Origin of the sequence: Neisseria sp. HMSC061H08 (genome assembly GCF_001836795.1) — a bacterium.
Lineage (GTDB): Bacteria > Pseudomonadota > Gammaproteobacteria > Burkholderiales > Neisseriaceae > Neisseria > Neisseria subflava_A.
Map to the genome: position 1 here is coordinate 442 of NZ_KV830583.1, position 57671 is coordinate 58112.

At 52.5% G+C, this 57671-nt stretch carries 52 protein-coding genes (1 of these 52 running past the window's edge); 35 read left to right on the plus strand and 17 right to left on the minus strand.

Annotated elements, in window-relative coordinates; translation table 11 throughout:
* The first annotated feature begins 113 nt into the window (after window positions 1-113).
* Entirely contained in the window at window positions 114-1484 is a 1371-nt protein-coding gene (gene purB / locus HMPREF2675_RS08580; protein WP_070814725.1) for an adenylosuccinate lyase, read from the plus strand.
* Window positions 1485-1614: 130 nt separating this feature from the next.
* Here the strand turns inward: purB and msrAB are convergent, their stop codons facing one another.
* Window positions 1615-3183, minus strand: a complete 1569-nt coding sequence (msrAB, locus tag HMPREF2675_RS08585) for a bifunctional peptide-methionine (S)-S-oxide reductase MsrA/peptide-methionine (R)-S-oxide reductase MsrB (RefSeq protein ID WP_070814726.1) — start codon at window positions 3181-3183, stop codon at window positions 1615-1617.
* A gap of 146 nt (window positions 3184-3329) precedes the next feature.
* Between msrAB and ftsY the strand changes: the two genes are divergently transcribed.
* Entirely contained in the window at window positions 3330-4892 is a 1563-nt protein-coding gene (gene ftsY / locus HMPREF2675_RS08590) for a signal recognition particle-docking protein FtsY (RefSeq protein ID WP_083323909.1), read from the plus strand.
* A gap of 157 nt (window positions 4893-5049) precedes the next feature.
* Here the strand turns inward: ftsY and HMPREF2675_RS08595 are convergent, their stop codons facing one another.
* From HMPREF2675_RS08595 to HMPREF2675_RS08615, 5 genes are all read right to left on the minus strand, one after another.
* Window positions 5050-5946, minus strand: coding sequence for a polyprenyl synthetase family protein (locus tag HMPREF2675_RS08595; protein WP_070814727.1), 897 nt, complete (start codon window positions 5944-5946; stop codon window positions 5050-5052).
* Window positions 5930-6157, minus strand: coding sequence for an exodeoxyribonuclease VII small subunit (locus tag HMPREF2675_RS08600; RefSeq protein ID WP_003681131.1), 228 nt, complete (start codon window positions 6155-6157; stop codon window positions 5930-5932). Before HMPREF2675_RS08600 ends, HMPREF2675_RS08595 begins: the two co-directional genes overlap by 17 nt.
* A 135-nt stretch (window positions 6158-6292) precedes the next feature.
* Window positions 6293-8149 (minus strand): ribonuclease catalytic domain-containing protein, encoded by a 1857-nt coding sequence (locus HMPREF2675_RS08605; RefSeq protein WP_070606520.1) that lies wholly within the window; start codon window positions 8147-8149, stop codon window positions 6293-6295.
* A gap of 107 nt (window positions 8150-8256) precedes the next feature.
* Window positions 8257-9177, minus strand: coding sequence for a patatin-like phospholipase family protein (locus HMPREF2675_RS08610; RefSeq protein ID WP_070814728.1), 921 nt, complete (start codon window positions 9175-9177; stop codon window positions 8257-8259).
* 99 nt (window positions 9178-9276) lie between these two features.
* Window positions 9277-9894 (minus strand): tellurite resistance TerB family protein, encoded by a 618-nt coding sequence (locus tag HMPREF2675_RS08615; RefSeq protein WP_070814729.1) that lies wholly within the window; start codon window positions 9892-9894, stop codon window positions 9277-9279.
* Window positions 9895-10044: 150 nt separating this feature from the next.
* Here HMPREF2675_RS08615 and rsgA point away from each other — a divergent pair, with 150 nt between their 5' ends.
* Window positions 10045-10911, plus strand: coding sequence for a ribosome small subunit-dependent GTPase A (rsgA, locus tag HMPREF2675_RS08620; protein WP_070814730.1), 867 nt, complete (start codon window positions 10045-10047; stop codon window positions 10909-10911).
* 109 nt (window positions 10912-11020) lie between these two features.
* Here the strand turns inward: rsgA and HMPREF2675_RS08625 are convergent, their stop codons facing one another.
* The 6 genes from HMPREF2675_RS08625 to HMPREF2675_RS08650 all read right to left on the minus strand — a co-directional run bounded on the left by HMPREF2675_RS08625 (window position 11021) and on the right by HMPREF2675_RS08650 (window position 17175).
* Complete coding sequence (locus HMPREF2675_RS08625; protein ID WP_070814731.1) at window positions 11021-11215, minus strand: virulence regulator; 195 nt, start codon at window positions 11213-11215, stop codon at window positions 11021-11023.
* Window positions 11216-11243: 28 nt separating this feature from the next.
* Window positions 11244-13301: a methionine--tRNA ligase gene (gene metG, locus HMPREF2675_RS08630; RefSeq protein ID WP_070814732.1), complete on the minus strand. Its 2058-nt coding sequence runs from the start codon at window positions 13299-13301 to the stop codon at window positions 11244-11246.
* 127 nt (window positions 13302-13428) lie between these two features.
* Entirely contained in the window at window positions 13429-14682 is a 1254-nt protein-coding gene (gene murA / locus HMPREF2675_RS08635; protein ID WP_070814733.1) for a UDP-N-acetylglucosamine 1-carboxyvinyltransferase, read from the minus strand.
* Window positions 14683-14878: 196 nt separating this feature from the next.
* A complete protein-coding gene (ftsX, locus tag HMPREF2675_RS08640) occupies window positions 14879-15796 on the minus strand; it encodes a permease-like cell division protein FtsX (protein WP_070814734.1) in 918 nt (305 codons plus the stop codon).
* Window positions 15793-16443: a cell division ATP-binding protein FtsE gene (gene ftsE / locus HMPREF2675_RS08645; protein WP_003681151.1), complete on the minus strand. Its 651-nt coding sequence runs from the start codon at window positions 16441-16443 to the stop codon at window positions 15793-15795. The genes ftsX and ftsE overlap by 4 nt, the downstream gene beginning before the upstream one ends.
* A gap of 249 nt (window positions 16444-16692) precedes the next feature.
* On the minus strand, window positions 16693-17175 hold the full coding sequence (locus HMPREF2675_RS08650) for a TlpA disulfide reductase family protein (protein WP_003747814.1): 483 nt from the start codon (window positions 17173-17175) through the stop codon (window positions 16693-16695).
* A gap of 169 nt (window positions 17176-17344) precedes the next feature.
* Here HMPREF2675_RS08650 and arsC point away from each other — a divergent pair, with 169 nt between their 5' ends.
* Together arsC and HMPREF2675_RS08660 are read left to right on the plus strand one after the other, a co-directional pair.
* Entirely contained in the window at window positions 17345-17704 is a 360-nt protein-coding gene (gene arsC / locus HMPREF2675_RS08655; RefSeq protein ID WP_004519164.1) for an arsenate reductase (glutaredoxin), read from the plus strand.
* Window positions 17705-17729: 25 nt separating this feature from the next.
* Complete coding sequence (locus tag HMPREF2675_RS08660) at window positions 17730-18386, plus strand: YdcF family protein (protein WP_070814735.1); 657 nt, start codon at window positions 17730-17732, stop codon at window positions 18384-18386.
* 69 nt (window positions 18387-18455) lie between these two features.
* On the opposite strand, the gene HMPREF2675_RS08665 is transcribed toward HMPREF2675_RS08660, so the two are convergent.
* Window positions 18456-18707, minus strand: a complete 252-nt coding sequence (locus HMPREF2675_RS08665) for a hypothetical protein (protein ID WP_070814736.1) — start codon at window positions 18705-18707, stop codon at window positions 18456-18458.
* Between the two features lie 117 nt (window positions 18708-18824).
* The gene (locus HMPREF2675_RS08670) at window positions 18825-19919 is read right to left on the minus strand and encodes an ABC transporter substrate-binding protein (RefSeq protein ID WP_070814737.1); all 1095 of its coding nucleotides are present in this window, start codon (window positions 19917-19919) and stop codon (window positions 18825-18827) included.
* A gap of 163 nt (window positions 19920-20082) precedes the next feature.
* On the opposite strand from HMPREF2675_RS08670, the gene gltX reads away from it, so the two are divergent.
* The 10 genes from gltX to HMPREF2675_RS11295 all read left to right on the plus strand — a co-directional run bounded on the left by gltX (window position 20083) and on the right by HMPREF2675_RS11295 (window position 28555).
* Window positions 20083-21477, plus strand: a complete 1395-nt coding sequence (gene gltX / locus HMPREF2675_RS08675) for a glutamate--tRNA ligase (RefSeq protein WP_070814738.1) — start codon at window positions 20083-20085, stop codon at window positions 21475-21477.
* Window positions 21478-21738: 261 nt separating this feature from the next.
* Window positions 21739-22077, plus strand: coding sequence for a hypothetical protein (locus tag HMPREF2675_RS08680; protein WP_004519158.1), 339 nt, complete (start codon window positions 21739-21741; stop codon window positions 22075-22077).
* A 59-nt stretch (window positions 22078-22136) separates the two neighbouring features.
* A complete protein-coding gene (locus tag HMPREF2675_RS08685) occupies window positions 22137-22472 on the plus strand; it encodes a zinc ribbon domain-containing protein YjdM (RefSeq protein ID WP_070814739.1) in 336 nt (111 codons plus the stop codon).
* Window positions 22473-22688: 216 nt separating this feature from the next.
* Window positions 22689-24998, plus strand: coding sequence for a DNA helicase RecQ (gene recQ / locus HMPREF2675_RS08690; protein ID WP_070814740.1), 2310 nt, complete (start codon window positions 22689-22691; stop codon window positions 24996-24998).
* 223 nt (window positions 24999-25221) lie between these two features.
* Window positions 25222-25671, plus strand: a complete 450-nt coding sequence (locus tag HMPREF2675_RS08695) for an HvfX family Cu-binding RiPP maturation protein (RefSeq protein WP_003747831.1) — start codon at window positions 25222-25224, stop codon at window positions 25669-25671.
* Between the two features lie 98 nt (window positions 25672-25769).
* A complete protein-coding gene (locus tag HMPREF2675_RS08700) occupies window positions 25770-26042 on the plus strand; it encodes a hypothetical protein (RefSeq protein ID WP_070814741.1) in 273 nt (90 codons plus the stop codon).
* Between the two features lie 86 nt (window positions 26043-26128).
* Window positions 26129-26971: an HvfB family MNIO-type RiPP peptide maturase gene (locus HMPREF2675_RS08705; protein ID WP_070814742.1), complete on the plus strand. Its 843-nt coding sequence runs from the start codon at window positions 26129-26131 to the stop codon at window positions 26969-26971.
* On the plus strand, window positions 26961-27647 hold the full coding sequence (locus HMPREF2675_RS08710; protein WP_070814743.1) for an HvfC family RiPP maturation protein: 687 nt from the start codon (window positions 26961-26963) through the stop codon (window positions 27645-27647). The genes HMPREF2675_RS08705 and HMPREF2675_RS08710 overlap by 11 nt, the downstream gene beginning before the upstream one ends.
* A gap of 143 nt (window positions 27648-27790) precedes the next feature.
* Entirely contained in the window at window positions 27791-28369 is a 579-nt protein-coding gene (locus HMPREF2675_RS08715; protein WP_049349246.1) for a sigma-70 family RNA polymerase sigma factor, read from the plus strand.
* 12 nt (window positions 28370-28381) lie between these two features.
* On the plus strand, window positions 28382-28555 hold the full coding sequence (locus HMPREF2675_RS11295; protein ID WP_003747841.1) for an anti-sigma factor family protein: 174 nt from the start codon (window positions 28382-28384) through the stop codon (window positions 28553-28555).
* 239 nt (window positions 28556-28794) lie between these two features.
* Here the strand turns inward: HMPREF2675_RS11295 and HMPREF2675_RS08720 are convergent, their stop codons facing one another.
* Together HMPREF2675_RS08720 and HMPREF2675_RS08725 are read right to left on the minus strand one after the other, a co-directional pair.
* Complete coding sequence (locus HMPREF2675_RS08720) at window positions 28795-32943, minus strand: translocation/assembly module TamB domain-containing protein (RefSeq protein ID WP_070814744.1); 4149 nt, start codon at window positions 32941-32943, stop codon at window positions 28795-28797.
* Between the two features lie 79 nt (window positions 32944-33022).
* Window positions 33023-34864, minus strand: coding sequence for an autotransporter assembly complex protein TamA (locus tag HMPREF2675_RS08725; RefSeq protein ID WP_070814745.1), 1842 nt, complete (start codon window positions 34862-34864; stop codon window positions 33023-33025).
* A 447-nt stretch (window positions 34865-35311) separates the two neighbouring features.
* Between HMPREF2675_RS08725 and sstT the strand changes: the two genes are divergently transcribed.
* Both sstT and HMPREF2675_RS08735 read left to right on the plus strand, forming a co-directional pair.
* On the plus strand, window positions 35312-36535 hold the full coding sequence (gene sstT / locus HMPREF2675_RS08730; RefSeq protein WP_070814746.1) for a serine/threonine transporter SstT: 1224 nt from the start codon (window positions 35312-35314) through the stop codon (window positions 36533-36535).
* A 227-nt stretch (window positions 36536-36762) separates the two neighbouring features.
* Complete coding sequence (locus HMPREF2675_RS08735) at window positions 36763-38619, plus strand: ABC transporter ATP-binding protein (protein ID WP_049344936.1); 1857 nt, start codon at window positions 36763-36765, stop codon at window positions 38617-38619.
* A gap of 109 nt (window positions 38620-38728) precedes the next feature.
* Here HMPREF2675_RS08735 and HMPREF2675_RS08740 read toward each other — a convergent pair whose 3' ends face one another.
* Complete coding sequence (locus HMPREF2675_RS08740; RefSeq protein WP_003747857.1) at window positions 38729-39457, minus strand: LOG family protein; 729 nt, start codon at window positions 39455-39457, stop codon at window positions 38729-38731.
* A 141-nt stretch (window positions 39458-39598) separates the two neighbouring features.
* Here HMPREF2675_RS08740 and truC point away from each other — a divergent pair, with 141 nt between their 5' ends.
* From truC to nuoN, 18 genes are all read left to right on the plus strand, one after another.
* Window positions 39599-40315: a tRNA pseudouridine(65) synthase TruC gene (truC, locus tag HMPREF2675_RS08745; protein WP_070814747.1), complete on the plus strand. Its 717-nt coding sequence runs from the start codon at window positions 39599-39601 to the stop codon at window positions 40313-40315.
* A 97-nt stretch (window positions 40316-40412) separates the two neighbouring features.
* Window positions 40413-41516 (plus strand): peptide chain release factor 2, encoded by a 1104-nt coding sequence (prfB, locus tag HMPREF2675_RS08750; protein WP_070814748.1) that lies wholly within the window; start codon window positions 40413-40415, stop codon window positions 41514-41516.
* Between the two features lie 200 nt (window positions 41517-41716).
* The gene (locus tag HMPREF2675_RS08755) at window positions 41717-43174 is read left to right on the plus strand and encodes an oligopeptide:H+ symporter (protein WP_070814749.1); all 1458 of its coding nucleotides are present in this window, start codon (window positions 41717-41719) and stop codon (window positions 43172-43174) included.
* A gap of 325 nt (window positions 43175-43499) precedes the next feature.
* Window positions 43500-43856, plus strand: a complete 357-nt coding sequence (locus tag HMPREF2675_RS08760) for an NADH-quinone oxidoreductase subunit A (protein WP_003686600.1) — start codon at window positions 43500-43502, stop codon at window positions 43854-43856.
* Entirely contained in the window at window positions 43847-44329 is a 483-nt protein-coding gene (locus HMPREF2675_RS08765; protein WP_002215610.1) for a NuoB/complex I 20 kDa subunit family protein, read from the plus strand. Before HMPREF2675_RS08760 ends, HMPREF2675_RS08765 begins: the two co-directional genes overlap by 10 nt.
* Window positions 44330-44341: 12 nt before the next feature.
* On the plus strand, window positions 44342-44935 hold the full coding sequence (locus tag HMPREF2675_RS08770) for an NADH-quinone oxidoreductase subunit C (RefSeq protein ID WP_070814750.1): 594 nt from the start codon (window positions 44342-44344) through the stop codon (window positions 44933-44935).
* A 70-nt stretch (window positions 44936-45005) separates the two neighbouring features.
* The gene (gene nuoD / locus HMPREF2675_RS08775) at window positions 45006-46190 is read left to right on the plus strand and encodes an NADH dehydrogenase (quinone) subunit D (RefSeq protein ID WP_257618137.1); all 1185 of its coding nucleotides are present in this window, start codon (window positions 45006-45008) and stop codon (window positions 46188-46190) included.
* A complete protein-coding gene (nuoE, locus tag HMPREF2675_RS08780) occupies window positions 46190-46663 on the plus strand; it encodes an NADH-quinone oxidoreductase subunit NuoE (RefSeq protein ID WP_049332996.1) in 474 nt (157 codons plus the stop codon). Before nuoD ends, nuoE begins: the two co-directional genes overlap by 1 nt.
* A 57-nt stretch (window positions 46664-46720) precedes the next feature.
* Window positions 46721-48016 carry an NADH-quinone oxidoreductase subunit NuoF gene (nuoF, locus tag HMPREF2675_RS08785; protein ID WP_003747876.1) on the plus strand — a complete coding sequence of 432 codons (1296 nt, stop codon included), beginning with the start codon at window positions 46721-46723 and terminating at the stop codon, window positions 48014-48016.
* A gap of 58 nt (window positions 48017-48074) precedes the next feature.
* Window positions 48075-50336, plus strand: a complete 2262-nt coding sequence (nuoG, locus tag HMPREF2675_RS08790) for an NADH-quinone oxidoreductase subunit NuoG (RefSeq protein ID WP_070814752.1) — start codon at window positions 48075-48077, stop codon at window positions 50334-50336.
* A 2-nt stretch (window positions 50337-50338) separates the two neighbouring features.
* A complete protein-coding gene (gene nuoH / locus HMPREF2675_RS08795; RefSeq protein WP_002228932.1) occupies window positions 50339-51415 on the plus strand; it encodes an NADH-quinone oxidoreductase subunit NuoH in 1077 nt (358 codons plus the stop codon).
* Window positions 51416-51495: 80 nt separating this feature from the next.
* Window positions 51496-51975, plus strand: a complete 480-nt coding sequence (gene nuoI, locus HMPREF2675_RS08800; protein ID WP_019272040.1) for an NADH-quinone oxidoreductase subunit NuoI — start codon at window positions 51496-51498, stop codon at window positions 51973-51975.
* Between the two features lie 11 nt (window positions 51976-51986).
* Entirely contained in the window at window positions 51987-52658 is a 672-nt protein-coding gene (locus HMPREF2675_RS08805) for an NADH-quinone oxidoreductase subunit J (protein ID WP_049344942.1), read from the plus strand.
* The gene (gene nuoK / locus HMPREF2675_RS08810) at window positions 52655-52960 is read left to right on the plus strand and encodes an NADH-quinone oxidoreductase subunit NuoK (protein ID WP_002215628.1); all 306 of its coding nucleotides are present in this window, start codon (window positions 52655-52657) and stop codon (window positions 52958-52960) included. The genes HMPREF2675_RS08805 and nuoK overlap by 4 nt, the downstream gene beginning before the upstream one ends.
* A 2-nt stretch (window positions 52961-52962) precedes the next feature.
* Window positions 52963-54987: an NADH-quinone oxidoreductase subunit L gene (nuoL, locus tag HMPREF2675_RS08815; protein ID WP_070814753.1), complete on the plus strand. Its 2025-nt coding sequence runs from the start codon at window positions 52963-52965 to the stop codon at window positions 54985-54987.
* A gap of 76 nt (window positions 54988-55063) precedes the next feature.
* A complete protein-coding gene (locus tag HMPREF2675_RS08820; RefSeq protein WP_004519132.1) occupies window positions 55064-55369 on the plus strand; it encodes a chorismate mutase in 306 nt (101 codons plus the stop codon).
* Window positions 55370-55590: 221 nt separating this feature from the next.
* Window positions 55591-57087 carry an NADH-quinone oxidoreductase subunit M gene (locus HMPREF2675_RS08825; RefSeq protein WP_004519131.1) on the plus strand — a complete coding sequence of 499 codons (1497 nt, stop codon included), beginning with the start codon at window positions 55591-55593 and terminating at the stop codon, window positions 57085-57087.
* A 9-nt stretch (window positions 57088-57096) separates the two neighbouring features.
* Window positions 57097-57671 carry the beginning of an NADH-quinone oxidoreductase subunit NuoN gene (gene nuoN, locus HMPREF2675_RS08830; RefSeq protein WP_070814754.1) on the plus strand. The gene runs 868 nt beyond the window's last position, so the window shows 575 of its 1443 coding nt (coding positions 1-575); it begins with the start codon at window positions 57097-57099; its stop codon lies beyond the right edge, outside the window.

Below are 57671 nucleotides of genomic sequence, written 5' to 3' on the forward strand. Positions count from 1 at the left end.
ACTTTTTTGCAAAGGTCTCAGGCCGTCTGAAACCTGCTTTTCAGACGGCCTTGAAGTGTAAAATCATGTATAATTGCAAACAATTTGGTTTTCATCCCATAGGAAGATCCGACATGATTAACCCTATCGCTGCACTTTCCCCATTAGATGGCCGCTATGCCAAATCCGTTGAAGCATTGCGTCCGATTTTCTCCGAATACGGCCTGATGCGTGCGCGTGTCAAAGTTGAATTAAACTGGCTCAAAGCCCTTGCCGCCGAGCCTAAGATTGCAGAAGTTCCTGCTTTCAGCGATTTTACGCTTGCTGAAATCGACAAAGTAATCGAAAACTTCTCACTTGAAGATGCCGCCGCCGTCAAAGCCATTGAGGCGACCACCAATCACGACGTCAAAGCCATCGAGTATTGGCTTAAAGAACGCTTCTCCGGCGTGCCTGAAGTGGCTGCTGCCAGCGAATTCATCCACTTTGCCTGCACCAGCGAAGACATCAACAACCTGTCCCACGCTTTGATGCTGCAAGAAGCGCGTGAGGCTGTTTTGCTGCCGAAACTGGCCGAAATCATCGAAAAACTGACCGGCATGGCGCATGAGTTGGCTGCCGTCCCTATGATGAGCCGCACGCATGGCCAGCCTGCTACACCAAGCACATTGGGTAAAGAAATCGCCAATGTCGTGTACCGCCTGCAACGCCAGTTTAAAAACCTGCAAGCGCAAGAGTTCCTCGGCAAAATTAATGGCGCAGTCGGCAACTACAATGCCCATATGGTCGCTTATCCTGATGTGGATTGGGAAACCCATTGCCGCAACTTTGTCGAAATCAGCCTCGGCCTGACCTTCAACCCTTACACCATTCAAATCGAGCCGCACGACTATATGACGGAATTCTTCCAAGCCATCAGCCGTGTCAACACGATTCTGATCGACTTCAACCGCGACGTTTGGGGTTATATTTCTTTGGGTTACTTCAAACAAAAAGTCAAAGCAGGCGAAGTCGGTTCTTCCACCATGCCGCACAAAGTCAACCCGATCGACTTTGAAAACTCCGAAGGCAACCTCGGTATGGCCAATGCCGTATTGGGCTTTTTGTCCGAAAAACTGCCGATTTCCCGTTGGCAGCGCGACCTGACCGACAGCACCGTATTGCGCAATATGGGCGTAGGCGTGGGCTATACCGTATTGGGTTTTGCCGCCCATCTGCGCGGTCTGAACAAGCTTGAGCCGAATCCTGCCGCCCTTGCTGCCGATTTGGATGCTACTTGGGAGCTGTTGGCCGAGCCGATTCAAACCGTAATGCGTCGTTACGGCGTAGCCAATCCTTACGAGAAGCTGAAAGACCTGACACGCGGTAAAGACGGCATTACGCCTGAAGTGTTGAAACTCTTTATCGAGTCGTTGGAAATTCCGGCAGAAGCCAAAGCCAAATTGCTTGAGCTGACCCCTGCGTTGTATGTGGGTAAAGCCGAAGAGTTGGCAAAACGAATTTAAAAGGTTTTTGTAGGGCATACTTTCTTAGTTATTGAGATTTTTTGATAGATAAGAAACCAACCCTCTACATCCGACAAATTAAAAAGGCCGTCTGAAATCTCTTTCAGACGGCCTTTTTCGATTCAAATTGTTATTTTACTTTGTCTTTCAATGCGCCGTAGCCGGCAGCGTCCATTTCTTCCAAAGGAATGAATTTTAAACTTGCGCCGTTGATGCAATAGCGCAGGCCGCCTTTGTCTTTGGGGCCGTCGGGAAAGACGTGTCCCAAGTGCGAATCGGCGGCGTGGCTGCGCACTTCGGTGCGGCGCATGTTGTAGCTGAAATCGTCGTGTTCGGTAACGGCGACGGCGTTAATCGGGCGGGTGAAGCTCGGCCAGCCGCAGCCGGAATCGAATTTGTCGGCGGAAGAAAACAGGGGTTCGCCGCTGACGACGTCTACATAAATGCCGGGCTTGAACAGATGGTCGTATTCATGACTGAAGGCGTATTCGGTTGCGCTTTTTTGGGTCACTTGGTATTGCTCTTCGGTCAGAATGCGTTTGAGTTCGGCATCGCTGGGCTTTTTATACCTTGCCGCGTCGAAGCCTTTGCTTTGTGGGGCGGCTTTGGTTTTGCCCGGTAGAGGTTCGTCGGCTTTGCGGATGTCGATGTGGCAATAGCCGTTGGGGTTTTTAATAAGATAGTCCTGATGGTATTCCTCGGCGTCGTAGAAGTTTTTCAGCGGCTCGTTTTCGACGACGAGGGGCTGTTGGTATTTTTGCTGCTCGCGTTTGAGTGCGGCGGCGATGACGGCTTTTTCGGCAGGGTCGGTGTAGTATACGCCGCTGCGGTATTGCGTGCCGATGTCGTTGCCCTGTTTGTTGAGGCTGGTCGGGTCAACGACGCGGAAGAAATATTGCAGGATGTCGTCTAGGCTGAGTTTGTCGGCATCGTAGGTGACCTTGACGGTTTCGGCATGGCCTGTATCGCGGTAGGAAACGTCTTCGTAGCTTGGGTTTTCCGTTTTGCCGTTGGCGTAGCCGGATACGGCGTCAACCACACCGTCTATGCGTTGGAAATAGGCTTCCAAGCCCCAGAAGCAGCCGCCGGCGAGGTAGATGGTGCGCGTATTCATGATTGCTGAATCCTTTTTCTGTGTGTCGGGTTTGTAGAACGAATTTTTCAGACGGCCTATATCGGCATTCGGGTCGCGGATTAACGCCAATGCCTGCGCTTCGTTGATGCTGCCTTTGACGATGCGCTGCACGTCGCCGTCTTTGCCGATTAATGCCCACGAAGGGTAAACACTGATATTCAGGCTTTGGGCGATGGTGCCGCCGTTGTCGGTCACGACGGGCAGCTTAGGATAGTTCAAACCGGCATACCATTTTTGAAAGTCGCCGTCTTTTTTCTCGTGTAGAAAACCGGGCGAGGCAACGGTAATCAGATTGGCAGAACTGAATTTTGCATCTTGCGCCCATTTTTCGGTTTGCCCCAGTTCGGACAAACACAAAGGACACCAACTTGCCCAAAATTTAATCAGGGTCGGTTTGTCTTTTTTCAGGAAAACACTGGCAGGGCGGTTATCAGGAGTTTTCAATGAGGACAATGCCTGCGGTACGGTTGCGGCTTCGGTATCCATTATTTTGGATGAGCAGGCGCCAAGCGCAAGCAGGCAGCCAAACTTGGTGCAAAGTGAAAATAATGTGCGGGGATTCATCTCTATGTTTCCTTTAATAGATGGTTTGTCTCGTTAGACGTTGGAAATGCCAAAACCTGACAACCTTGATTTTCAGACGACCTTGACACGTAAAATACGCTACAATACTCCCTATTTCAAGTTTTTAAAATTAAAAGGAAAATTTAATGTTCAGCTTCTTCCGTCGCAAGAAAAAACAGGAAACTCCGGCTCCTGAGGAGGCTCAAGTTCAGGAAACCGCAGCAAAAGTAGAATCTGAAGTTGCTCAAGTAGTTGAAAATATTAAAGAAGATGCCGAATCTTTAGCAGAAAGCGTCAAAGGGCATATTGAATCAGTTGTCGAATCGGCTGTTGAAACTGTCAGTGAAACCGTCGAGCAGGTTCGGGAAGCTTTGACCGAAACGCCGTCTGAAACAGTTGAAAAAGTGGAAGAACACGTTGAAGCGGCAAAAGAAGCGGCTGTTGAAACCGTCAGCGAGGCTGTTGAACAGGTTCAAGAAGCTGTTGCCGAGATGCCGTCTGAAGCGGCTGAGGCTGTTGAGGAAGCAGCAGAACAAGCTGAGGCGGCAAAAGAAGCGGCTGTTGAAACCGTCAGCGAGGCTGTTGAACAGGTTCAAGAAGCCGTTGCCGAGATGCCGTCTGAAGTAGCTGAGGCTGCTGAAGAAGTAGCAGAACAGGCTGAGGCGGCAAAAGAAGCAGCAGGACAGGCCGAAGCGGGCAAAGAAGAAGCTGTTGAGGCAGTTAGCGAGACTGTTGAGCAAGCTCAAGAAGCCGTTGCGGAAACACCGGCTGAAGCCCCTGCTCCGGTGGAAGAACCCAAGCTCAGTTGGGCTGCGCGTTTGAAACAAGGCTTGACCAAATCACGCGATAAAATGGCGAAGTCGCTGGCCGGCGTGTTTGGTGGCGGACAAATCGACGAGGATTTGTACGAAGAGCTGGAAACCGTGCTGATTACCAGCGATATGGGCATGGAAGCCACCGAATACTTGATGAAAGACGTGCGCGACCGTGTCAGCCTCAAAGGCCTCAAAGACGGCAACGAATTGCGCGGCGCGCTGAAAGATGCGCTGTACGACTTGATTAAGCCTCTGGAAAAACCTTTGGTCTTGCCGGAAACCAAGGAGCCTTTCGTGATTATGCTTGCCGGTATCAACGGCGCAGGCAAAACCACATCTATCGGCAAATTGGCCAAATACTTCCAAGCGCAGGGCAAATCTGTGCTGTTGGCGGCAGGCGATACTTTCCGTGCCGCCGCGCGTGAGCAGCTTCAAGCTTGGGGCGAGCGCAACAATGTAACCGTGATTTCGCAAACCACAGGCGATTCCGCAGCCGTTTGTTTCGATGCTGTCCAAGCCGCCAAAGCACGTGGCATAGACATTGTGCTGGCCGATACAGCCGGCCGTCTGCCGACGCAGCTTCATTTGATGGAAGAAATCAAAAAAGTGAAACGCGTGTTGCAAAAAGCCATGCCGGATGCGCCACATGAAATCATTGTCGTGCTTGATGCCAATATCGGTCAAAACGCCGTCAACCAAGTAAAAGCCTTTGACGAAGCGCTGGGCTTGACCGGCCTGATCGTCACCAAGCTCGACGGTACGGCCAAAGGTGGTATCCTTGCCGCCCTTGCCTCTGACCGCCCAGTTCCCGTCCGCTACATCGGTGTAGGCGAAGGCATCGACGATTTGCGTCCGTTTAATGCCAAAGCGTTTGTAGATGCCCTATTAGATTAAACAGACAGGCTGAGGCTTGTCAACGCAGTTTGCGGGGGATTTTTGAGCCGTATTTAGAAAGACTCAGCATTCGGTTGAACCAGCCAAACAGGCTGTTTAAAAAGGCCGTCTGAAACCTAAAATCAGGTTTCAGACGGCCTTTATTTTATTCGCAGGTTTAGTTTTTCCGCGCAGTAACAAACTCAGCCAGTTGGCGCAGGCGCAGGGCTTTGCCGCCGAATGGCTCAATCAGGGCAACAGCTTCTGCAATCAGCGTTTCTGCGTAAGTACGCGCGGCGTGCAGGCCCATCAGTTTGACGTAGGTCGGTTTGTCGTTGTCCGAGTCTTTGCCGGCGGTTTTGCCCAAGGTGGCGGTATCGGCTTCGCAGTCCAATACATCGTCGATCACTTGGAAAGCCAGGCCCAATTTGGCAGCGTAGCGGTCTAAGGTTTGGATTTGCGCCGGTATTAAGTCCGGGCAGGAAAGTGCGCCTAAGGCCACGGCCGCGCGGATGAGCGCGCCGGTTTTGAGGCTGTGCATCTGTTCTAATTCGGCCTGATTCATGGCTTTGCCGACATTGGCCAGGTCGATGGCTTGTCCGCCCGCCATGCCGAGGCTGCCGGATGCCTGGGCCAGCGTGGACAACATGGCAAGCTGGCGTTCGGCAGGCAGGCCTGTCGGACGGCTCAGTACATCAAAGGCTTGGGTTTGCAGCGCATCGCCGACCAAAAGGGCGGTTGCTTCATCGTATTGCACATGGCAGGTCGGTTTGCCGCGGCGCAGGCTGTCGTTGTCCATCGCCGGCATATCGTCGTGAACCAGCGAATAGACGTGCACCATTTCAATGGCCGCCATCGCCTGCTCGACGGCATTTTGGTTTGCTTCGCCCAATTCGGACGCGGCAAGGACCAAGAGCGGGCGCAGCCGTTTGCCGCCGCCGAGGGTAACGTAACGCATGGCTTCGTGCAGCGTGTGCGGCACTTGGCTTTCAGACGGCAAGAAATGCGCCAGCAGCAATTCGGTTTGCGCTTGGGCTTTTTGCTGCCATGTTTTGAGTTCATTCGCCGGGTTCAAGGTTCAACTCCTTCAGTTCGCCGGCATCCAAGACTTGCAGTTTCTGCTCGACTTCCGCTAATTTGGTTTGGCAGTATCTGACCAATTCGTTGCCTTCCTGATAGGCGGCCAGGGCGTCTTCCAGCGGCATTTCGCTGCTTTGCATGGCTTGGGTCAGGGTTTCGAGGCGGGATAAGGCTTCTTCAAAGGATTGGGGGGCGTTTTTTTTCATGGTTTGAAATGATGGGCAGAAAAGGGGAATTGTAGCATTTTTAGATGATTAAGGCCGTCTGAACAGGGATGAAAACGAAATCAAAGATTTCTGTTTTTGCGTTCAGACGGCCTTTTTTCAAACGGAATAATGTTATCAGCCCGGTAAAACGGCTTTTTGATAGTTGAGCGCGATAAACTGCTTCTCGGCATCCAATTCAGTGATTTTGAACAATGCCTGCGATTTAGGCAGCGCGTCAAACGGAATACCGGTCGCGCGCGTTACCAGCGGCAGGCCTTCAATGCGGACGAGGTCTTCTTTGAGGATGGTAGCCGTCAGCTCGCTCGTGCCTTGCTGTTGCAGGTACACGAGGCTCCAGTAGGCTTCCATTTGGCGTTGGAAGTCGGCGTAGGCTGTATAGGCGGCATCGAAGTCGCGCAGCGCGGCGAAAAGCTCGGCATCGCTGTTTTGATACAGCGGTTCGGCAGTGTCATCGATCAGGCTGATCAGCTGCTTTTGGTTAATGTAGTCGGCGGCGCGGCGCAGCGGCGAGGTAAACCAGCCGTAATGCTGCACGCCCATGCCGATGTGCGGTTCAGATTTGGTGCTCATGCGCACTTTGCCTGCCGGTTGGACGCGGAAAAGGCCGGGCAGCTCGTTTTCATCCAGCATTTGCGCCCAAGTGCTGTTGGCAAGAATCATCATCTCGCTGACCAGCGTATCGATGGGCGAACCGCGTTCGCGGCGGACGACGGATACGTTGCCTTCCTCATCCAATTCGATGCTGTAATCGTATTGCGGCGCGCGGTCGGGCTCGTATTTGCCGCGCGCTTTTTGCAGGGCGATGGCAAATTGATAGAACCAAATCAGGTCTTGATGGTGAGCGAACATCATTTCGCCTGCTTCGTCCAAGCCGGTTTCGGCGTTGAAATGCGGCTCGATGGTTTGGATGCGCAGGTTTTCAGCGATGTTGACCGCTTCGATTTTGCAGGTTGGCGTGCCGACGTTGAACTCGTTGTCCACATCGAAATAAATGCTGATGGAAGGGCGGTATGCGCCTGCATCAAGGCTGAACGCGGCAATCCAGTTTTCGGGCAACATAGTGATTTTGCCGCCGGGGAAATAAACCGTGCTCAAGCGTTCCATGATGTTTTTTTCCATTTTGTCGCCTTGTTTAATGGCAAGCGACGGCGCGGCGATGTGGATGCCGACGCGTTTCATGCCATTGCCCAAGTCGGTCAGGCTCAAGGCATCGTCCACTTCGGTGGTCGATTCGTCGTCAATGGAAAAGGCGGTAACGTCGGCCTTGGGCAGGTCGGGCATTTCGGGAAGGGAGAGGTCGGGGAAACCTGTTCCTTTGGGGAAATATTTGATTTCAAACCCGTCTTGCAGGTATTGGGGAATGGACGTAATGCCGCCTGTTTTTTTCGCCAGTTCGTAGGCGGAGGTTTTCAGCGCATCGGCGGCTTTGGTAAAGGCTTTGTAGGTCAGCGACTGCTTGTCGGGCGCGTGCAGGATGGTTTTCAGATCCGCTGCGATTTCAGACGGCATCTCGCCGCGTTTCAAGGCTTCCGCCCAAGCGTCGATTTGCGCGTCTTGTTGTTTTTTGCGTTCGATGGCGGCAAGCGCTTGTTTTAAGGTTTCTTCGGGCGCGGCTTTGAACACGCCTTTGGCTTTTTTGTAGAAATACATCGGCGCGGCGTACAGCGCAATCAAAGTCGCCGCCAGCTCGGTTTTGGTCGGCGCATGGCCGTAATATTCTTCGGCGATGGCTTCGGCGGTAAATTCCTCTTCGCCGCATACTTCCCACAATAAATCGGTGTCGATATCCGCCGCCTGTGCCTGCGCGTTTTCCAAAAATGCCGCCATATCGCCGTCAAACTCGGCAAAAACATTGTTTGCTTTCACTTTGGTGCGTTTGCCGTGTTGGGTATCGACTTGGTAGGTGGCGTCGTTTTTTTGGACGATGGAGGCAACTTTGAATTGGCCGGACTCTTCGTAAAAGATATTCATTTTTTAGGATTTTATGATTTGTAGGAAACGCGTGATTTTAGCAGATTTGCACAAGAAAGGCCGTCTGAAAAACATACTTTCAGACGGCCTGTTCAAACGGCGGATAATTAATACTGATATGCCGCCAGTTTGCGTTTGATTTCAGGCAGGGCGGCGCGTGCGGCCTGTTCACCCAGTTGGATGGCGCGTTGTTTTTGGTCGAAACCGCCAACCGAACCCAGCTCCAAAACCTGCGGTTTGATGACCACATTGGCTTGTCCCAATTCTTGGCGCAAGGCGGTTTGGCTCATCACGTTGAAGGTTTGGTCAAGATAGGAGAACATGCCTTGGTTGACGTTTTTGGCCGGACGGGCGGAAATATCGACGGCAATGATGAAGTTTGCGCCCATTTTTTTCGCCGCGCTGACCGGTACGGGTTGCGACAGGCCGCCGTCTACATATTTGCGGCTGCCGATAACGACAGGTTGAAACACGTTCGGAATCGAAGCAGAAGCGCGGACGGCTTGTCCGGCATTGCCTACGTTGAACACCACCGGTTTGCCGCTTTCAAAATCGGTCGCAACGGCGGCAAATTTGATGGGGAACTGCTGCATCGGACGGTTGCCGACTTTGCGGTTGATGTAGTTTTGCAGTTTTTCGCCTTTGATGAAGCCGCTGGTGGACAAGGTCAAATCCACCAAATCGGTTTTACCCAAAATTTCTGCTTCCAATTCGAGGCGGTCGGGCGACATTCCCGAAGCGTACATACTGCCGACAATCGAGCCTGCGGATGTACCAGTAACGATTTTTACCGGAATATTGTTTTCTTTCAAAACCTTAATAATCCCGATATGGGCAAAGCCTTTGGACGCGCCGCCGCCCAAAGCCAGCGCAACCGTGGCTTTCGGTTTGGGTGCAGTATGCGAAACCGTATTTTGACCCTGCGTAGAAGGTTTGGATTGCGGCGCGTTGCCGCTCGGACAGGCAGCCAATACCAAGACGGACGAAGCGGCTAAAAACGTTTTGAATGTGGAAAAAAGTTTATTCATGTTCAGACAGCCTTTAATATGTCGAAAGGGTTATTCTACTCTCAAATTGAGTCGAAAGGCCGTCTGAAATCAGGTTTCAGACGGCCTTTTAAATCAAACTCAAGCCAATTCGAGCTGTTTTTCCAAACTCTCGACCAGTTGGTCGTCCAAATTCAAAGCTTGGGACAAACGGCTCAGGAACACGATTTCCTTGCGTGATAAGTCCGCGCAGACCAATCTGGCCGCCAGATAAGTTTCGGCTGCCAAAGCCTCGTCGCTGCCGACCGAAGCGGCAATTTGCTCGATAGAGGCCGGTTGCGCATATTCCGCCTGCAGCCATGCCGCCGTTTCCGCATCGCTGCCGCTTTCACGCTCAATGGCCGCGCGTTCCGCATCGTCAATCAGGCCGTCTGAGGCCGCCGCTGCAATCATCGTTTGCAAAATCACACGGCTGTGGTTTTCACCAATCAGACCGACAGGTTGGAACGCACTTTGCGGCAATTCGTCCTGCTGGCGGTTTTGTTTCCAGTTTTGATAGCCTTTATAAGCCAGAAAACCCAAAGCAGCGACCGAGCCGGCCTTTACCAGCTTCTTCGTGTTTTTCTTTTTCAACAGCATCGATGCCAAAGCACCCGTCAACGCGCCGCCGCCGAAAGAATTGAGCGGACTGTCCGACACCGCTTTGCCGCCTTTTTGAGCCGCACCCAAAACCTGATTGAGCAACTGACTGAAATCCATAAAAAATCTCCTGAAAACAAATACATTGCAAATATAGGGCAGAAACACCAAAAAACCAAGCCAAAGAAAGTTAAAAGGTGCAAACAAGTTTTCAGACGGCCATAGCCGACTTTCGGTACAATCACACCATTCCAAACAATAAACCCCATCATGACCGATACCGCCCAAATCATTACCAGCTATGGCCGCCGCTATATCGTCCGCACCCCCGACGGCCAAACATATGACGCCACCACCCGCAAAAAACGCGTCGATTTCGCCTGCGGCGACCAAGTCCGCATCAGCCCCATCAACGGCGAACAAGTCGTGATCGAAGACTACCTCCCGCGCGAAAGCCTGCTCTACCGCCAAGACGCGTGGAAAACCAAACTGATTGCCGCCAACGTTACCCAACTCCTCATCGTAACCGCCGCCAGCCCCTCACCCAGCGAAGCCCTGTTGCAACGCACCCTCCTCGCAGCCGAAGCGGCCGGCATCGACGCCGTTATCGTCCTCAACAAAGCCGACCTCCCCGAAACCGCCCAATGGCGCGAGAAACTCAAATTCTACGAAACCCTCGGCTACTCTGTGGTCGAAACCAAAGCATTGGAAAACGCCGACATCCTGCGTCCCATTTTAGAAGGGCAAACCAACATCCTGCTCGGACAAAGCGGCATGGGCAAGTCCACCCTGACCAACGCCCTACTCGGCAACCAAGCCGCCCGAACCGGCGACATTTCCACTGCGCTCGACTCCGGCAAACACACCACCACCCACGCCCAACTATACGATTTAAACGCAGAAACCCGACTCATCGATTCCCCCGGCCTGCAAGAATTCGGCCTGCACCATCTCCAAGCCGCTGATTTATTGCAATACTTCCCCGACCTGCGCCACCTTATCGGCCAATGCCGTTTTCACAACTGCACCCACCGCGCCGAACCCGGCTGCGCCGTCAAAGCCGCTGCCGAATCAGGCGAAGCCAAACCCGAGCGCATCGAATTTCTGCAACGCGTTACCGATGAATTGTTAAGATAAAGATTGAACGGAAACTAAGCGTTTGGATAAATAAAAAGGCCGTCTGAAACTTTCAGACGGCCTTTTTTTGAAGCATAACCAAATTTACCTTTCAACCGGTATCGCTACCTTAGCGGGAAAGAGAAGGTGCTTTTCGTGGCGGATTGATCATGAGAAGCACGGCTTCTTCAATTTGTTTGTCCTCCCGATCATGGAGCTCTACCGGAAACTTCAGACGCAACACTGTAACAATAGCGCCAACCGATAAGCCTGTATCATGAAGCAACTCAATTTCTTTAAGTACCGGTGCGGAAAGGTTTAACATGGTTTCTCCTTAAGATTTGGTATAAGCCTTAGCCCACTTTATCCCCGGGCTGTGCGCCTACGTCGACATCGAGGAGCTTCAGTTTGCCCTCTGCCGTGGCGGCGGAGAGGATCATGCCTTCGGATACGCCGAATTTTGCCATTTTGCGCGGGGCGAAGTTGGCGACGGCGATGACCATGCGGCCGTTCAATTCGGCAGGGTTTGGGTAAGATGCGGCGATGCCGGAGAAGATGATGCGTTTTTCAAAACCGAAATCGAGGTCGAATTTTAGGAGTTTGGTGCTGCCTTCGACGGCTTCGCAGTTCAATACTTTGGCGACGCGCATGTCGATTTTCATAAAGTCTTCGAAGCTGGCCTGTTCGGCGACTTTTTCATATTTGCTCTCTTCGGCGGCAGGCGCAGCTGCTGCGGCGATGCTTTGTTTGTTGGCTTCGATCAAATCGTCCACTTGTTTTTGCTCCACTCGTTGCATTAAATGTTCGTATTTGTTGATGGCGTGTTCGCCCAAGGTTTCTCGTGTATTTGCCCAAGTGATGGCTTCCAAATTCAGGAATTTGGCGGCGTTTTCGGCCACTTTCGGCAATACGGGGGCGAGGTAGGCGGTCAACATGGTAAAGGCGTTGATGAGCTCGCTGCATACTTCGTGCAGGCGTTCGTCTTGGCCTTCTTGTTTTGCCAGTTCCCAAGGTTTGTTGGCATCAACGTATTCGTTGACAATGTCTGCCAAGGCCATGATGTCGCGCAGGGCTTTGGCGTATTCGCGGCTTTCGTAGCATTCGGCAATGGCTTCGCTTTGTGCGACAAGTTTTGCCAGCAATTCGCTGTCGGCAACATCTTTCAGACGGCCTTCAAAGCGTTTGGCGATGAAACCTGAAGCGCGGGCGGCGATGTTGACGTATTTGCCGACGAGGTCGCTGTTTACGCGGCTGATAAAGTCTTGCAGGTTCAAATCGATGTCTTCGATTTTGCTGTTGAGTTTGGCGGCGATGTAGTAGCGCATCCACTCGGGGTTCAGGCCTTGTTCCAAATAGGATTTGGCGGTGATGAAGGTGCCGCGCGATTTGGACATTTTTTGTCCGTCCACGGTCAAAAAGCCGTGTGCGTACACGCCGGTCGGGGCGCGGTGGCCGGAGAAATGCAGCATGGCAGGCCAGAACAGGGCGTGGAAATAGAGGATGTCTTTGCCGATGAAGTGGTACATCTCGGTTTGGCTGTCGGCTTTGAAGTATTCGTCAAAATCGATGCCGATGCGGTCGCACAGGTTTTTAAACGACGCCATGTAGCCGACGGGCGCGTCCAGCCAGACGTAGAAGTATTTGCCCGGCGCATCGGGGATTTCAAAACCGAAATACGGCGCGTCGCGGGAAATGTCCCAGTCGGACAGGGTGGTTTCTTCGCCTTCGCCCAGCCATTCTTTCATTTTGTTGAGGGCTTCGGGTTGCAGATGGGGCTTGCCGTCGTGCGGGTTGTTGCCGGAAGTCCATGCTTTGAGGAAGTCGGCGCATTCGCCCAGTTTGAAGAAGAAGTGTTCGGATTCGCGCAATTCGGGTTTGGCACCGGAAACGGCGGAATACGGGTTGATCAGTTCGGTCGGGGAATAGGTCGTGCCGCAGACTTCGCAGTTGTCGCCGTATTGGTCTTGGGCGTGGCATTTCGGGCATTCGCCTTTGACGAAGCGGTCGGGCAGGAACATTTGTTTTTCGGGGTCGAAAAGCTGCTCGATGACGCGGCTTTCAATTTTGCCGTTGGCTTTCAGAGCGCGGTAAATGTCTTGGGAAAACTGTTTGTTTTCAGGGGAATGGGTGCTGTAATAATTGTCGTAGCCGATGAAAAAACCGGTAAAGTCGGCGAGGTGCTCTTCGCGCACTTTGGCAATCATGTCTTCAGGCGCAATGCCTTGTTTTTGCGCGGCAAGCATCACGGGCGTGCCATGGGTGTCGTCGGCGCAGCAGTAGTAGCATTCGTGGCCGCGCAGTTTTTGGAAGCGTACCCAAACGTCGGTTTGGATGTGTTCGACCATGTGGCCGAGGTGGATGCTGCCGTTGGCATACGGCAGCGCGGAAGTGACAAGGATTTTGCGTGTCATGGTTTGTGCTTTTAAAAACAATGGATAAAGATGTCGGGGATTATACCGCAAAACAATAGGCAAAGGCCGTCTGAAACCCGATTGCCGGTGTTTCAGACGGCCTTTTATTTATCGGCTGCGTATGGAATCAACCGCGTACGCGTTCGATTTTTGCGCCTACGCCGCCGAGTTTTTTCTCGATGTATTCATAGCCGCGGTCGAGGTGGTAGATGCGTTCGACGATGGTTTCGCCATCTGCGACCAAACCGGCCATGACGAGGCTGGCGGAGGCGCGCAGGTCGGTTGCCATCACGACGGCGCCAGAGAGTTTTTCCACGCCTTTGATGTAGGCGGTGTTGCCTTCGGTGGTGATGTCTGCGCCCATGCGGTTGAGTTCGGGAACGTGCATGAAGCGGTTTTCAAAAATGGTTTCCACCACGCGGCTGCTGCCTTCGGCAATGGCGTTCATGGCCATAAACTGCGCCTGCATGTCGGTTGGGAAGCCTGGGTGGACGACGGTGCGGATGTCCACGGCTTTCGGGCGTTGTTGCATGTCGATGGAAATCCAGTTGTCGCCTGCTTCGATGATGGCGCCGGCTTCGGTCAGTTTGTTTAACACGACTTCCATGGTTTTCGGTGCGGCATTGCGCAGGACGACTTTGCCGCCGGTCATGGCGACGGCGCAGAGGAAGGTACCGGCTTCGATACGGTCGGGAACGACGCTGTGTTCGCAGCCGTGCAGCTCTTTTACGCCTTCGATGGTCATGGTTGCTGTACCGATGCCGCTGATTTTCGCGCCCATTTTGACGAGGCATTCGGCCAAATCGACGACTTCGGGCTCTATGGCGCAGTTTTCGAGGATGGTAGTGCCTTCTGCGAGCGTGGCCGCCATCAGCAGGTTTTCAGTACCGCCTACGGTTACGACATCCATGGTGACGCGCGTGCCTTTCAGACGGCCTTTGGCTTTGACGTAACCGTGCTCGATGGTGATTTCCGCACCCATGGTTTCGAGGCCTTTGAGGTGTTGGTCAACCGGGCGCGAACCGATGGCGCAGCCGCCGGGCAGGCTGACTTGGGCTTCGCCGAAACGGGCGAGGGTCGGACCTAAAACCAAGATGGATGCGCGCATGGTTTTTACCAGCTCGTAAGGTGCGCAGGTGTTGTTGACAGTGCCGCCGTTGATTTCAAATTCGGAGATGTTGTCGGTCAAAACGCGTGCGCCCATGCCTTGCAGCAGTTTTTGGGTGGTTTTGACGTCGGCGAGCATGGGTACGTTTTTCAGGCGTAAAGTGCCGGAAGTCAGCAGGCCGGCACACATCAGCGGCAGGGCGGCATTTTTCGCGCCGGATACGGTGATTTCGCCGTTGAGGGGGCCGTTGGCAGAGATTTTGAGTTTGTCCACAGGATGTCTTTCGTTATTTGTCTGCACGGCTTATGCCGCACAAATGAAATGAGATGGGTAATAAACCATCAATTATAAGGGATTATGCCTTTGCTGTTAGATTTGGCAGTATTAAATTTTCACAAGGTTTGTTTAAGTTGCGAAAGGATAAGATTTCAGGCCGTCTGAATGGTTCAGACGGCCTGTTTGCCAAAGCTTATTTTTTGGCTTTGAAGCCTAAGAGGTGTTGTGTGGTGGCCAGCCATGCGCCGAATACGCCCAGCGCGATGACGAAGCCGAATACCAGCGACACTTCGCTAAATGTGAAGAAACGCCAGCCGATGTTCAGACCGTAGGGTTTGAATATCGCGTCCACCAGCGGCCGTACTTCGGCCAAAAGCCAAGCCGACAAGCCCAGGCTGACGGCGGCGGAGAAAATACTCTGCCACATTGCCTGATAAAGGAAAGGACGGCGGATGAAGGAAGCGGGCGCACCCAACAGCTTGGTGATTTCCAACTCTTCCTTGCGGCTGAGGATTTGCAGGCGGATGGTATTGTGTGCCACCAAGACAAAGGCCATGCCCAATGTCAGCGAGAGGAACCACAAAATCTTGCGGATAAATTCGTTAATACGATAAAGGGTTTGTACCCATTCCGTATCCATGGTTGCCGATTCGACGCGCGGCAGTTTGGTAATATCTTTATAGATGGCCTGCATCTGATCCGGCGAAGTGGCAGGGTCGGGCGTAACGATAAAGACGTCGGGTAACGGGTTGCCATCGAGCATGGAAACGAGGTTTTGGTCGAGATTGGTCTGCAATTCTTCCAAACCTGCCTGCTTGCTGATAAAGCGGACTTTATCGATACGGCTGTCGCGTTGGAGCAGGTTTTTCACCGTATCGGCATCAGAACTTGCCGCATCGGTGTCCATATAAACCGTAATCTGCGGCGACTCGTTGAGTTTGCCCAATACGCTTTGCCCGCTTTGGATGCCCAAATACATAAACAGCGGCAAGGTCATGGCAACGGCAAGCATGAGCAGGGTCAGCAGCGTGCCGATGGGTTGGCGCGAAAGCTCTTTGAGCGCGGCGCGTGCCGATTCGACGTGTAACGAGATGTAATGAATCATGCTCATGCGAGACGTCCTTTCTGCAGGCGCAAGACGCGGTGGCCGTAATCCGCCATCAGCGTTTCATCGTGCGCCGCAACAATCACGGTCGTTCCTGCTTCATGGAAGGTTTTGAACAATTCCATAATATCCAGCGCATAGGCGCGGTCGAGGCTGGCGGACGGCTCGTCGGCAATCAGCAGGCTGGGTTGGTGAACCACTGCGCGCGCGATGCACAAACGCTGTTGTTCGCCGCCGGATAAAGTGATAGGCATATCGTTTTCGCGGCCTTTTAAGCCGACTTTCTCAATCGCAATACGCGCGCGCTCTTCCGCTTTGCGCGGCTGGTAGCCGCTGATCCGCAAAGGCAGGATAACGTTTTGCAAGACATTGCGGTCGTAGAGGATTTTGTGGTCTTGGAAGACAATGCCGATATGTTGGCGCATAAAGCCGATCTGATTGTCGCTCAAGGTGCCGAGGTCTTGATTGTTGAACCAAACCTTGCCTTTGGTAGGCTTGGTAATGCCTGAAATCAGCTTCAAAATGGTGGATTTGCCCGAGCCCGAATGGCCGGCGATAAAAATCATCTCACCTTTGTTAATCTGGAAACTGACATTTTTCAGGGCTTCGAAACCGCCGGGATAGGTTTTGGAAACTTGTTCGAAACGGATCATGGGTTTTCCTGAAAATAGGGATTCAGACGGTCGGCGTCATCGATAGGGCAACATGCCGTCTGAAAAAATGGGGATATTCACAGATTATAAATATTTCGGCTGCTTTTTGATAGTGAAACCCCGGTTCTGCCGGCGGAGACACTGCCGGTTTGCAACACAAAGCAATATGGTTTGAAATAAAGGCCGTCTGAACGATTGGGTTTCAGACGGCCTCGGTATCAGCGTAGGTTAAGCACCTTATCCGCTGTTTTATTTACATTTGGTTTTGGCCAAATTCACGGCGGCGGTCAGGCTTTTTTCGTTGACTTCGCCGGTGATGGTTTGTTTGTAACCGCATTTCGGCGCTTCGACGACAGTGAAGGGCAATACGCCGACATTGTTGCCGTGGGCTTTCATGAAGTTGCGACTGTTGGCGCCGGTGTAACGCCAAATCGGGTAGCTGACCGGCGTTTGTTTCAGGAACTTGCCGATGTTGTCGGTCGTATCCAGCGCGATGCCGACCATATCGACGCTGCCTTTTTTCTGAGCTTTGTACCATGCGGACATGGCGGGCATTTCTTTACGGCAGGGGCCGCACCAGGTTGCCCAAAGGTTGACCACGCGCACGGGGGCTTTGAGTGATTCCAGGCTTTGCGGTTTGTTGTCCTGCCAACCTGCTGTTTCGTCGGCGGCAAAGGCCGGCGCAGCGGTAAAAACGGCAGCGGACAATAGAAGGGCGGTTAAGGCTTTCATGGTTGTATCCTTGAGGTTGCCAATCGAAATTGTGTTTATTGTAAAACGGTTTGGTGGGTATGCCTACCGATTCATATCAATATATCAGGTAAAAAGTTTGAGTAAAAATCAGTTGCAGACGATAATAACCGCCATCATTGAATGATTTTGCAATAATACGGAGAATTTCATGCCGTCTGAATTCACACTTTATCACAACCCGCGTTGCAGCAAATCGCGTGCCGCGCTGGCTTTGCTCGAAGAAAAAGGCGTTGCCGCCGACGTGGTCAAGTATCTGGATACCGCGCCCGATTTGGCGACTTTGCAGGATATGTTTGCCAAACTCGGCATCGAATCGGTGCGCGGCATGATGCGCACGAAAGACGATTTGTACAAAGAATTGGGTTTGGACAATCCCGATTTGGACAATGCCGCCCTGCTTCAGGCAATCGCCGAACACCCTGCCCTGCTCGAGCGTCCCGTTTTGGTAACGCCTACGCGCGCAGCCATCGGCCGCCCGTTGGAAAACATTGCCGCCCTACTCGGCTGATGGGGTTGGATAAGGCCGTCTGAAGATGATTTCCCTGCTTAAAAGCCGCAACGGACTGCGATACTACCTGTTTCGAGGCCTTGCTTTGAGCGTTTTGCTGGTGTGCGGTATTTTTTTGAGTGGCACATGGCAGATTTACCGGACAGGTTCGCACACCTTGCCGAAGGACGCTCATGCCGATGCGGCGGTGGTGTTAGGTGCGGCGGCGTGGGACAAACGCCCGTCGCCGGTATTCCGTGAGCGCATCAACCATGCCATCACGCTCTACCAAAGCCATCGGGTCGGCAAAATCATTTTCACCGGCGGTACGCCCAAAAAAGGATTTATGACCGAAGCCGAAGTGGGGCGCCGATACGCGCTCAAGCAGGGCATACCGGCGCACAATATCCTGTTTGAAAACACGTCGCACAACACTTACGAAAACCTGCGCAATATCATCCCCATCATGCACGCCAACGGAGTCGGCAGCATTATCGTTGTCAGCGACCCGTATCATTTGGCGCGTGCCGAAGAAATGGCCGCCGATTTGGGCTTGTCAGACGCGCAGTTCTCCGCCACTCCGACCACGCGCTTTGACGAGCGCAGCAAGAAAGCCAAGTTTCTGATGCAGGAGAGCTATTCTTTGTTTCTCTACCGTATCGGCAAATGGAGCGATGCGGTTTGGAATTGGATAGGTGGTTGAGCCTTCGGTAATCCATGTAAAAGGCCATCTGAATCCTTTAGGTTTCAGACGGCCTAAATGTATGCTTACTTATTGATATTGATTTGCAGCTGCACTGCCAAAAATGACTACAGCTACAGCCAGTACCAGATAGATGACAAACAGAATCAAGGCAGCCTTGAAATAATTGGCTTTATTCGGATTGGTGTTTGAGCCGAATGCCCATACAAACGTCATAACTATATTGACTAGCGGAATCATCAAAATCAAGTTTGTTAGCAACCATTCTTTGATGCTGACGACCGGAGCCTGAGGCTGGTCGATTTGGTTTTGTCCGTTCATACGTACCCAGTAATTTTGTTGAAAGAACAGTAATTATACTCATTAAATCTTTATCGGCATAGCATGTTCAGGCCGTCTGAATCTTCAGGCGGCCTGAGCCTATGATTTTTGCAGCCGCTATTTCAATCGGATGTAAAACGTACCGTCCGGCACGACGGGCAGGTATTTGCGGTAGAAGTCCAGATAGGTCTTGTTTGGGTCTATGTCGGCAAACTGCTGCGGATACAGGGTTTTGGCGATAAATTGCGCGCTGGCCAAATCGGTGAGCGAGCGGGAGGCGGTGTGGTAGATGCCGTAAACGCGTTTGTTTTTGACGGCAGGAATGTCTGCCCAGCCTTTGCGTTTGACAAATCCGGCCAGGCGGCGTTGCGCATCGGCCTGGCTGATGCCTATGCCCATCGCCATAATGTCAGGCTTGTCTTTATGGCCGTTTTCCGTCCCCGAAATGACGATGACGTCGGGTTTGGCCGTCAGGAATTTTTCAGGGTTTACCGGTCCCCAGTTTTTAACGTAAGGCGCGGCGATATTGTTGCCGCCTGCTGTGTCGGCAATCGCGCCCCACATATCTTTGCCGAAGGTGTAGCTGTATTCGGACGGGCCTTTGTCGCCGAACTCGATATAGATTTTCGGTTTGGACTGCTTGGCGCGCGCGACGCGTTTTTGGATGTCGGCAATGCCTCGGGCGTATTCGGCGGCAATTTTTTGGGCGCGCGCCTGCGTACCGTTGAGTTCGCCGAAAATTTCCGCACTGCGCGTGTGCCGCGCGACGGTTTCGGCGTTGAAATCGACCACGACGACGGGTATGCCTGCCGCTTCGATACGCGGCAGGTGGGTGGCGACGGCCTTATACTGCCAGTCGGCCAGAATCAATACGTCCGGCTTGAGCGCGAGCGTTTTCTCCAGTGAAAACGTGCCGGTGTTGATGTTGCCGATGTCCGCAATGTTTTGCAGCGTAGGCAGCTTCTGTTTGAATATCGCCCAGCTGCCGGGATTGAATTTCTCCCAAAACTCACGCGAAATGCCGATGACGTTTTTAAATTTGTCCGCGCCCGTTACCGCGATATAGTCGGGGTAGTAAAACGCCAAAACCGCGCGTTTGACAGGGACATCGACTTTGACTTCGCGTCCCAATACGTCTTTGATAGTTTTGATTTCGGCTTGGGCAAAAAGGGGCAGGAGGGCGAGGGCGGCAAATAAAGCGCGTTTGTTCATGAGCGGATACTTTCAAAGAAATGATTATCATTTGTTTTGTTTTTAGGAGAAAAGTTCCCAGACGGTCCTTCTGCGCCGACATTATTTTCAGACGGCCTTTTGTTCGTTGTTTAAACCACGCCGAAAAAGTAAAATAACCGTTTTAAAAGATTTTGGAGCCATCATGACCGTCAAAACCCGTTTCGCCCCCAGCCCCACCGGCTACCTGCACATCGGCGGCGTACGCACCGCCCTGTTCTCATGGGCGTTTGCCCGCCATCATAAAGGCGAGTTCCTATTGCGTATCGAAGACACCGACTTGGCGCGCTCTACTGCCGAATCCGTCAACATCATCCTCGACGGCATGAAATGGGTCGGCCTGAACTACGACAACGCCGACAACGTCGTGTACCAAACCCGCCGCTTCGACCGCTACAAAGAAGTCATCGCCGAACTTTTAGAAAAAGGCCATGCATACTACTGCTATTGCAGCAAAGAAGAGCTGGAAGCCATGCGCGAGAAAGCCGAAAAAGAAGGCACGGCGACGTATGACCGCCGCTGGCGTCCGGAAGAAGGCAAAACCCTGCCAGAAATCCCGGCCGACGTGCAACCCGTTGTCCGTTTCAAAACGCCTTTGGACGGCGTTACCCAATGGACGGACTTGGTCAAAGGCGAAATCTCCATTCCCAACGAAGCGCTCGACGACCTGATTATCGCCCGCGCCGACGGCACGCCGACCTACAACTTCTGCGTCGTCGTGGACGACTACGACATGGGCGTTACCCACGTTATCCGCGGCGACGACCATGTGAACAACACGCCGAAACAAATCAACATCTTAAAAGCCATTGGCGCTACCCTGCCCGAATACGGCCACCTGCCGATGATTCTTAACGAACAAGGCAAAAAAATCTCCAAACGCAGCGGCGATACCGTTGCCATCACCGATTTCGGCGCGATGGGCATCCTGCCCGAAGCCATGCTCAACTATTTGGCACGCTTGGGCTGGGCACACGGCGACGACGAATTCTTCACAATGGAACAATTCATCGAATGGTTTGATTTGAAAGATGTTTCCCCATCTCCAAGCCGCATGGACTTGAAGAAACTCTACTGGATTAACGGCGAACACATCAAAATCACGCCTAACGACAAACTGGCTGAAATGGTAAAACCCCGCCTCGCCCTGCGCGATATCCACGAAACCAGTAAGCCCGCTTTGGAAGACGTGTTGGCATTGGTCAAAGACCGCGCCCAAGGCCTGAACACCCTCGCCGACGAGTGCCTCTACTTCTACGTCAAACAAACGCCTGCCGAAGCAGACGTGCAGAAACACTGGGACGATGAAGCCGCCGCCCGTATGCTGCGCTTCGCCGAACGCCTCGAAGGGCTGGAAGACTGGAACGCCGAAGCCATCCACGACCTCTTCAAACCTTTCTGCGACGAAGAAGGCATCAAAATGGGCAAACTCGGTATGCCCCTACGCCTCGCTGTCTGCGGTACGGCAAAAACCCCAAGCGTCGATGCCGTATTGGCATTAATCGGCAAAGAAGAAGTGTTGAAACGGATCCGTTCGTAAGGCATGAATGATAAAAGGCCGTCTGAAAATTTTTCAGACGGCCTTTTATCATAAAACCAGAAAATAATGGAATCAGGCGGAGAATATGAGAAAATAATGCCTGCCTGTCGAAACAGATGATTGGATTAACTTTTATTAGTAGCCTGAATATAAAATAAGCCATCAAGAACAAAGACCAATAAGCCTATTATGTAAACTTGGCGGCTGAAAAATCAGCTCTGCGCTTTACTTTACAAATCAAACAACTTTAAAGGAAAACCCATGAAAAAAACCTTACTTGCCCTGATGATGTTATCTGCCGCCGCGGCGTATGCCGGTGAGGCAGAAGACCGTTTGCTGTCCGTCCAATCGGTTTACCGTGCCGCTTTGCATGAGCAAAACAGCAACGACAGCAAAATCATTTCCCTGCAAAGCGATTTGGAAAGCGCGCAGCGCCGTTTGCAGGCTGCGCAATCCGATATTGACCGTTTGAAAGGCGAAATTCAGACGGCCTTGGCTCAGAAAGAGCAGCAAAATGCCAAGCTGCAACAAGCCGGCCAGATGTTGGATGCGGCGTGGAATGCTGTTTACGGCGTAGGCGGCAGCAAGGCGAATCAATAATTTAGACATTGTATTATTTGCGTTTTACGCTTCTTTTATCATATTTATAAGGAAACCTCATGTCCCTACCTCCCTGCCCGAAATGCCACTCCGAATACACTTACGAAGATGGTGCCCAATACGTTTGCCCTGAGTGCGCCCATGAGTGGAACGAGGCCGATGCTGTGGCTGCAAGCGATGATGTATTGGAAGTCAAAGATGCCAACGGCGCGGTCTTGCAAGATGGCGATACGATTGTCTTGATTAAAGATTTGAAAGTCAAAAGCAGCTCTATGGTCATCAAGCAAGGCACCAAAGTCAAAGGCATCCGCCTGCAAGAGGGCGACCACAATATCGGTTGTAAAATCGATGGCAGCGCGATGAACTTGAAATCTGAGTTCGTCAAAAAAGCCTAAAGATTTTATCTTTGAAAGGCCGTCTGAAATCCGAAGATTAGGATTCAGACGGCCTTTATGCGGTTCATTCAAAATAAAACAAATCTTTATTTAAAATTAAATAAATTTAATGGAGTTGAATTTCAGGCCGTCTGAAAAAGCGACGGCAAAATGTTCCGCACATACGCGGGTGTAAAACCGTTAAAATAACGCTTTCCCCTATTCTACGGAACCATGATGCCTCAGCCGACCGCCAAACAGATTTTGCACGAAGTATTCGGTTATCCCGAATTTCGTGGTAAGCAGGAGGCTATCGTCTATGCTTTGGCCGGCGGCGAGAGTTTGATGGTGCTGATGCCGACGGGCGGGGGCAAGTCTTTGTGTTACCAGATTCCGGCGCTGATGCGTGAAGGCGTGGCGGTTGTCGTATCGCCGCTGATTGCGCTGATGAACGACCAAGTGGCCAGCCTGCATGTGGCCGGGATTGAAGCGGCGGCAGTCAACAGCAGCACATCGGCAGATGAGGCGCGCGAGATTGTCGACAAGCTTGCCCAAGGCCGTCTGAAACTGCTTTATGTTGCGCCGGAACGCTTGGTTACCGACCGCTTTTTGCGTTTTCTCGACCAACAAACCGTCAGCCTGTTTGCCATTGATGAGGCACATTGCGTCAGCCAATGGGGACACGATTTCCGCCCCGAATATCAACAGCTCGGCATGCTTGCCGAACGCTATCCGAACGTCCCGCGCATCGCCCTGACCGCTACCGCCGATGCGGCCACGCGCGCCGACATCAAGCATTATCTGCATTTGGACAATGCGCCCGAATTTATTTCCAGCTTTGACCGTCCGAATATTTATTATCAGGTTATCGAAAAAAATAATGGCAAAAAACAATTGCTGGATTTCATCCGCAAGCAGATGCATGGGCAAAGCGGCATTGTGTATTGTTTAAGCCGCAAAAAAGTCGAAGATGTGGCGCAGTTTTTGTGTGAAAACGGCTTGGAGGCGATTCCGTATCATGCCGGTTTGAGCATGGACGTGCGCGAGGAAAACCAACGCCGCTTTACGCATGAAGACAATATTATTGTGGTGGCGACCGTGGCGTTCGGCATGGGCATAGACAAACCCGACGTGCGCTTTGTCGCCCATCTCGATATGCCCCAAAGTGTCGAACATTTCTATCAGGAATCGGGGCGCGCCGGCCGTGACGGGTTGCCTGCCGTGAGCTGGCTGTGTTACGGCTTGAACGATTGGGTGTTGCTGCGCGAACGGATTGCCGAAGGCAACAGCGACGAAGTGCAAAAGCAAATCGAAATGCAAAAACTCGATGCCATGCTTTCCGTCTGCGAAACCGCCGCTTGCCGCCGCGTACTGCTGCTCAAACATTTCGGCGAAGAATCCGAACCCTGCGGCCATTGCGACAACTGCCTGCATCCGCCCGTGCGGTTTGACGGCACGGTGTTGGTGCAAAAATTACTCAGCTGCGTGTACCGCGCCGGACAACGTTTTGCCGCCGGTTACATCACCAACCTTTTACGCGGCAAAAGCGATGATTGGATACTGCGCAACGGCCATGATAAGTTATCCACATTCGGCATCGGCAGCGAACAGACTGACAAGGAATGGCGCAGCGTCATCCGCCAGTGCATCAGCCTGGGCTATCTCACCGTCAATGTCGAGCAGCATCAAGCCCTGCAGCTGACCGAAGCGGCAAAAAAAGTCCTCAAGGGCGAAACCGAAGTCATGCTGCGCCCCCTGCGCCGCGAAAAAACGGCCACCCAAAAGCCGAAAGACGATTGGTTGCGCACCGAGCGCGAAGAGCGTTTGTGGCAGGCATTGCGCCAGTGGCGGCAACAACGCGCCCGGGCGGAGGAAGTACCGGCCTATGTGGTTTGCGGCGACAAAACCCTGAGCGATATTGTCGAAAAAATGCCCCGAAGTTTGGAAGATTTGCATCAAATCTACGGCTTGGGCGAGGCGAAAATCAATAAATTCGGTTTGGAGATACTCGACGTTTGCGAAACGGCCGAAGCCGGTACGGTTTCCACAGACAGTACACAAGTTATCCATAGTTTGGGAGAGCGCGAACAGGCCTTAAAACAGGCTTTGGAAACGTGGCGCGAGCAGCAGGCAAGTGCCGATCAAGTCACGCTGGGAACGGTGTTCTCCAACGAAAGCATGGACGACTTACTGACCAATACGCCTGCCGAACCCATCGACCTTTTGGGCGTGTATAAACTCGGCGAAAAACGTATCGAACAATACGGCGAGGGCATTTTAAACATCTGCCGCCCGTTTTCAGACGGCCTGAGCGAAGAGGACAAACGCAAACGCCGCTTGATGCGCCGCCTGCTTCAGTGGAACATCGATACTGCCCGCCATGAAGGCCTCGAAGCCTATCAGATATGCAGCAAAGTTACCCTACGCGCCATTGCCGCCCGACGGCCGCAAGATTTGGCGGAGCTGGCGGAAATCCACGGCATGAATGAGGAAAAAACCGACAAATACGGCGCGGAAATTGTCGAATTGTGCAAACAAGCGGATTAATGGATTGCGATTATCATCAAAGGCCGTCTGAAACCCAATCAAGCATGGTGTTTCAGACGGCCTTTTTGGATTTTTAATCTTTATAAAACAATGAATAAGAAAATATCTTCATTTATTTTGTCAGTTTTTTAAAGTTGCCGCGTCTAAACAGGCATGAAAAATGGGATGGTGCCGATGAATTTTTCGTCCCAGCCCATTCGACACACATCGATTAGGAAAATAAATGAACACCTCATCCAACCCCTCTTGGCAGGCTGCTTTCGGTTTGTTGGCACTCAGGCTTTTTGCCGCGTATGAATTTCTTGAATCCGGCTTGGAAAAATGGAACGGGGAAAACTGGTTTGCAGAAATAAACAGTCAATTTCCCTTTCCGTTCAATTTGTTGTCGGATACGGTCAACTGGAATTTGGCTATGTGGGCGGAACTGGTTTTGCCTGCGCTGCTTATCGTCGGCTTGGCAACGCGGCTGTCCGCGCTGGGATTGATGGTTGTAACGGCTGTCGCATGGTCTGCGGTACATGCCGGCTTAGGTTACAATGTGTGCGACAACGGTTATAAAATGGCACTGATTTATTTGGTGGTTTTATTTCCTGTCCTATTGCAGGGCGCTGGCCGTCTGTCTTTGGATGCACTGCTGAAGAAACGCTGTTGCCGCATCAAGCATTTTCTTTAAGGATTATCTTTAAGGATTAATGGTCGCGGGCCGACTTTAAATGCCCGATATTATCCCTTGATTTGTTTTAAAACCCATATTTTAAAAAGGAAGTTGAAATGAAAAAAAATGTAGCTACTGCTTTGGCCGGTGCACTGTCCCTGTCTTTGGCTGCCGGTGTTGTTGCCGCTGATAAAGCCGCCAGCGACGTGGCTGTTGAGAAAACTGTTAAAGCTGCCGAAGGTACTTGCGGCGCGTCTGCCAAAGCCGGTGAAGGTTCTTGCGGCGCAGCCATGAAAAAAGCACACGCCAAAAAAGGCAAAGCATCTAAAGCCAAAGCTGCCAAAGTAGTAGAAGGCAAATGCGGCGAAGGTAAATGCGGTTCTAAATAATCCTGCAACATACCTTTAACAAAGTCGCATTTTACAAACGAAAATGCGACTTTGTCGTTCATACGGCACCATAACAGGACATCACCATGATTCAACATGCAGGCTTGGGCTACCGCCGCGACTTGGCGGAAGACTTCCTCTCGCTTTCAGACGACAGCCCGATACGCTTTATCGAAGCCGCCCCCGAAAACTGGCTGAAAATGGGCGGCAGGGCACGCAAACAGTTTGACCGCGTGGCGGAACGGCTGCCGCTGGCGTTGCACGGATTATCCATGTCGCTGGGCGGACAAGCCCCGCTGGATACTGCCTTGATAGACGGCATCAAAGAAATGATGCGCCGTTACGACTGTACGTTTTTCTCCGACCATTTGAGCTACTGCCACGACGGCGGTCATCTCTACGATTTGTTACCGCTGCCTTTCACTGGAGAAATGGTGCAACATACCGCGCGCCGTATCCGCGAAGTGCAAGACCGGTTGGGCTGCCGTATTGCCGTAGAAAACACGTCCTACTACCTGCATTCTCCGCTTGCCGAGATGAACGAAGTTGAGTTCCTCAACGCGGTTGCCCGTGAAGCCGACTGCGGCATTCATTTGGACGTGAACAATATTTACGTCAACGCCGTCAATCACGGACTGTTGTCGCCCGAAGCCTTTTTAGAAAATGTGGATGCAGGGCGCGTGTGCTATATCCACATTGCCGGACATGACGTGGAAACGCCGGAATTGTTGATTGATACCCACGGCGCGGCGGTTTTGCCGACCGTTTGGGATTTGCTCGAACTCGCCTATGCCAAACTGCCGACGATTCCGCCCACCCTGTTGGAACGCGATTTCAATTTCCCGCCTTTTGCCGAACTCGAAGCTGAAGTCGCTAAAATCGCCGACTATCAAACGCGTGCCGGAAAGGAATACCGCCGTGCAGCCTGAAACCTCCGCCCAATATCAACACCGCTTTGCCCAAGCCATACGCGAAGGCAAAGCCGCCGACGGACTGCCGCAAGAGCGCCTGAACGTCTATATCCGCCTGATACGCAACAATATTCACAGCTTTATCGACCGCTGTTATACCGAAACGCTGCAATACTTTGACAGCGAAGAATGGGGCCGTCTGAAAGAAGGTTTCGTCCGCGACGCGCGCGCTCAAACGCCCTATTTTCAAGAAATTCCCTGCGAGTTTCTCCGATATTGCCAAAGCCTGCCGCTTTCAGACAACCTCTTGGCCTTGATGGACTTTGAACACACCCAGCTGCTCGCCGAAACCGCTCAAACCGACAGCCAAACAGTCTATGCCGATTCAGACGATTTGGCTTACACCCTTTCTCCCGCCGCCTTTGTGCGCCGTTATCAGTATGACGTGACCGACGAATTACAGGAGGCGGAAACTGCCGTTTTGGTGTGGCGCGATAATGAAGACGACGTGATGTACCAAACCCTCGACGGTTTCGACGCCTTATTGCTGGAAACGCTGGCAGAGACGCCCACTTCCCTAAACGGTCTGCAAACCATGCTGGCAGAGTTCATGCCGTCTGAAAACGCTTGGCAGGACGCATTAAGGCAGAAATGGACGGATTGGCTGGAACAGGGCATTTTGGTTGCGGCATAAATCAAGGCCGTCTGAAAATAGGTGCAGTCGGTTTTTGTAAAACAAAAATACTACTGAAATCGTTTATAGATTCAATCGCATGCTCTTGCCGTATCAGCGTAAAATCAGAAGCATATTGATCATTCATTTCATACTGATACATTATGGCCCTACCCGAACTGACCGATGCCGAGCTTGCCGAATCTCGCAAACTGTTGTTGCGCTTTGCCCATATCCAGCTGCCCGACCGCCCCGATTTGGCGGAAGACCTTGTGCAGGAAACCATGCTTTCCGCCTACCGTGCGGCCGAAGGTTTCAAAGGAGATGCACAAGTGAGTAGCTGGTTGTTTGCAATCTTAAAAAACAAAATTACCGACTGCCTGCGCCAAATCGGGCGGCAACGCCAAGTTTTCGTCACGCGCGACGAGGAAGCCTTGGATGAAGCTTTTGAAGGACATTTTGCCGCCGACGGGCATTGGACGGATGAAGGACAGCCTCAGGGTTGGGACTCGCCCGAAGCCAGTTTAAACAATAAAGAGTTCTACCAGGTTTTGCAGACCTGCCTCTACCATCTGCCGGAAAATACCGCCCGCGTGTTTACCATGAAAGAGATTCTCGGCTTTTCAAGCGATGAAATCCGCGAGCAATGCGGCATCAGCCATGCCAACTACCACACCATCATGCACCGCGCGCGCGAAACCTTGCGCCAGTGCCTGCAAATCAAATGGTTCTCCCATGTCTGACAGGAAAACGCCATGAAAAAATGCCGCAAAATAACCGATCTGATTTCCAAACAGCAAGACCAAGTGCGTCTCAGTCTTTTTAACCGCATTGCCCTTGCCGTCCACCTGTCGCTCTGTCCCCGTTGCCGCGAATATAAGAAACAGCTCGCATTAATTAGCAACGCCATGCATAAGATGTTTCGATGATTCAAAAAAGGCCGTCTGAAACCTACCCCTGTCCGTTTCAGACGGCCTTTTTGTGTCCGCTTGATTTATCGCTAACCTTGAATAAGCCGTGGCTGGCTGCCCGCTTTTTTAGTTGCCTTTATTTTCAAACTTGCGCCGTTGGCCTTTGTCTTTTGAGGCATGGGAGAAAGATTCTAATACGGTAGAACAAGAAAAAGGCCGTCTGAAAGATGAATTTCAGACGGCCTTTTTCACGGCTTTTAGTGTTGTTCTTCCGGCTCGGGTTCGTCTTTGCCGAACCAGTTGTCAAAGCGGATGGTGTATTTCAACTCGCCGCCGGATGAGCGTGTGCCGATGCGGGCAATGGCTTGGATGGCGCGGGTCAGTTGGTACACGAGTTTGACGGATTGTTCGGCGCTGGAGATGCCGTATTCGTAACCTACGTAGAGGTTGTTGGTGAGCTGTTTGCCGACGGTCAGGACTTGTTCGGCAGGGTTGAGCTCGCCGGTTTGGGCGTTGCGGCTGCGTTTGCTGGTAAAGCCCAAATCATCGACAAGGCCGATGCGGTCGTTGACTTGGCCGGCAAGCAATGCGCTGGCGGCGGCGGAGAGTGTAGCGTTGTCGCCGTCGCTGCCGCTGCTGGCACGGTTGAGGATGAGCCAGGAGAGTTTGTCTTTTTCGCTCATGGCTTCTTTGGCAACCAAGGTCACGCGCGGATTGCTGAGGCTGCCGAGGACTTCGACACCTGCGCCGACCGGGGAGAGACGGCGTTCGGCACGGATGTTGAGGTTCGGATCGGTCAGCGGGCCGACAAAGGAAACCGAGCCTTTGGTGATGTCGAGGTCTTGGCCGTAGGCTTTGTAGCGGCCTTTGACAACGCGCACGGTACCGACGCCTTGGACGGCTTCGCCGGGGCGGGACGTGATGGTCAGTTTGCCGCCGATGGTAACGTCTGCGCCGTAGCCGACAAAGCGGACATTGTCGTTGATGTTCAAGACAAGGTTCAGATTAATCGGCGTGGTGGCCGTTGCTTCTTTTTTGGTTTCGCCCAGTACAACCACGTCGTCATCGAGGGTCGGCATGGAGGATTTTTGCGAACCAAACCTGCCGTAGTCGGTGTTGAGCGTGCCGTTGAGCGATACGCCTTTTTCCGGATTGTAGAGGACTTTGGCCGCACCGGAGAGCTGCAGTTGGCGGTTTGGACGCGAGAGGGTGCGGTATTTGTCGAAGACGATGTCCACGTCGACATCGGGGTTGGCGTTGGCAAGGTTGACCGCGCCTTTGAGCTCAATCGTGCCGCCTCGGTGGAATTTGAGGCTGTCGATCACCCATTTTTGACCCTGCAGGCGTGAACGCAATACGCCGTTATCGAGAATTAAGCCTTGGGTTTGATGGCGGTAATAGAGGTTGTCGCCGTTAATCAGGCCGCTCAGTTGCGGATCGTTCAGACGGCCTGCCAAGTTGACGGCGGCGTTCAGACGGCCTTTGAGGGTCTGGCCGACGGGCAGGAAATTGCGGAAGACTTCGAGGTTGGCAACGTTCAGGTTGAGTTTGCCGCTCAGAGGGGCGGTGTCGAAGCTGCTGCCCTGACCGATGTTGACGGTACCGTCGGCCCGGCCGTAATTGGTTTGGAGGTCGAGGTTGCTGTTGACGGTAGGCGAACCGAGTCGGCCACCGATAGTGGCGGTCGCGTTCAGACGGCCTGCAATGCCTTGGGCTGTCGCCGGCATAAAGGATTTGAGCGAGCCCAAATCGGGAACGCTGATATTAATCTTGCCGCTGACGGGAGCGTTGTTGATGTTGTTGCCGAACTGTTGGGCGATGCCGAGCGTGCCGTCAACTTTGCCGAAGCGGGTGTTGCCTTCCAGCGTGCTGTCGATGCGGCCGTTTTGGAAACGGGTGCGCAGGGCGAGCGCGGAAAGTCCCAAAGGCTGTTTGTTTTTCGGATCTTTGCTCGGCAGGATGATGTCGCCGCTTTGACGGTTGATGTTGAGGAAGCCGCGCGCGTTTTGACTGTACGCCAAATCCCAGTCGCCGCCCAAGACGAGGTTGTGTTCGATGGGCGGGGTGTAGAAGTTGTGCAACTCGGTAATGTGTAGATTTTGCGCGCTGCCTTTGCTGGTAATGCCGGCTTTTTTGTCCCAAACGAAATTTTGCAGGTTGAGGCTGCCGCCCATGGCCGCCCAGCGTGCGCTGCTGAGGGAGACGCGTTCGCTGCCGGCTTCGAGGTTGAGGCGGTTTTGCAGTTTGAGGTTGAATGCGCCGCTGATGTCGAGCGTGTCGACCGTGCCTTTCCATTGGGTTTGGTCTTTGTTGAGGCCGCCGGCGGCGTCGAGGTCGAGTTTGTAGCGTTTGTTGTCCACCGCCATGTTGCTGTTGCCGCGGATATGGTGGTGCGAGCCTGTGCCGCTGATGAGCAGGTTGACGTTGTCGATCATGGCCGCGCCGCCGGAGACGGCGATGTGTTCGCCTTTGATGTCGGCACTCAGCGGACGGTTGGTGTCGGGCGAACCTTTGAGCTTGAAGTCGAGGGTGCGGATGTTGACGGCATCGGCGACTTTGAAGTTGCGCGCTTCGCCGTTCAAATCGGCTTCAAGGGTTTTGAGGCCGTCTGAAAAGCTGCCGGAGATGTAGCCGCGCGCGTTGAGCAGGCCGCCCAAGCCGAAGCCGAAACGCGACAAATCGGGGGCGGTAATGTTGAGGTTGAGGCGGTCGCCTTTTTTGCCGAAGCTGCCGTTGGTTTTAACGATGTTGCTGCCGAGGGTCAGGTCGGTCAGGGCGCGCGAGAGGTGTTTGTTTTCATAGGCGACGTCGGCTTTACCACTGAGCGGAACGCCGTTGAGCGTACTCGGTGCAAACTGCATTTTGCCGGCAAATTTCTCTTGCGCCAGTATGCCGGTCAAGTTGATGTTGCCGTTGACGCTGCCTTGCGGAAGCTGCGGATCGATGCGCGCAGGATTGAAGGCTTTGCTGACGATGTCCAGTTGCAGTTTGCGGTCTTTGAAGAGTTCGAGCGAGCCTTTGGCGTTGAGTTCGCCGCCGTTTTGCGGAACCAGGCGGACTTTGTCGAGCTTGAGCGTGCGCTGGCCGAGCTGTTTGTCGGTTTGGAAAAACAGCATGCCGTCTGTACGCGCAAATCCGCTGTCAAGATTCCAGTTGACGACTGGGGAGGAGGTTTCGCCTTTGACGTCGATACTGCCGTTCAGACGGCCTGCGATGTTTTGACGGACAAAGTCGTCCGCGCCGGTATTGTTGATGCCCAGTGCGAGTTTGAGCTGGTCTTGGGCGGTGTCGATAGAGCCGGATACATCAATGCTGCCGTCTTTGAGCAGGCCGACGCCGATGTCTTCGATTTTGACCGTGCCTTTGTCGTCGACGATGAATTCGCCGAGGATGCGTTTGACGGGGATATGGTTTTCATCGGCAAAACCGGCTTGGTCGTTTTCCAAGTCTATCGAGCCTTCCAGCGCAACGCCGTCTGTAAAGGACGGAATGGTGGTGGCGTCGAAATTAAGACGTGCTTTGGGCAGGGTGGGCAGGAAGGCCTGCGGATTGATGTTGGAACCTTTAACCAGGATTTCGCCGACGGTTTCGTTGAGGCTGTCGGCGAATGGGTGGATGGTGGATTTGGCAGACAAATGAACGTTGTCGCCGTCGAGTAGCAGGTCGGTGTACACGTCTTGCAGGCTGCCCCATAGGCGCACCGTGCCATGTAGGGTTTCACCCTCAAGCTGGCCTTTGGTGTAGATGGCGGTATTGAGGACGTAGGGTTTGTTCAAGCCGATCACCACCGCGCCTGTCGAGCTGCTCCATGGCGTATCGGCGGTTTTGATGTGGAGGCGGTGTTCTTTTTTGTCGTAATGGTAGGCCGCGTGCAGATGGTCGAGATAGACGGTCTGCTTGTCAAAACGCTTGCCCACGCTGATTTTGCCGGTTTCCAAACGGTCGAGATAGGCGGTAACGGGCAGGTCTATGCTGTCTGGCATGCCTTTTGACGGCTCTTCTTCTTTGGGCGGCGTGCGCTTGGTCACAATGGCGATGTCGCCGGCCACGACTTCGGTAATGTGCAAAGACGGACGGAACAGCTCGGACGGTTTCCAATCAAAGCGGAAGCTGCTGATTTTGATGTCCGCACCGTCTGTTTCAATCAACCATTTGTCGCCTTCAAAACCTTCAATCAGCGTGCCTTTCAGCGTGTCCGAAGAGATTTTGACGCCGAACCATGACGGGATTTTGTACAAACCGAAACGCAAACCCGATTCCGTACCGACCAGCCAGCCGATTGCGCCGGCGGAAACGGTCAATACGCCCAAGGCGGACAGGACAAAGCCGCGCAACAGGCGTTTTTTGCGCTTTGGCGGGGCGGGCTGTTGTTCAGGCGGCGTGGAAGTGTTTGCAGTATCGGTCATGATATTTTTCTGTTTGTCTGTTTTTCAGACGGCCTGAAATGGCTGAGGCCGTCTGAAAGAATGGATGGTGAGTATGTTTTTAAAACCTTGTGCCCAAGCTGATGTGCCAGCGGATTTTTTTGTCGTGGTGGCCGTAGGCGATGTCGAAGGAGAACGGCGCAACCGGGCTGAACCAGCGTACACCCAAGCCGGTACCGTGTTTTAAGGTCATGTGTTTGAAGTTGCTTGCCGCATCGCCGACATCGTGGAAGATGGCGCCGGAGAAGCTTTTGGTAACCGGGAATTGATATTCGAGGCTGCCGACTACCAAGGCGCGTTGCGGCAGGACGGAGCCGTTGGGGCCGGCCAAGCCGATGCTGTCGAGTTCGTAACCGCGTACGGAAGTCGCGCCGCCGGTGCGGAACATCAGGCTGGAAGGTACTTCTTCGCCTTCGCGGGCATAAACGTAGCCTGCCTGTCCGCGTACGATGAATGTACCGATTTTTTTGTTTTCAGGCGTGAAGAAATAGCCTGCCCGTGCCGTGGCGCGTGCCATTTGGGTGGAGGAGAGGAGTTTGCCCAAGGTCGAGCCGATTTTGCCGTCGAGGTAGTAGCCGTTTTGAGGGTGCAGCTCGGTTTCGATGCTTTGCCGTTTCCATGAGGCGGTCAGCATGGTGGCATGGCTTCGGCCCAAATCGTAGCTGGTGTTGGGGACTTTGCGGTCTTCGGTAATGAATTCGAGGCCGAAGCGGGCATCGATATTGTTACGGTCGCGGACATACCAAATGCCGCTGGACAGGGCGCGTTTTTCAAGGTTTTGCGTGGTCGAGCGGTTGTAGGAAACGTTGCTTGTCCAGTAGTTGCCGCGGTTGTTGCGCGGTTGGCTGATACCGGCAGCCAGCGTGGTTTCGTATTTGTCCATGTCCCAAACAATGGAACCGATGTAGCCCTTGTTAAAGAGGTTGTAATAGTCGTAGGCGATACGGCCGCCGATTCCGTATTCGGAGTCGTAGCGGATACCGGTTTCCAGTTTGTGGCGTTTGACTTCGGTCACGTTGATTTTGACGGGAACGCGGTCGCCTTGCAGTTGATCGAAGTCGGCTTGTACGGATGCGCCGGAATAGTGGCCGTTTTGCTCAAGCGCTTGTTGCAGGTCGAGGATTTTGTCCAAGTCGTAAGGCGAACCGGGTTGGAAGCGCGCCATGCCGGAAACCACGCTCTCAGGGTAGCGGCGCGTGCCGGTGATTTGGAACTCGCCAAAGTAAATCGGTCGGTTGCTCTCCACGATGACGTTTAAGTCGGCTTTTTGGGTATTGGGATTGATGGTGGCCTGGGTGGTGGTGAGTTTCGCCAAAGGGTATTTTTTGCGTGTTACCGCGCTGAGGACGGAGGTTTTACTCGCATTCCAGCCGTCTTGGTCGAAGTTTTCGCCAATGGGCTGCTGCCAGTTTTCCATCGCATTTTGGTAGTACTCGGCCAGGTTTTCGTCATTCAATACGTCGCCGAGGATGGCCACGCTGACGTTGTCGATTTTGGTGCGCGGGCCGGGGGTAACGTTGACAGTGTAGCTTTCGCCGTGGTCTTGAATACTGACGTTGCTGTTGAAGTAGCCTTTGGTCCGGAGCATGGTTTTGACGTTGTCGGGCGCCTCTTCGGCGAGGAAGCCGACCTGCTCTTTGTCCAGCTCTTCGTCCTGCTGCTGGGTAATCAGCGGCAGGTATTCTTCAAGCATTTCTTTGACTTCGCTGTCTTGGGTGTCGATTTTGACGGGGAATTTGGGCTTGAGTTTGCCTGTTTGGTCGTCTTTGGGCTGCTTGGGCATTTCGGATTCGGGGACGGCCTCGTAGTCTTCCGCTTTGGGAACGGAAGTATCTACTGCCAACGCGTGTCCGTAGGCAAGCGCCAATGATGCGAATAAAACAGGGTAGGTCAGTTTGGTCATGATGTGTGTTCGACAGCGACAATTCTTCAGTTTGGGGATTTTAACACTATTTCTGCAAGGTTTCAGACTATGGGTATAAACGGAAATTTAGGGTGATAACTTTGCAAAAATACGGCTTGATGACTGTTTTGGGTTTGTTTCTATACTATTGTAATATTTATGTTTTTGTATTTTGACTGATGAAGTTGCCTTTGTCTTCGGCTTATGGTGCAGATTTCAGGCCGTCTGAAATCAAGCTACAGAGGGATAAGGCAACGGTATGGGTATGCTTTCAAGCAGGGCTTGCACAAGTTTGGCTGTATTTTTGGTATAAAGCACCAAATGTGTTATAAATGCTAAAATTTAATGCCGTTTTTGTGAGGTATGCATGAAAACCTCGCCGACAAATGATTTTTTATTTTAGAATGTAAGACTTTTTTAACATATCTTTAAATTGAAGGAACGGATATGGCAAGTGGCAATCCGCTTTTGAACGCGATCAACAGCGTCAGCCTGGTGGCACAAATCGCCATCGGCTTGGTTTTAGGTATTCTTGTGGGTGCAGTTTCGCCGCAAGTCGGTATCAGCGCAGGACTGCTGGGCAGCCTATTTGTCGGTGCGCTTAAGGCTATCGCGCCGATTTTGGTATTTGTTTTAGTGACTGCCGCCATTGCGCAACACCAAAAAGGCAATCAGGCTCACATCAAACCGATTTTGATTTTGTATATTTTCGGTACGTTTGCTGCGGCTGTGGTGGCAGTCATTGCCAGTATGGTATTCCCGACTACGCTGATTCTGCGTGCGGCCGGCGATGTATCCGTTGCGCCGCCTTCCGGCATTATCGAAGTGTTGAAAACGCTGCTGATGAATTTGGTGGCCAACCCGATTAATGCGCTGGCCAATGCCAACTATATCGGCATTTTGGCTTGGGCCCTGATATTGGGTGCGGCTTTGCGCCATCACGGTTCGGATACGACCCGCCAAGTGGCGGCCGATTTGGCCGATACCGTTTCGACCGTTGTGAAATGGATTATCCGTTTTGCGCCACTGGGTATTTTCGGCTTGGTGTCCTCTACCATTGCGGAAACCGGTTTTGAAGCGCTTGCCGGCTATATGCAGCTGTTGGCCGTATTGCTCGGCTGTATGCTGTTTATTGCGTTGGTGGTCAATCCGATTATTGTGTGGACGCAAATCCGCAGCAATCCTTTCCCGCTGGTGTTTACCTGCCTGCGCGAAAGCGGCGTGTATGCCTTCTTCACCCGTTCTTCCGCCGCCAATATCCCTGTGAACATGGCATTGGCGAAAAAACTGGGTCTGCACGAAGACACTTACTCTATCTCCATTCCATTGGGTGCAACCATCAATATGGCCGGTGCGGCAATCACCATTACCGTTTTGGCGATGGCTGCGGCGCACACGCAAGGCATTACGGTTGACTTCGCCACTGCCCTGCTGTTGAGCCTGGTCGCTACCGTCAGCGCGTGCGGTGCATCCGGTGTGGCCGGTGGCTCGTTGCTGCTGATTCCTTTGGCGTGCAGCCTGTTCGGTATCGATAACGATGTGGCCATGCAGGTGGTTGCCGTCGGCTTCATTATCGGCGTGATTCAAGACTCTGCAGAAACTGCGTTGAACTCTTCCACCGACGTTTTGTTTACTGCCGCTGCCGATTTGGGTCGTCAACGTAAAGAGTGATTTTTAAGGGCAACCTAAATCCTGCAAAGGCCGTCTGAAAACTTTCAGACGGCCTTTGTTTTATGCAAAGCAAAGGGATTTTTAGATGGTCAAGCCGATAGATTGGTTTGGTCGGACTGACGGTATTCGCTGTCATCAGTTGGATTTTTCCCGTAAAATACAGTCTTGAATGTATTTGAACACCTCTTTTCAGACGGCCTGACCGTCTTATCAAATTTGCAAAAACAATGATTAAAAAAATATTCTCATGGTTCGAGTCACGTATCGACCCTTATCCAGAAGCTGCTCCGAAAACGCCAGAAAAAGGGTTGTGGCGGTTTATTTGGAGCAACATTGAAGGTGTGCGCAAATGGATTGCCGTGTTGGCCGTATTTACGGTCGGCGTCGGCATCATGGAAGCCTTGATGTTCCAGTTTATGGGCAAGGTGGTCGACTGGCTCGGTGCTTATACGCCGCAAACGCTTTTTGTTGAAAAAGGCCATGCATTAATCGGCATGATGGCCATGGTGGCATTTTTTGCCGTTTGGACCTTTTTTGCTTCCAATGTGCGCCTGCAAACCCTGCAAGGCGTGTTCCCCATGCGCCTGCGCTGGAATTTCCACCGCCTGATGCTGGGTCAGAGCCTGGGCTTTTATCAGGACGAGTTTGCCGGCCGCGTGTCCGCCAAAGTCATGCAAACCGCGCTGGCGCTGCGTGATGTCGTGATGACCGTTGCCGATATGGTTGTGTATGTGTTGGTGTACTTCATCACTTCCGGCGTGATTCTGTCCTCATTCGATGCCTGGCTTATCGTGCCGTTTGTTTGCTGGATGATTGGATTCGCGATGATTATGCGTTTCCTGATTCCCAAGCTCGGCAGAACCGCTGCGCGTCAGGCCGATGCGCGCTCGCTGATGACCGGCCGCATTACCGACGCCTACTCCAATATCGCCACCGTCAAACTCTTCTCCCACGGCGCACGCGAGGCCGCTTATGCCAAGCAGTCGATGGAAGAATTTATGGTAACCGTCCATGCCCAAATGCGTTTGGCAACGCTGCTGCACACCTGCAGCTTTATCGTCAACAGTTCGCTGACCGTCGGCACGACCGCCTTGGGCATTTGGCTTTGGTATCACGGCCAAGTCGGCGTAGGCGCGGTAGCCACCGCTACGGCCATGGCATTGCGTGTGAACGGTTTGTCGCAATACATCATGTGGGAATCCGCCCGATTGTTTGAAAACATCGGTACCGTCAACGACGGCATGGCCACCCTGTCCAAACCCCACACCATCCTCGACAAACCGCAAGCCCTGCCGCTGAAAGTTACCCGGGGCGAAATCAAGTTTGAACACGTCGATTTCTCCTACGAAGCCGGCAAACCGCTCCTCAACGGCTTTAATCTGAACATCAAACCCGGCGAAAAAGTCGGCTTGATCGGCCGCAGCGGCGCGGGCAAATCCACCATCGTCAACCTACTCCTGCGCTTTTACGAACCGCAAAGCGGCACGATTTCGATCGACGGCCAAAACGTGGACAGCGTGACCCAAGAAAGCCTGCGCGCCCAAATCGGTCTGGTAACGCAAGATACCTCGCTGCTGCACCGCTCCGTACGCGACAACATTATCTACGGCCGCCCCGATGCCACAGACGCCGAAATGATTTCCGCCGCCGAACGCGCCGAAGCCGCCGACTTCATCCCCAACCTTTCCGACGCCAAAGGCCGGCGCGGTTATGACGCACACGTCGGCGAACGCGGCGTGAAACTTTCCGGCGGCCAGCGCCAACGCATCGCCATCGCCCGCGTCATGCTTAAAGACGCGCCGATTCTGTTGCTTGACGAAGCCACCAGCGCGCTCGACTCCGAAGTCGAAGCCGCCATTCAAGAAAGCCTCGACAAAATGATGGAAGGCAAAACCGTGATTGCCATCGCCCACCGCCTCTCCACCATCGCCGCGATGGACCGCCTCATCGTCTTGGACAAAGGCCGCATCATCGAAGAAGGCAGCCACACCGAGTTGCTCGCGAAACAAGGCCTGTACGCCAAACTTTGGGCGCACCAAAGCGGCGGCTTCTTGAGTGAGCATGTCGAGTGGGAAAACAATTAAACGCTTTGAAAGAAGATAACAGGCCGTCTGAAAACATTTTCAGACGGCCTTTATTCATGAAGCAAAGGGCAGGCGGGATAACTGCTTTTTCAGTTGAAACCTTAGTTTTTTACAGCCCCAGCGACCAAGCATTTTGGTGTTCGGACAAGTCTTCCAAGCGGTTTTCGTAATGGGCGAAGATTTCTTCGATGATTTCGTCTTCGTCGTCGATGACGCGGATCAGGTTCAAATCCTCTTCCAAAATCAGGTTTCTGCCCAGCAACTGCTCGCGTATCCAGTCCAACAGTCCCGCCCAAAATGCTTTGCCCACTAAGATAATCGGGCGGTCGGGCGTTTTGCCGGTTTGCACCAAAGTCAGGCTTTCAAACAATTCGTCCAACGTGCCGAAACCGCCGGGCATGACGACATACGCCACGGCGTGTTTGACGAACATGACTTTGCGCGGGAAGAAGTGTTGGAATTTAATCGACAAATCCTGATACGGATTGGCTTTTTGCTCGTGCGGCAACACGATATTCAGCCCCACCGCCGGACTTGCGCCTGCAAACGCGCCTTTGTTGGCCGCTTCCATAATGCCCGGCCCGCCGCCGGAAATTACCGAAAATCCGGCATCCGACAGTTTGCGCGCCAAGCGCAATGTGAACGCGTAGTCGGGATGGTTTTCAGGCGTGCGCGCGCTGCCGTAAATGCTGACGGCCGGCTGAATAGCGCGTAATTCTTCGCCGGCTTCGACAAATTCGGAAATAATCTTCAATACATGATACGACTCGCGCGCCTGAATATCGCGGCGGGTTTCGTCGGGCAGCATGGGTTTGGGCAGTTTTTTGAGCAGGCTCACGGCTTTTCCTTCGAGTTTTTGTGTGCCGTATTGTAACCCGAAAGGGGCAGGCCGTCTGAAAGTCGGGTTTCGGCGGCAAGTGTACCTGCCACATTTTCAAAAGCCCGTTACAATATCTGCTTTTATTCCGACTGTTCCGCCATGCTTGATATTATCCACCGCGACAGCCGCACCATCGCCGTCAACAAACCTGCCGGAATGCTGGTGCACCGAAGCTGGTTAGACAAACATGAAACCCGTTTTGCCGTGCAGACCTTGCGCGACCAAATCGGGCAGCACGTCTATCCCGTCCACCGCCTCGACCGCCCAACTTCCGGCGTCTTGCTGTTTGCCCTCGATACGGAAGCCGCACGGTTATTGACGCAGCAGTTTGAAAACAAAAACATCGAAAAAACTTATTGGGCGATTGTTCGCGGCCATCTGCCTTCAGACGGCCTGATTGATTACGCCCTCAAATATATGCCCGACAAAATCGCCGAAGCGCAGACCGAAGCCACATTGCAGGAAGCGCAAACCGCCTACCGCTGTCTGGCGCAAACCGAGTTGCCGTTCCAATCCGCGTTGCGTTACCCGACCTCTCGTTATTCGTGGGCCGAACTCACGCCGCACACCGGCCGCAAACACCAACTCCGCCGCCATATGAAACACATTTTCCACCCCATCGTCGGCGATACCAACTACGGCGATTTGCGCCAAAACCATGCCGTTGCCGAACATATCGGCACGCAACGCCTGATGTTGCACGCGCGAAGCCTCAGTTTTAAAAGCATAGAAGACGGTAGTCGGATTACTGTAAACGCGCCGACAGACAACGACTGGCGGCTTTGGATGGAAAAATTTAAAACCGAGGCCGTCTGAAAACCCGAACTGCACATTTTCAGACGGCCCGGTCATGGAAAAAAACAGGCAAATCCCTTACAATACGCCCCTAAAATTTTGAAAGAACACAAGAATCATGGAAGCCGAAGTAATCAACCAGCTTAATAACACCCTAAATGACTTGGAGAAGCGCAGCGAAGACATCCGCATCTATATGGACTATCAGGGCAAGAAAGACCGATTGGAAGAAGTCATCGGCCTTTCCGAAGACCCTGAGCTGTGGAACGACCCCAAACGCGCCCAAGAAATCGGCAAAGAGCGCAAAATCCTCGAAGGCATCGTGTTGACGCTCGACAACATCGCGACGGGCATTGAAGACAACCGAATGCTGATCGAAATGACCGTCGAAGAAAACGACGAAGAAGGTTTCGCCGCCGTACAGGAAGACGTGGCGGGACTGGAAAAACAGATGGCGGATTTGGAATTCAAACGGATGTTCAACCAGCCCGCCGACCCGAACAACTGCTTTATCGACATCACCGCAGGCGCGGGCGGTACGGAAGCGGAAGACTGGGCGGGTATGCTGTTCCGCATGTACAGCCGCTACGCCGATCGCAAAGGCTTCAAAATCGAAATTCTCGAAGAAGACGACGGCGAAATCGCGGGCATCAACCGCGCCACCATCCGCGTGGAAGGCGAATACGCCTACGGCCTGTTGCGCACGGAAACCGGCGTTCACCGCTTGGTGCGCTATTCGCCGTTTGACTCCAACAATAAACGCCATACATCGTTCTCGTCCGTGTTTGTTTACCCCGAAATCGACGATTCCATCGAAATCGAAATTAACCCGGCCGACTTGCGCATTGACACTTACCGCGCATCCGGTGCCGGCGGTCAGCACATTAACAAAACCGACTCCGCCGTGCGTATTACCCACGAGCCGACCGGGATTGTGGTGCAATGTCAAAACGACCGTTCGCAACACGCCAACAAAGCCGCCGCGATGGAAATGTTGAAATCCAAACTGTACGAATTGGAAATGCGCAAACGCAACGAAGAGAAACAGGCCTTGGAAGACGGCAAGTCCGATGTGGGTTGGGGTAGCCAAATCCGTTCGTACGTTTTGGACTCCTCGCGCATTAAAGACTTGCGCACAGGCTACGAAGTCGGCAACACCAAAGCCGTTTTGGACGGCGACTTGGACGGCTTCATCGAAGCCAGCCTGAAACAAGGCGTATAAACCGTAAAACATAAAATGCCGTCTGAAAGATTTCAGACGGCATTTTTCAGTTTGAAAGAAACATTATTTTGCAAATATTAAAACATGTTTTGCAAATGCAAAGATTGGCGGTAATATATAGTTTCTATAAAAGTGATTGGTAGGTGCAATAGGCCGTCTGAAGCCTGATCCTGTCCAATATAATTAGGAGAACTTATTAAATGTCCGGTCAAAAGCTGTCTTCTGCCGAGAAAACTTTCTTCGGCCATCCTTTGCAATTATCCACCCTATTCCATATTGAGCTGTGGGAGCGTTTTTCCTTCTACGGTATGCAGGGCATCCTGCTGATTTATCTGTATTACGCCGCGAATCAAGGCGGTTTGGGTATGGATAAAGCCTTGGCCGGCGGCATTGTCGGCGCGTACGGCGGCAGCGTTTACCTGTCCACCATTCTCGGTGCGTGGTTGGCCGACCGCATTTGGGGTGCGGAGCGTACCCTGTTTATCGCCGGCATCGTCGTGATGACCGGCCATATTTTATTGGCGATCGTACCGGGTTTGATGGGATTGCTGCTGGGTTTGGTGTTTATCGCGCTGGGCAGCGGCGGCGTGAAATCGTCTGCCGGTTCGATGGTCGGTTCTTTGTATGAACGGGAAGACCTGCGCGAATTGCGTGATGCCGGTTTCTCTATTTTCTATATTTCCATCAATATCGGCGGCTTCTTAGGCCCGTTGTTGACCGGTATTTTGCAAGACAGGATGGGTTTCCATTACGGTTTCGGCGCGGCGGCCGTCGGCATGGCATTCGGCCTGCTGTGGTATTCGCGCGGCCGTAAAAACTTGCCGCATACGCCGGTTCCCAATCCGTTGCGTCCTGAAAAGGTGCAGACCGCCATGGCTGTCGGCGTGTTGCTGGTTTTGGTGTTGGGCAGCGTGATTGCTTCCGGCGCGCTCACCCTTGAAAACTTCTCCCGCTGGCTCTTGGGCGTGGTTATCGTTACCGTCGTCGCTTATTTCGCGCGCCTGTTGGGCAGCAGTCACGTTGAAGCAGCCAATAAACGCTATATTGTGGCCTATATTCCGCTGTTTTTGACCATTTGTATGTTCTGGGCGGTTTGGTTTCAGGTGTACACCGTTGCGACGGTCTATTTTGACGAAACGGTGGACCGTACTTTCTTCGGCTTTACCGTGCCTGTTTCATGGAAAGATTCGATACAGGCCATGTGGGTGGTCCTCTTTTCCGGCGTGATGGCGGCGGTGTGGACGAAAATGGGCAAACGCCAACCTAAAACGCCGTTGAAGTTTGCACTGGCCATGTTGGTAACCGGCGTCTCTTATTTGAGTTTTATTCCGTATATTTCATCCGGAACCCCGATGCCGATTATCGTGTTTATGCTGGTGTTGCTGGCGATTACGATAGGCGAGCTGATGCTGTCGCCGATTTCGCTGTCGTTTTCTACCAAAATCGCCCCAAGCATGTTTAAAACACAAATGGTTGCTTTGAATTTCTTGGCATTGTCCATCGGCTTTACCTTGGGCGGAGTGTTGTTTAAAGACTACTACAATGCTCAGTCGCCATTGGATTTCTACTGGATGCTGGCCACCATTGGCGCGGTAACCTGCGGTATCCTGTTGGTACTCGCCCCGGTATTGAACCGCATGCTCAAAGGTGTCGATTGATTTGTCCATTTAAATGGATGTGATGTATACAGGCCGTCTGAAAATAATCTATTTCAGACGGCCTCATGTTTTATTGGGAATTGGAAAGAGGGCGGATTCGGGGCATAAATCGGATAGGCGGAGAATCCGAATGAAATGATACATGATTAAACCGAAATTAAAATTTAGAAATATTAAATACAAATAAGAATTGTTCTCATAACTTTATTGAATTTATTGAGGTTTTTTTGCTGATTTGCTGATATTTACCTTTAAATGGCTTTTGAAATTCGATAAAATGGTAATCTATTTTTAAGATTTGTCTGTCAACCAGTTAGGTACGACCATGTTGGCCAGTTATTTCCCCGTCCTCGTATTCATCCTCGTCGGCCTTGCGGCCGGTGTGCTGTTTATCCTGCTCGGCACGATTTTAGGCCCGAAACGCCACTATGCCGAAAAAGACGCGGCTTACGAATGCGGTTTTGAAGCCTTTGAAAACGCAAGGATGAAGTTCGACGTGCGCTATTACCTCGTCGCCATCCTCTTTATCCTGTTTGATTTGGAGGTCGCGTTCATGTTGCCGTGGGCAGTCGTGTTCAAAGATTTGGGTGCGTACGGCTTCTGGTCTATGCTGGTGTTTATCGTCGTTCTGACGGTAGGCTTTATTTACGAATGGAAAAAAGGTGCGCTGGAATGGGAATAGAAGGCGTTTTGAAAAAAGGTTTCATCACCACCAGCGCGGATACGGTGTTGAACTATATGCGTACCGGTTCATTGTGGCCGGTTACTTTCGGCTTGGCCTGCTGCGCCGTGGAAATGATGCATGCAGGTATGGCGCGTTATGACCTTGACCGTTTCGGCATCATTTTCCGTCCGTCCCCCCGTCAGGCCGACCTGATGATTGTGGCAGGTACGCTGACCAACAAAATGGCGCCAGCCCTGCGCCGCGTATACGACCAGCTCGCAGAGCCGCGCTGGGTATTGTCTATGGGTTCGTGTGCCAACGGCGGCGGCTATTATCACTATTCTTATTCCGTTGTGCGCGGTGCCGACCGCGTCGTGCCGGTAGACGTTTATGTGCCGGGTTGTCCGCCGACTGCGGAAGCCCTGATTTACGGCCTGATTCAGCTCCAACAAAAAATCAAGCGCACTTCCACCATCGCGCGTGACGAGTAAGGAGAGGACGATATGGCAAGCATTCAAAACTTATACGAGACCGTCGTCGGCGTGCTTGGCGATCAGGCAAGCAAAGTCATTTCAGCTTTGGGCGAAATTACCGTCGAGTGTCTGCCCGAACACTATATTTCAGTCATGACCGCATTGCGCGACCATGAAGATTTGCATTTCGAGATTCTGGTTGACTTGTGCGGCGTCGATTACAGCACTTACAAAAACGAAGTATGGCAGGGCAAACGCTTCGCCGTTGTCAGCCAGCTTCTTTCTGTTAAAAACAATCAGCGCATCCGCGTGCGCGTCTGGGTTTCAGACGATGATTTCCCCGTGGTCGAATCCGTGGTTCCCGTTTACAACAGCGCGGATTGGTATGAGCGCGAGGCTTTCGATTTGTACGGCATCATGTTCAACAACCACCCGGACTTGCGTCGCATCCTGACCGATTACGGTTTCGTCGGACATCCGTTCCGCAAAGACTTCCCGATTTCCGGCTATGTGGAAATGCGTTACGACGAAGAGCAAAAACGCGTGATTTACCAACCTGTTACCATTGAGCCGCGCGAAATCACGCCGCGTATCGTCCGTGAGGAGAACTACGGTGGCCAATAAATCCAATAAATTAAGAAACTACACCATCAACTTCGGTCCGCAACACCCTGCGGCGCACGGCGTATTGCGTATGATTTTGGAATTGGACGGCGAACAAATCGTCCGTGCCGATCCGCATATCGGCCTCTTGCACCGAGGCACCGAAAAACTGGCGGAAACCAAAACCTATCTGCAAGCCCTGCCTTATATGGACAGGTTGGACTACGTTTCCATGATGGTCAACGAGCAGGCGTATTGCTTGGCGGTAGAAAAACTCGCCGGAATTGATGTGCCTATCCGCGCCCAATACATCCGCGTGATGTTCGCCGAAGTAACGCGTATCCTCAATCACCTGATGGGTATCGGTTCACATGCCTTCGACATCGGCGCAATGACCGCCATCCTCTACGCCTTCCGCGACCGCGAAGAGCTGATGGACTTGTACGAAGCCGTGTCCGGCGCGCGTATGCACGCAGCCTACTTCCGTCCCGGCGGCGTTTACCGCGACCTGCCCGACTTCATGCCCAAATACGAGAGCAGCAAATTCCGCAACGCCAAAGTATTGAAGCAGCTCAACGAATCCCGCGAAGGCACCATGCTCGACTTTATCGACGCCTTCTGCGAACGTTTCCCGAAAAACATCGACACACTCGAAACCCTCCTGACCGACAACCGTATTTGGAAACAGCGTACCGTCGGCATCGGCGTTGTCTCCCCCGAGCGCGCCATGCAAAAAGGCTTTACCGGCGTGATGTTGCGCGGTTCAGGCGTGGAATGGGACGTGCGTAAGACACAGCCTTACGAAGTGTACGACAAAATGGATTTTGATATTCCCGTCGGCGTCAACGGCGACTGCTACGACCGTTACCTCTGCCGTATGGAAGAAATGCGTCAATCCGTACGCATCATCAAACAATGCTCCGAGTGGTTGCGTGTCAATCCCGGTCCGGTCATTACCACCAACCACAAATTTGCTCCGCCCAAACGTACTGAAATGAAAACAGGTATGGAAGACCTGATTCACCATTTCAAACTCTTTACCGAGGGTATGCACGTTCCTGAGGGCGAGACCTATACCGCTGTCGAACATCCGAAAGGCGAGTTCGGCGTTTACATCATTTCAGACGGCGCAAACAAACCCTACCGCCTGAAAATCCGCGCACCCGGCTTCGCCCACCTGCAAGGCATGGACGAAATGGCAAAAGGCCACATGCTGGCCGACGTTGTTGCCATCATCGGTACGCAGGACATCGTATTCGGGGAGGTTGACCGATAATGTTATCCGCAGAATCCTTAAAACAAATTGATATTGAGTTGGCAAAATATCCTGCCGACCAACGCCGCTCTGCCATTATGGGCGCATTGCGTATTGCCCAAACCGAAAAAGGCTGGCTTGCTCCCGAGACCATCGCCTTTGTCGCAGACTATATCGGCATCTCGCCTGCACAAGCCTACGAAGTCGCTACTTTCTACAATATGTACGACCTTGAGCCTGTCGGCAAATACAAACTGACCGTTTGTACCAACCTGCCCTGCGCCCTGCGCGGCGGTATGGCTACCGGCGAATACCTCAAACAAAAACTCGGTATCGGCTACGGCGAAACCACGCCCGACGGCAAATTTACCCTTGTCGAAGGCGAATGCATGGGCGCATGTGGCGACGCACCGGTCATGCTGGTCAACAACCACAGCATGTGCAGCTTTATGACCGAAGAAGCAATTGACAAGAAACTTGCCGAACTGAAATAAAAGGCCGTCTGAAAACAACGGCTGCAACCGATACGAAAACGAACAGGCACACCAAAAATGGCTATTTACCAATCAGGCGTGATTTTTGACCAAGTGGATACCGCCAATCCCGATTGCTGGACATTGGACGAATACGTCAAACGTGGCGGTTATACCGCCCTGCGTAAAATCCTGTCCGAAAACATCTCGCAAAGCGATGTGATTGACGAGGTCAAAGCCTCCGGCTTGCGCGGCCGTGGCGGTGCGGGCTTCCCGACCGGTTTGAAATGGAGCTTTATGCCCCGTTCCTTCCCGGGCGAAAAATACGTCGTCTGCAATACCGACGAAGGCGAGCCGGGTACATTTAAAGACCGCGACATCATCATGTTCAATCCCCATGCCCTGATTGAAGGCATGATTATCGCCGGTTACGCGATGGGCGCAAAAGCAGGCTACAACTACATTCACGGCGAAATTTTCGAAGGCTACCAACGCTTTGAGGCCGCACTCGCCCAAGCGCGTGCCGCAGGTTTTTTGGGTAAAAATATTTTGGGTTCGGATTTTGAATTTGAACTCTTTGCCCACCACGGCTACGGCGCATATATTTGCGGTGAAGAAACCGCATTGCTCGAATCGCTGGAAGGCAAAAAAGGCCAGCCGCGCTTCAAACCGCCATTCCCTGCATCGTTCGGCTTGTACGGCAAACCGACCACCATCAACAATACCGAAACGTTCTCCTCTGTCCCATTCATTATCCGTGACGGCGGACAGGCATTTGCCGACAAAGGTATTCCGAATGCAGGTGGTACCAAATTGTTCTGTATTTCCGGCCACGTTGAGCGTCCTGGCAACTATGAAGTGCCATTGGGTACGCCGTTTGCCGAAGTCCTGAAAATGGCAGGCGGTATGCGCGGCGGTAAAAAACTTAAAGCCGTCATTCCCGGCGGTTCGTCCGCGCCCGTGTTACCCGCCGATATCATGATGCAGACCAATATGGACTATGACTCGATTTCCAAAGCAGGCTCCATGCTCGGTTCTGGCGCGATTATCGTGATGGACGAAGACGTGTGCATGGTGAAAGCCCTTGAGCGCCTGAGCTACTTCTACTACGACGAGTCTTGCGGCCAATGTACGCCTTGCCGAGAAGGTACGGGCTGGCTCTACCGCATCGTCCACCGCATCGTAGAAGGCAAAGGCCGTATGGAAGACTTGGATTTGCTGGATTCTGTCGGCAACCAAATGGCAGGCCGCACCATCTGCGCCCTCGCCGATGCCGCCGTCTTCCCTGTCCGCAGCTTTACCAAGCATTTCCGTGATGAGTTTGTGCATTACATCGAACACGGCGGACCGATGAAACCGAATAAGTGGTGCTAAGTTTTCAGACGGCCTCTAAAAGAATTATTTATTAAATACCCGTAACTAGGAACGAACCATGTTACAAATCGAAATCGACGGCAAACAGGTATCTGTGGAGCAGGGCGCGACGGTGATTGAAGCCGCGCACAAGCTCGGTACTTATATCCCGCATTTCTGTTACCACAAAAAACTTTCCATCGCCGCCAACTGCCGTATGTGTTTGGTGGACGTGGAAAAAGCCCCCAAACCTCTGCCCGCCTGTGCCACGCCGGTTACAGACGGCATGATTGTGCGTACGCATTCGGCAAAAGCCCGAGAGGCGCAAGAAGGCGTGATGGAGTTCCTGCTCATTAACCATCCGCTTGATTGTCCGACCTGCGACCAAGGCGGCGAATGCCAGTTGCAGGATTTGGCGATGGGCTACGGCAAAACCACCAGCCGTTATACCGAAGAAAAACGTTCCGTCATCGGCAAGGACATGGGGCCTTTGATTTCCGCCGAGGAAATGAGTCGTTGTATCCACTGTACCCGTTGCGTTCGTTTCACTGAAGAAATCGCCGGCGTGCAAGAAATCGCCATGGCCAACCGCGGCGAACACTCCGAAATCATGCCTTTTATCGGCAAAGCGGTGGAAACCGAGCTGTCAGGCAACGTCATCGATTTGTGTCCTGTCGGCGCATTGACCAGCAAACCGTTCCGCTTCAACGCGCGTACTTGGGAATTGAACCGCCGCAAATCCGTTTCCGCCCATGACGCTTTGGGCAGCAACCTGATTGTACAAACCAAAGACCATACCGTCCGCCGCGTGCTGCCGCTAGAAAACGAAGCGATTAACGAATGCTGGTTGTCCGACCGCGACCGTTTCGCCTACGAAGGCCTGTATCATGAAAGCCGTCTGAAAAACCCGAAAATCAAACAGGGCGGCGAGTGGATGGATGTGGATTGGAAAACCGCGCTGGAATATGTCCGCAGCGCGATTGAATGTATCGCCAAAGACGGCAACCAAAACCAAGTCGGCGTTTGGGCGAATCCGATGAATACGGTTGAAGAGCTGTATCTGGCCAAAAAACTCTCCGACGGCTTGGGTGTTAAAAACTTTGCAACCCGTTTACGCCAACAAGACAAACGTCTTTCAGACGGCCTTAAAGGTGCGCAATGGTTGGGACAAAGTATCGAATCGCTGGCGGACAATGATGCCGTATTGGTAGTCGGCGCGAACTTGCGCAAAGAACAGCCGCTCCTGACCGCCCGCCTGCGCCGCGCCGCCAAAGACCGTATGGCCTTGAGCGTATTAGCCAGCAGTAAAGAAGAATTGTTTATGCCGCTTCTGTCTCAAGAAGCCGCACATCCCGACGAATGGGCAGGCCGTCTGAAAAACCTGTCTGCCAATGCGGAACATGCCGTTACCGCCAGCCTGAAAAACGCTGAAAAAGCAGCGGTTATTTTGGGCGCGGAAGTGCAAAACCATCCTGATTACGCCGCCATTTATGCCGCCGCGCAAGAGCTGGCAGACGCGACCGGCGCAGTGCTGGGCATTTTGCCGCAAGCTGCCAACAGCGTTGGTGCGGACGTATTGGGCGTGAACTCCGGCGAGAGCGTTGCCGAAATGGCAAACGCGCCGAAACAGGCAGTCTTGCTGCTCAACGTCGAGCCTGAAATCGATACGGTTGACGGTGCAAAAGCCGTGGCCGCGTTGAAACAGGCGAAAAGCGTGATGGCGTTTACGCCGTTTGTTAGCGAAACGCTGCTGGACGTGTGCGACGTATTGTTGCCGATTGCGCCGTTTACCGAAACATCAGGCAGCTTCATCAATATGGAAGGCCGTCTGCAATCCTTCCACGGCGTGGTACAAGGCTTCGGCGATTCGCGTCCTCTGTGGAAAGTGTTGCGCGTATTGGGCAACCTGTTTGACCTGAAAGGTTTTGAATATCACGATACCGCTGCGATTCTAAAAGACGCGTTGGATGCGGAAAGCCTGCCGTCCAAACTGGATAACCGCAGCACATGGGCAGGAGAGGGCGTTCAGACGGCCTCAGACCGCCTTGTCCGTGTCGGCGGCGTCGGTATTTATCACACTGATTCTATCGTACGCCGTTCCGCGCCGCTGCAAGCGACCAGCCATGCCGCCGTGCCTGCTGCGCGTGTAAATCCAAACACTTTGGCACGCTTGGGCCTGCAAGACGGACAAACCGCTGTCGCCAAACAAAACGGCGCAAGCGTATCGGTTGCAGTCAAAGCCGATGCCGGTTTGCCTGAAAACGTGGTGCATCTGCCGCTGCATACCGAAAATGCCGCGCTGGGTGCGTTGATGGACACTATTGAACTGGCGGGAGCTTGATCATGCAAGAATGGTTCCAAAACCTCTTTGCCGCAACGCTCGGTCTGGGCGATTTGGGCATCACCGTAGGCTTGGTGGTATCCGTCATCGTCAAAATCGTGATTATCCTGATTCCGCTGATTCTGACCGTTGCCTACCTGACGTATTTCGAACGTAAAGTCATCGGCTTTATGCAGCTTCGTGTCGGCCCGAACGTAACTGGCCCGTGGGGTCTGATTCAGCCGTTTGCCGACGTGTTCAAACTCTTGTTTAAAGAGGTAACCCGTCCGAAGCTGTCAAACAAAGCCCTGTTCTACATCGGCCCGATTATGTCGCTTGCTCCGTCTTTTGCAGCGTGGGCAGTGATTCCGTTCAACGAAGAATGGGTGCTGACTAACATCAATATCGGCCTTTTGTACATCCTGATGATTACCTCGCTGTCGGTTTACGGCGTGATTATCGCGGGCTGGGCTTCCAACTCCAAATATTCGTTCTTGGGTGCAATGCGTGCTTCCGCACAAAGCATTTCCTACGAGATTGCCATGAGTGCCGCGCTGGTGTGCGTCGTGATGGTATCGGGCAGCATGAACTTCTCCGACATCGTCGCTGCGCAGGCAAAAGGCATCGCGGGCGGTTCCGTGTTCTCGTGGAACTGGCTGCCGCTGTTCCCAATCTTCATCGTCTATCTGATTTCCGCCGTTGCCGAAACCAACCGCGCGCCGTTTGACGTAGCAGAGGGTGAATCTGAAATCGTTGCCGGACACCACGTCGAATACTCCGGCTTCGCATTTGCACTGTTCTTCCTTGCCGAATACATTTTCATGATTCTGATTGCCGCGCTGACCTCGCTGATGTTCCTCGGTGGCTGGTTGTCTCCGTTCCCGCAAAGCTGGGGCTTTATCGGTACGCCTTCCGCATTCTGGATGTTCGTGAAAATGGCAGCGGTTCTGTACTGGTACCTGTGGATCCGTGCAACCTTCCCACGCTACCGTTACGACCAAATCATGCGTTTGGGCTGGAAAGTGCTGATTCCGATCGGCTTCGCCTACATCGTGGTTTTGGGTGTGTGGATGATTTCACCGCTGAATTTGTGGAAATAAGTTTCAGACGGCATCTTGAGGCCGTCTGAACAAAGCGATTTTGAATACCTAACGAAATCCCTGTTTTGAGGGAACATAATATGGCTAACTTAGTAAAAACCTTTCTTTTGGGCGAGTTGGTAAAAGGCTTGGGCGTAACGCTCAAAAACTTTTTTGCCCGCAAAGACACAATTTATTTCCCCGAAGAGAAAACGCCGCAATCCGTGCGTTTCCGCGGCTTGCACGCGCAACGCCGTTATCCGAACGGCGAAGAGCGCTGTATTGCGTGCAAATTGTGTGAGGCGGTGTGTCCGGCAATGGCGATTAACATCGAATCGGAAGAACGCGAAGACGGCACCCGCCGCACCAAGCGTTACGACATCGACCTGACCAAGTGCATCTTCTGCGGTTTCTGCGAAGAAGCCTGCCCGACCGATGCGATTGTGGAAACCCATATTTTTGAATACCACGGCGAGAAAAAAGGCGACTTGCACATGACCAAGCCGATTCTTTTGGCCATTGGCGATAAATACGAAACTGAAATCGCCAAACGCAAAGCCGCTGACGCGCCGTATCGTTAAGGAGCAGACGAATGACTTTTTCCGCGATTCTGTTCTATATTCTTGCCGTCATCGTTTTATATGGTGCGGTTCGTACCGTCACCGCTAAAAACCCTGTTCATGCCGCTTTGCATCTGGTGCTGACCTTCTGCGTGAGCGCGATGATTTGGATGCTGATGCAGGCCGAATTCTTGGGCGTGACGCTGGTGGTGGTTTACGTCGGCGCTGTGATGGTGTTGTTCCTGTTCGTCGTGATGATGTTGAATATCGACATTGAAGAAATGCGCGCCGGTTTCTGGCGTCATGCGCCTGTTGCCGGCGTGGTCGGCACATTGTTGGCGGTTGCCCTGATCCTGATTCTGGTCAACCCGAAAACCGACCTGGCCGCATTTGGTCTGATGAAAGACATTCCTGCCGATTACAACAATATTCGTGATTTGGGCAGCCGTATTTATACCGACTACCTGTTGCCGTTTGAATTGGCAGCGGTATTGCTGCTGTTGGGCATGGTGGCCGCGATTGCGCTGGTTCACCGTAAAACCACCAATCCGAAACGCATGGATCCAGCCGACCAAGTTAAAGTACGCGCCGACCAAGGCCGTATGCGTTTGGTGAAAATGGAAGCGGTCAAACCGCAAGTTGAATCTGCCGAAGAAAGCGAAGTTTCAGACGGCCTCAAGCGAGAAGGGGAGGGCAAAGCATGATTACCTTGACGCATTATCTGGTATTGGGTGCGCTCCTGTTCGGTATCAGCGCAATGGGTATCTTTATGAACCGCAAAAACGTGCTGGTATTGCTGATGTCCATCGAGCTGATGCTCTTGGCGGTGAACTTCAACTTTATCGCCTTCTCGCAACATTTGGGCGATACCGCCGGACAAATTTTCGTATTCTTCGTACTGACCGTTGCTGCTGCCGAATCTGCCATCGGTTTGGCGATTATGGTGCTGGTGTACCGCAACCGACAAACAATCAACGTTGCCGATTTGGATGAGTTGAAAGGGTAATCATGAACGATATGACCTTATATTTGATAATTGCCCTTGTTCCGTTGGCAGGCTCGCTGATTGCGGGTTTGTTCGGCAATAAAATCGGCCGCGCGGGGGCGCATTCGGTAACGATACTCGGCGTGGCGGTATCTGCCGTGCTGTCGGCTTATGTGCTGTGGGGCTTTATCGACGGCAGCCGCGCCAAGTTTGACGAAAACGTCTATACCTGGCTGACAATGGGCGGCTTGGATTTCTCCGTCGGCTTCTTGGTCGATACGATGACGGCGATGATGATGGTCGTGGTTACCGGCGTATCGCTGATGGTACATATCTATACCATCGGTTATATGCATGATGAAAAAGTCGGCTACCAACGCTTCTTCAGCTACATTTCTTTGTTTACTTTCAGCATGTTGATGCTGATTATGAGCAACAACTTCATCCAGCTCTTCTTTGGCTGGGAAGCTGTGGGCTTGGTGTCGTATCTCTTGATCGGTTTCTATTTCAAACGTCCGAGCGCGATTTTTGCCAACCTGAAAGCCTTTTTGGTTAACCGTGTCGGTGACTTCGGCTTTTTGCTCGGTATCGGTTTGGTGCTTGCCTATTTCGGCGGCAGCTTGCGCTATCAAGATGTATTCGCTTATCTGCCTAATGTTCAGACGGCCACTATCCAACTGTTCCCCGGTGTGGAATGGTCTTTGATTACTGTAACCTGTTTGCTGTTGTTTGTTGGTGCGATGGGTAAATCGGCACAATTCCCGCTGCACGTCTGGCTGCCTGATTCGATGGAAGGCCCGACCCCGATTTCTGCATTGATTCACGCCGCAACCATGGTTACCGCCGGTCTGTTCATGGTATCGCGTATGTCGCCGATTTATGAGATGAGCAGCACTGCGCTGTCTGTCATCATGGTAATCGGTGCGATTACCGCCCTGTTTATGGGCTTTTTGGGCGTGATTCAAAACGACATCAAACGTGTGGTTGCATATTCCACCTTGTCGCAACTGGGCTATATGACTGTGGCTTTGGGTGCGTCTGCCTATTCCGTGGCAATGTTCCATGTGATGACCCACGCTTTCTTTAAAGCCTTGTTGTTCTTGGCCGCAGGTAGCGCCATTATCGGTATGCACCACGACCAAGACATGCGCCACATGGGCAACCTGAAAAAATACATGCCGATTACTTGGCTGACCATGCTGATCGGTAACTTGTCGCTGATCGGTACGCCGTTCTTCTCCGGCTTCTACTCCAAAGATTCGATTATCGAAGCAGCGAAATACAGCACTCTGCCGGGTAGCGGCTTTGCCTATTTTGCCGTCCTTGCCAGCGTGTTTGTTACTGCGTTCTACGCGTTCCGCCAATACTTCATGGTGTTCCACGGCGAAGAGAAATGGCGCAGTCTGCCTGAGCATCATGACGATCATCATGGCGAAGAACATCACGGCTTGGGCAAAAACGACAATCCGCACGAAAGCCCGTTGGTTGTTACCCTGCCTTTGATTTTGCTTGCCATTCCGTCCGTTATTATCGGCTATGTTGCCATCGAGCCTATGCTTTACGGAGATTTCTTCAAAGACGTGATTTTTGTTAATGCCGACGCGCATCCGACCATGCACATCATGAAGGAAGAGTTCCACGGCGCATTGGCGATGGTGTCGCACAGCCTGCATTCGCCCGTCCTCTATCTCGCTATCGCAGGTGTCTTGAGCGCATGGCTCCTGTACGTCAAACTGCCGCACCTGCCTGCGAAAATTGCACAGGCATTCCGTCCGATTTACGTTTTGTTTGAAAACAAATACTACCTCGACGTCCTGTATTTCAATGTTTTCGCCAAAGGCACGCGCGCATTGGGTACTTTCTTCTGGAAAGTCGGCGATACCGCCATTATCGACAACGGTATCGTCAACGGCTCTGCCAAACTGGTCGGCGCGATTGCCGCGCAGGTACGCAAAGTCCAAACCGGCTTCATCTATACCTATGCCGCTGCTATGGTATTCGGCGTATTGGTACTGCTCGGCATGACCTTCTGGGGATTGTTCCGATAAAAGCGGGATTTCAGACGGCCTGTCTATAGTTTGTGTGTATAGGGGCCGTCTAAAAAAGAAAATTTGAGCAACAATAATGATTGAAGACAAATTACCGCAAACCCTGGACGAAGTCCGCGAAGCCATTGATGGTTTGGACAAGGGATTAATCGAATTACTCGCCCGCCGGCAGAAATTGGTACGGCAGGCTGGTCGTCTGAAACCTAAAAACGATGTGCGGGCGGTTTCCGCGCCTGAACGGGTGGCTCAAGTGATTACCTCGTGCCGCGCTTATGCCGAAAAGGCCGGTTTGTCGCCCGAAGTAGCAGAAGCAGTTTGGCGCAGCATGATTGATGCGTTCATTAAACTTGAGATGGACACCAACCGTACCGATGGAGCGTAGTCAAAATCTTCGGATAATGGTTTTGGCAAGAAAAATATGGAAGAGGCCGTCTGAAAAGAAGGTTTTAGGCGGTTATGGAATAAAAGAATGACGGTAGATATACGTTTTCTTGATTTTGCCATATACAAAATACACAATCTTTTTCAGACGGCCTCCTGAAATGGTGTCTGAAAACCAACCCATACAACTATATTTTTTATTTTAACCACAGGTTAACCACTATGTTTTCCAACTACCTACTCAGCTTGGCAATATGGATACCCATCGCCGCAGGTGTGCTGGTTTTGGCGACCGGTAAAGACAGCCGTGCGCCGCTGGCGCGTGTGCTTGCCTTCATGGGTGCGCTTGCCGGTTTCTTGGTAACGCTGCCCCTGTTTACCGGTTTCGACCGTTTGAGCGGCGGCTATCAGTTTACCGAGTTCCACGAGTGGATTCCGCTTCTGAAAATCAACTACGCATTGGGCGTGGATGGTATTTCAGTGCTCTTTATCATCTTGAATGCGTTTATTACGCTGTTGGTGGTATTGGCCGGTTGGGAAGTCATTCAGAAACGTCCGGCGCAGTATATGGCGGCATTCCTGATGATGTCGGGTTTGATTAACGGCGCGTTTGCCGCGCAGGATGCGATTCTGTTTTATGTGTTCTTCGAGGGTATGCTGATTCCGCTGTACCTGATTATCGGTGTATGGGGCGGTCCGCGCCGCGTCTATGCGTCGGTCAAGCTGTTCCTCTATACGCTGATGGGTTCGCTTTTGATGCTGGTTGCCATGGTTTACCTGCACTATCAAACAGGCAGCTTCTCTATTGTCGATTTCCAAAACATCAAACAGATTCCGTTGGGCGTACAACAGCTTTTGTTTGTGGCGTTCTTCCTGTCATTTGCTGTAAAAGTGCCGATGTTCCCTGTGCACACTTGGTTGCCGGATGCCCACGTTGAAGCGCCGACCGGCGGTTCGATGGTGTTGGCGGCAATTACGCTGAAACTGGGTGCGTATGGTTTCTTGCGCTTTATCCTGCCGATTATGCCGGATGCGGCACGCTATTTTGCCCCTGTAATCATCGTATTGAGCCTGATTGCCGTGATTTACATCGGTATGGTGGCTTTGGTGCAAACCGATATGAAAAAACTGGTGGCATACTCTTCCATCAGCCATATGGGTTTTGTCACTTTGGGCATGTTCCTGTTTGTGAACGGCCAATTGAATGACTGGGCATTGAAAGGCGCAATCATTCAAATGATTTCCCACGGTTTTGTGTCCGCCGCGATGTTTATGTGTATCGGCGTGATGTACGACCGCCTGCATACCCGCAATATTGCCGATTATGGCGGCGTGGTCAATGTGATGCCTAAGTTTGCGGCGTTTATGATGTTGTTCGGTATGGCCAATGCCGGTCTGCCTGCGACTTCCGGCTTCGTGGGCGAGTTTATGGTGATTATGGGCGCGGTTAAAGTGAATTTCTGGGTAGGTGCGTTGGCTGCCATGACCCTGATTTACGGTGCGTCTTATACCCTGTGGATGTACAAACGCGTTATTTTTGGTGCAATCCACAATCCGCACGTTGCCGAAATGAAAGACATCAATTGCCGTGAATTTGCGATTTTGGCGATTTTGGCGGTTGCTGTTTTGGGCATGGGTCTGTATCCGCAAGCGTTTATCGAAGTGGTGCATCAAGCGGCAAACGATTTGATTGCCCATGTGGCACAAAGCAAGATTTGAGGTGTGTAAATGAACTGGTCTGATTTGAATTTAATGCCCGCCATGCCCGAAATCGTGCTGTTTGCGCTATTGGGTGTCGTATTGCTGGCAGACTTGTGGATTTGCGATAAAAACCGCTATTTGACCCATCTGATGAGTTTGGGAACGGTCATTATTGTGGCCGTCACCCAATTGGCAGTATGGGAGCAGGGCAGTGTCGATGCCTTTCACGGTATGTATATTGCAGACGGCATGTCCCGTTTGGCAAAACTGGTGCTGTATGCGCTGACGTTCGGTCTGTTTATTTACAGTAAACCGTACAACCAAGACCGCCAAATTTTTAAAGGCGAGTTTTATACCTTGTCGCTGTTTGCCCTGTTGGGTATGAGCGTCATGGTCAGCTCGGCACATTTCTTGACCGCGTATATCGGTTTGGAGCTGTTGTCTTTGTCGCTGTACGCCATGATTGCCCTGCGCCGTGATTCCGGCCGCTCTGCCGAAGCTGCGTTGAAATACTTCGTATTGGGCGCGTTGGCCTCCGGTTTGCTGCTCTATGGTATTTCCATGGTTTACGGCGCCACCGGTTCCCTTGATTTTGCTTCCGT

Coding starts and splice junctions, on each gene's coding strand:
- purB (WP_070814725.1), top strand. CDS start 114: ATGATTAACCCTATCGCTGCACTTTCCCCATTAGATGGCCGCTATGCC.
- msrAB (WP_070814726.1), bottom strand. CDS start 3,183: ATGAATCCCCGCACATTATTTTCACTTTGCACCAAGTTTGGCTGCCTG.
- ftsY (WP_083323909.1), top strand. CDS start 3,330: ATGTTCAGCTTCTTCCGTCGCAAGAAAAAACAGGAAACTCCGGCTCCT.
- HMPREF2675_RS08600 (WP_003681131.1), bottom strand. CDS start 6,157: ATGAAAAAAAACGCCCCCCAATCCTTTGAAGAAGCCTTATCCCGCCTC.
- HMPREF2675_RS08605 (WP_070606520.1), bottom strand. CDS start 8,149: ATGAATATCTTTTACGAAGAGTCCGGCCAATTCAAAGTTGCCTCCATC.
- HMPREF2675_RS08610 (WP_070814728.1), bottom strand. CDS start 9,177: ATGAATAAACTTTTTTCCACATTCAAAACGTTTTTAGCCGCTTCGTCC.
- HMPREF2675_RS08615 (WP_070814729.1), bottom strand. CDS start 9,894: ATGGATTTCAGTCAGTTGCTCAATCAGGTTTTGGGTGCGGCTCAAAAA.
- rsgA (WP_070814730.1), top strand. CDS start 10,045: ATGACCGATACCGCCCAAATCATTACCAGCTATGGCCGCCGCTATATC.
- HMPREF2675_RS08625 (WP_070814731.1), bottom strand. CDS start 11,215: ATGTTAAACCTTTCCGCACCGGTACTTAAAGAAATTGAGTTGCTTCAT.
- metG (WP_070814732.1), bottom strand. CDS start 13,301: ATGACACGCAAAATCCTTGTCACTTCCGCGCTGCCGTATGCCAACGGC.
- ftsX (WP_070814734.1), bottom strand. CDS start 15,796: ATGAGCATGATTCATTACATCTCGTTACACGTCGAATCGGCACGCGCC.
- ftsE (WP_003681151.1), bottom strand. CDS start 16,443: ATGATCCGTTTCGAACAAGTTTCCAAAACCTATCCCGGCGGTTTCGAA.
- HMPREF2675_RS08650 (WP_003747814.1), bottom strand. CDS start 17,175: ATGAAAGCCTTAACCGCCCTTCTATTGTCCGCTGCCGTTTTTACCGCT.
- arsC (WP_004519164.1), top strand. CDS start 17,345: ATGCCGTCTGAATTCACACTTTATCACAACCCGCGTTGCAGCAAATCG.
- HMPREF2675_RS08660 (WP_070814735.1), top strand. CDS start 17,730: ATGATTTCCCTGCTTAAAAGCCGCAACGGACTGCGATACTACCTGTTT.
- HMPREF2675_RS08665 (WP_070814736.1), bottom strand. CDS start 18,707: ATGAACGGACAAAACCAAATCGACCAGCCTCAGGCTCCGGTCGTCAGC.
- HMPREF2675_RS08670 (WP_070814737.1), bottom strand. CDS start 19,919: ATGAACAAACGCGCTTTATTTGCCGCCCTCGCCCTCCTGCCCCTTTTT.
- gltX (WP_070814738.1), top strand. CDS start 20,083: ATGACCGTCAAAACCCGTTTCGCCCCCAGCCCCACCGGCTACCTGCAC.
- HMPREF2675_RS08680 (WP_004519158.1), top strand. CDS start 21,739: ATGAAAAAAACCTTACTTGCCCTGATGATGTTATCTGCCGCCGCGGCG.
- HMPREF2675_RS08685 (WP_070814739.1), top strand. CDS start 22,137: ATGTCCCTACCTCCCTGCCCGAAATGCCACTCCGAATACACTTACGAA.
- recQ (WP_070814740.1), top strand. CDS start 22,689: ATGCCTCAGCCGACCGCCAAACAGATTTTGCACGAAGTATTCGGTTAT.
- HMPREF2675_RS08695 (WP_003747831.1), top strand. CDS start 25,222: ATGAACACCTCATCCAACCCCTCTTGGCAGGCTGCTTTCGGTTTGTTG.
- HMPREF2675_RS08700 (WP_070814741.1), top strand. CDS start 25,770: ATGAAAAAAAATGTAGCTACTGCTTTGGCCGGTGCACTGTCCCTGTCT.
- HMPREF2675_RS08705 (WP_070814742.1), top strand. CDS start 26,129: ATGATTCAACATGCAGGCTTGGGCTACCGCCGCGACTTGGCGGAAGAC.
- HMPREF2675_RS08715 (WP_049349246.1), top strand. CDS start 27,791: ATGGCCCTACCCGAACTGACCGATGCCGAGCTTGCCGAATCTCGCAAA.
- HMPREF2675_RS11295 (WP_003747841.1), top strand. CDS start 28,382: ATGAAAAAATGCCGCAAAATAACCGATCTGATTTCCAAACAGCAAGAC.
- HMPREF2675_RS08720 (WP_070814744.1), bottom strand. CDS start 32,943: ATGACCGATACTGCAAACACTTCCACGCCGCCTGAACAACAGCCCGCC.
- HMPREF2675_RS08725 (WP_070814745.1), bottom strand. CDS start 34,864: ATGACCAAACTGACCTACCCTGTTTTATTCGCATCATTGGCGCTTGCC.
- sstT (WP_070814746.1), top strand. CDS start 35,312: ATGGCAAGTGGCAATCCGCTTTTGAACGCGATCAACAGCGTCAGCCTG.
- HMPREF2675_RS08735 (WP_049344936.1), top strand. CDS start 36,763: ATGATTAAAAAAATATTCTCATGGTTCGAGTCACGTATCGACCCTTAT.
- truC (WP_070814747.1), top strand. CDS start 39,599: ATGCTTGATATTATCCACCGCGACAGCCGCACCATCGCCGTCAACAAA.
- prfB (WP_070814748.1), top strand. CDS start 40,413: ATGGAAGCCGAAGTAATCAACCAGCTTAATAACACCCTAAATGACTTG.
- HMPREF2675_RS08755 (WP_070814749.1), top strand. CDS start 41,717: ATGTCCGGTCAAAAGCTGTCTTCTGCCGAGAAAACTTTCTTCGGCCAT.
- HMPREF2675_RS08760 (WP_003686600.1), top strand. CDS start 43,500: ATGTTGGCCAGTTATTTCCCCGTCCTCGTATTCATCCTCGTCGGCCTT.
- HMPREF2675_RS08765 (WP_002215610.1), top strand. CDS start 43,847: ATGGGAATAGAAGGCGTTTTGAAAAAAGGTTTCATCACCACCAGCGCG.
- HMPREF2675_RS08770 (WP_070814750.1), top strand. CDS start 44,342: ATGGCAAGCATTCAAAACTTATACGAGACCGTCGTCGGCGTGCTTGGC.
- nuoD (WP_257618137.1), top strand. CDS start 45,006: ATGATTTTGGAATTGGACGGCGAACAAATCGTCCGTGCCGATCCGCAT.
- nuoE (WP_049332996.1), top strand. CDS start 46,190: ATGTTATCCGCAGAATCCTTAAAACAAATTGATATTGAGTTGGCAAAA.
- nuoF (WP_003747876.1), top strand. CDS start 46,721: ATGGCTATTTACCAATCAGGCGTGATTTTTGACCAAGTGGATACCGCC.
- nuoG (WP_070814752.1), top strand. CDS start 48,075: ATGTTACAAATCGAAATCGACGGCAAACAGGTATCTGTGGAGCAGGGC.
- nuoH (WP_002228932.1), top strand. CDS start 50,339: ATGCAAGAATGGTTCCAAAACCTCTTTGCCGCAACGCTCGGTCTGGGC.
- nuoI (WP_019272040.1), top strand. CDS start 51,496: ATGGCTAACTTAGTAAAAACCTTTCTTTTGGGCGAGTTGGTAAAAGGC.
- HMPREF2675_RS08805 (WP_049344942.1), top strand. CDS start 51,987: ATGACTTTTTCCGCGATTCTGTTCTATATTCTTGCCGTCATCGTTTTA.
- nuoK (WP_002215628.1), top strand. CDS start 52,655: ATGATTACCTTGACGCATTATCTGGTATTGGGTGCGCTCCTGTTCGGT.
- nuoL (WP_070814753.1), top strand. CDS start 52,963: ATGAACGATATGACCTTATATTTGATAATTGCCCTTGTTCCGTTGGCA.
- HMPREF2675_RS08820 (WP_004519132.1), top strand. CDS start 55,064: ATGATTGAAGACAAATTACCGCAAACCCTGGACGAAGTCCGCGAAGCC.
- HMPREF2675_RS08825 (WP_004519131.1), top strand. CDS start 55,591: ATGTTTTCCAACTACCTACTCAGCTTGGCAATATGGATACCCATCGCC.